Annotated in this window: 54 protein-coding genes, 1 pseudogene and 1 riboswitch (2 of these 56 cut by a window edge); of the genes and pseudogenes, 20 read left to right on the forward strand and 35 right to left on the reverse strand. The window is 73.8% G+C overall.

What is annotated here, in order from left to right; all coding sequences use genetic code 11:
- Nucleotides 1-559, reverse strand: partial view of a class II 3-deoxy-7-phosphoheptulonate synthase gene (locus AC230_RS08665; RefSeq protein WP_049715484.1) — the 5' end (the start) only. The gene continues 797 nt to the left of window position 1, outside the view; only the first 559 of its 1,356 coding nucleotides appear in the window; it begins with the start codon at nt 557-559; its stop codon lies beyond the left edge, outside the window.
- A gap of 312 nt (nt 560-871) precedes the next feature.
- Here AC230_RS08665 and AC230_RS08670 point away from each other — a divergent pair, with 312 nt between their 5' ends.
- Nucleotides 872-2,797 carry an anthranilate synthase family protein gene (locus AC230_RS08670; protein ID WP_049715485.1) on the forward strand — a complete coding sequence of 642 codons (1,926 nt, stop codon included), beginning with the start codon at nt 872-874 and terminating at the stop codon, nt 2,795-2,797.
- A gap of 115 nt (nt 2,798-2,912) precedes the next feature.
- Here AC230_RS08670 and AC230_RS08675 read toward each other — a convergent pair whose 3' ends face one another.
- The 4 genes from AC230_RS08675 to AC230_RS08690 are packed head-to-tail and all read right to left on the reverse strand — an operon-like array spanning nt 2,913 to nt 6,680.
- Nucleotides 2,913-3,947, reverse strand: a complete 1,035-nt coding sequence (locus AC230_RS08675; protein WP_049715486.1) for a 6-phosphofructokinase — start codon at nt 3,945-3,947, stop codon at nt 2,913-2,915.
- 52 nt (nt 3,948-3,999) lie between these two features.
- Nucleotides 4,000-4,644 carry a response regulator gene (locus AC230_RS08680; RefSeq protein WP_049715849.1) on the reverse strand — a complete coding sequence of 215 codons (645 nt, stop codon included), beginning with the start codon at nt 4,642-4,644 and terminating at the stop codon, nt 4,000-4,002.
- Between the two features lie 14 nt (nt 4,645-4,658).
- On the reverse strand, nt 4,659-5,867 hold the full coding sequence (macS, locus tag AC230_RS08685) for a MacS family sensor histidine kinase (RefSeq protein WP_241833138.1): 1,209 nt from the start codon (nt 5,865-5,867) through the stop codon (nt 4,659-4,661).
- 42 nt (nt 5,868-5,909) lie between these two features.
- A complete protein-coding gene (locus tag AC230_RS08690; RefSeq protein WP_049715487.1) occupies nt 5,910-6,680 on the reverse strand; it encodes a lysophospholipid acyltransferase family protein in 771 nt (256 codons plus the stop codon).
- Between the two features lie 160 nt (nt 6,681-6,840).
- Between AC230_RS08690 and AC230_RS08695 the strand changes: the two genes are divergently transcribed.
- Together AC230_RS08695 and AC230_RS08700 are read left to right on the forward strand one after the other, a co-directional pair.
- Complete coding sequence (locus AC230_RS08695) at nt 6,841-7,608, forward strand: alpha/beta hydrolase (RefSeq protein WP_049715488.1); 768 nt, start codon at nt 6,841-6,843, stop codon at nt 7,606-7,608.
- Nucleotides 7,601-8,179, forward strand: a complete 579-nt coding sequence (locus AC230_RS08700) for a hypothetical protein (protein ID WP_049715489.1) — start codon at nt 7,601-7,603, stop codon at nt 8,177-8,179. The genes AC230_RS08695 and AC230_RS08700 overlap by 8 nt, the downstream gene beginning before the upstream one ends.
- 51 nt (nt 8,180-8,230) lie before the next feature.
- Here the strand turns inward: AC230_RS08700 and AC230_RS08705 are convergent, their stop codons facing one another.
- The 6 genes and pseudogenes from AC230_RS08705 to AC230_RS08730 form a co-directional block, all read right to left on the reverse strand.
- Nucleotides 8,231-9,010 (reverse strand): endonuclease/exonuclease/phosphatase family protein, encoded by a 780-nt coding sequence (locus tag AC230_RS08705; RefSeq protein WP_049715490.1) that lies wholly within the window; start codon nt 9,008-9,010, stop codon nt 8,231-8,233.
- Between the two features lie 19 nt (nt 9,011-9,029).
- The gene (locus AC230_RS08710; RefSeq protein ID WP_049715491.1) at nt 9,030-9,971 is read right to left on the reverse strand and encodes an ROK family glucokinase; all 942 of its coding nucleotides are present in this window, start codon (nt 9,969-9,971) and stop codon (nt 9,030-9,032) included.
- 88 nt (nt 9,972-10,059) lie between these two features.
- The gene (locus AC230_RS08715) at nt 10,060-10,530 is read right to left on the reverse strand and encodes a DUF5304 domain-containing protein (protein WP_049715492.1); all 471 of its coding nucleotides are present in this window, start codon (nt 10,528-10,530) and stop codon (nt 10,060-10,062) included.
- 57 nt (nt 10,531-10,587) lie between these two features.
- A complete protein-coding gene (locus AC230_RS08720) occupies nt 10,588-11,817 on the reverse strand; it encodes an ArsA family ATPase (RefSeq protein ID WP_049715493.1) in 1,230 nt (409 codons plus the stop codon).
- Nucleotides 11,818-11,860: 43 nt separating this feature from the next.
- Nucleotides 11,861-12,310, reverse strand: a complete 450-nt coding sequence (locus AC230_RS08725) for an SRPBCC family protein (RefSeq protein ID WP_049715494.1) — start codon at nt 12,308-12,310, stop codon at nt 11,861-11,863.
- A 104-nt stretch (nt 12,311-12,414) separates the two neighbouring features.
- A pseudogene (locus tag AC230_RS08730) lies at nt 12,415-13,178 on the reverse strand (metallophosphoesterase family protein).
- A gap of 327 nt (nt 13,179-13,505) precedes the next feature.
- On the opposite strand from AC230_RS08730, the gene AC230_RS08735 reads away from it, so the two are divergent.
- The gene (locus AC230_RS08735) at nt 13,506-15,302 is read left to right on the forward strand and encodes an AMP-dependent synthetase/ligase (RefSeq protein WP_049715495.1); all 1,797 of its coding nucleotides are present in this window, start codon (nt 13,506-13,508) and stop codon (nt 15,300-15,302) included.
- A 130-nt stretch (nt 15,303-15,432) separates the two neighbouring features.
- Here the strand turns inward: AC230_RS08735 and AC230_RS08740 are convergent, their stop codons facing one another.
- Nucleotides 15,433-16,575: a glycosyltransferase family 4 protein gene (locus AC230_RS08740; protein WP_049715496.1), complete on the reverse strand. Its 1,143-nt coding sequence runs from the start codon at nt 16,573-16,575 to the stop codon at nt 15,433-15,435.
- Between the two features lie 157 nt (nt 16,576-16,732).
- On the opposite strand from AC230_RS08740, the gene AC230_RS08745 reads away from it, so the two are divergent.
- Nucleotides 16,733-17,974, forward strand: coding sequence for a glycosyltransferase 87 family protein (locus AC230_RS08745; protein ID WP_049715497.1), 1,242 nt, complete (start codon nt 16,733-16,735; stop codon nt 17,972-17,974).
- Nucleotides 17,975-18,026: 52 nt separating this feature from the next.
- On the opposite strand, the gene AC230_RS08750 is transcribed toward AC230_RS08745, so the two are convergent.
- The 5 genes from AC230_RS08750 to AC230_RS08770 form a co-directional block, all read right to left on the reverse strand.
- Nucleotides 18,027-19,253, reverse strand: a complete 1,227-nt coding sequence (locus AC230_RS08750) for a lipoprotein (protein WP_049715851.1) — start codon at nt 19,251-19,253, stop codon at nt 18,027-18,029.
- Between the two features lie 49 nt (nt 19,254-19,302).
- A complete protein-coding gene (locus AC230_RS08755) occupies nt 19,303-20,403 on the reverse strand; it encodes a C40 family peptidase (RefSeq protein ID WP_049715498.1) in 1,101 nt (366 codons plus the stop codon).
- Nucleotides 20,404-20,646: 243 nt separating this feature from the next.
- Nucleotides 20,647-21,753 (reverse strand): C40 family peptidase, encoded by a 1,107-nt coding sequence (locus AC230_RS08760; protein WP_049715499.1) that lies wholly within the window; start codon nt 21,751-21,753, stop codon nt 20,647-20,649.
- A 232-nt stretch (nt 21,754-21,985) separates the two neighbouring features.
- Entirely contained in the window at nt 21,986-23,353 is a 1,368-nt protein-coding gene (locus tag AC230_RS08765; RefSeq protein ID WP_049715852.1) for an NYN domain-containing protein, read from the reverse strand.
- Between the two features lie 22 nt (nt 23,354-23,375).
- On the reverse strand, nt 23,376-23,615 hold the full coding sequence (locus tag AC230_RS08770; RefSeq protein ID WP_049715500.1) for a hypothetical protein: 240 nt from the start codon (nt 23,613-23,615) through the stop codon (nt 23,376-23,378).
- Between the two features lie 137 nt (nt 23,616-23,752).
- On the opposite strand from AC230_RS08770, the gene AC230_RS08775 reads away from it, so the two are divergent.
- Nucleotides 23,753-24,475 carry a rhomboid family intramembrane serine protease gene (locus AC230_RS08775; protein ID WP_049715501.1) on the forward strand — a complete coding sequence of 241 codons (723 nt, stop codon included), beginning with the start codon at nt 23,753-23,755 and terminating at the stop codon, nt 24,473-24,475.
- Complete coding sequence (locus tag AC230_RS08780; protein ID WP_049715502.1) at nt 24,472-24,753, forward strand: Lrp/AsnC family transcriptional regulator; 282 nt, start codon at nt 24,472-24,474, stop codon at nt 24,751-24,753. Before AC230_RS08775 ends, AC230_RS08780 begins: the two co-directional genes overlap by 4 nt.
- Before the next feature lie 32 nt (nt 24,754-24,785).
- Here the strand turns inward: AC230_RS08780 and AC230_RS08785 are convergent, their stop codons facing one another.
- From AC230_RS08785 to ctaE, 6 genes are all read right to left on the reverse strand, one after another.
- The gene (locus AC230_RS08785; RefSeq protein ID WP_049715503.1) at nt 24,786-26,150 is read right to left on the reverse strand and encodes an aminotransferase class V-fold PLP-dependent enzyme; all 1,365 of its coding nucleotides are present in this window, start codon (nt 26,148-26,150) and stop codon (nt 24,786-24,788) included.
- A 121-nt stretch (nt 26,151-26,271) separates the two neighbouring features.
- A riboswitch (SAM riboswitch) is annotated at nt 26,272-26,388 on the reverse strand.
- A 122-nt stretch (nt 26,389-26,510) separates the two neighbouring features.
- Entirely contained in the window at nt 26,511-27,575 is a 1,065-nt protein-coding gene (gene trpD / locus AC230_RS08790; RefSeq protein ID WP_049715504.1) for an anthranilate phosphoribosyltransferase, read from the reverse strand.
- 124 nt (nt 27,576-27,699) lie between these two features.
- Nucleotides 27,700-29,346: a cytochrome bc1 complex cytochrome b subunit gene (gene qcrB / locus AC230_RS08795; RefSeq protein WP_049715505.1), complete on the reverse strand. Its 1,647-nt coding sequence runs from the start codon at nt 29,344-29,346 to the stop codon at nt 27,700-27,702.
- Complete coding sequence (qcrA, locus tag AC230_RS08800) at nt 29,343-30,398, reverse strand: cytochrome bc1 complex Rieske iron-sulfur subunit (protein ID WP_049715506.1); 1,056 nt, start codon at nt 30,396-30,398, stop codon at nt 29,343-29,345. Before qcrA ends, qcrB begins: the two co-directional genes overlap by 4 nt.
- Complete coding sequence (qcrC, locus tag AC230_RS08805) at nt 30,395-31,204, reverse strand: cytochrome bc1 complex diheme cytochrome c subunit (protein ID WP_049715507.1); 810 nt, start codon at nt 31,202-31,204, stop codon at nt 30,395-30,397. Before qcrC ends, qcrA begins: the two co-directional genes overlap by 4 nt.
- Nucleotides 31,205-31,272: 68 nt before the next feature.
- Entirely contained in the window at nt 31,273-31,893 is a 621-nt protein-coding gene (gene ctaE / locus AC230_RS08810; RefSeq protein ID WP_049715508.1) for an aa3-type cytochrome oxidase subunit III, read from the reverse strand.
- A gap of 222 nt (nt 31,894-32,115) precedes the next feature.
- On the opposite strand from ctaE, the gene AC230_RS08815 reads away from it, so the two are divergent.
- A complete protein-coding gene (locus AC230_RS08815; RefSeq protein WP_049715509.1) occupies nt 32,116-32,517 on the forward strand; it encodes a response regulator transcription factor in 402 nt (133 codons plus the stop codon).
- Nucleotides 32,518-32,532: 15 nt separating this feature from the next.
- Here the strand turns inward: AC230_RS08815 and AC230_RS08820 are convergent, their stop codons facing one another.
- The 4 genes from AC230_RS08820 to ctaC all read right to left on the reverse strand — a co-directional run bounded on the left by AC230_RS08820 (nt 32,533) and on the right by ctaC (nt 36,990).
- Entirely contained in the window at nt 32,533-33,777 is a 1,245-nt protein-coding gene (locus AC230_RS08820; protein WP_049715510.1) for a L,D-transpeptidase, read from the reverse strand.
- A 128-nt stretch (nt 33,778-33,905) separates the two neighbouring features.
- The gene (locus AC230_RS08825; RefSeq protein WP_049715511.1) at nt 33,906-34,304 is read right to left on the reverse strand and encodes a cytochrome c oxidase subunit 4; all 399 of its coding nucleotides are present in this window, start codon (nt 34,302-34,304) and stop codon (nt 33,906-33,908) included.
- Nucleotides 34,301-36,028, reverse strand: a complete 1,728-nt coding sequence (gene ctaD, locus AC230_RS08830) for an aa3-type cytochrome oxidase subunit I (RefSeq protein ID WP_049715512.1) — start codon at nt 36,026-36,028, stop codon at nt 34,301-34,303. The genes AC230_RS08825 and ctaD overlap by 4 nt, the downstream gene beginning before the upstream one ends.
- Nucleotides 36,025-36,990, reverse strand: coding sequence for an aa3-type cytochrome oxidase subunit II (ctaC, locus tag AC230_RS08835; RefSeq protein WP_049715513.1), 966 nt, complete (start codon nt 36,988-36,990; stop codon nt 36,025-36,027). The genes ctaD and ctaC overlap by 4 nt, the downstream gene beginning before the upstream one ends.
- Nucleotides 36,991-37,285: 295 nt before the next feature.
- Here ctaC and AC230_RS08840 point away from each other — a divergent pair, with 295 nt between their 5' ends.
- The gene (locus AC230_RS08840; RefSeq protein WP_049715514.1) at nt 37,286-38,671 is read left to right on the forward strand and encodes a cysteine desulfurase/sulfurtransferase TusA family protein; all 1,386 of its coding nucleotides are present in this window, start codon (nt 37,286-37,288) and stop codon (nt 38,669-38,671) included.
- A gap of 59 nt (nt 38,672-38,730) precedes the next feature.
- Here AC230_RS08840 and AC230_RS08845 read toward each other — a convergent pair whose 3' ends face one another.
- Nucleotides 38,731-39,708: a carbohydrate kinase family protein gene (locus tag AC230_RS08845; RefSeq protein WP_049715515.1), complete on the reverse strand. Its 978-nt coding sequence runs from the start codon at nt 39,706-39,708 to the stop codon at nt 38,731-38,733.
- 171 nt (nt 39,709-39,879) lie between these two features.
- Between AC230_RS08845 and AC230_RS08850 the strand changes: the two genes are divergently transcribed.
- Both AC230_RS08850 and AC230_RS08855 read left to right on the forward strand, forming a co-directional pair.
- Nucleotides 39,880-40,092, forward strand: a complete 213-nt coding sequence (locus AC230_RS08850; RefSeq protein ID WP_049715516.1) for a hypothetical protein — start codon at nt 39,880-39,882, stop codon at nt 40,090-40,092.
- Nucleotides 40,093-40,212: 120 nt separating this feature from the next.
- A complete protein-coding gene (locus AC230_RS08855) occupies nt 40,213-41,649 on the forward strand; it encodes a hypothetical protein (protein ID WP_049715517.1) in 1,437 nt (478 codons plus the stop codon).
- Nucleotides 41,650-41,701: 52 nt separating this feature from the next.
- Here the strand turns inward: AC230_RS08855 and AC230_RS08860 are convergent, their stop codons facing one another.
- The gene (locus tag AC230_RS08860) at nt 41,702-42,058 is read right to left on the reverse strand and encodes a HesB/IscA family protein (RefSeq protein ID WP_049715853.1); all 357 of its coding nucleotides are present in this window, start codon (nt 42,056-42,058) and stop codon (nt 41,702-41,704) included.
- A gap of 230 nt (nt 42,059-42,288) precedes the next feature.
- Between AC230_RS08860 and nadA the strand changes: the two genes are divergently transcribed.
- Nucleotides 42,289-43,476, forward strand: a complete 1,188-nt coding sequence (gene nadA, locus AC230_RS08865) for a quinolinate synthase NadA (RefSeq protein WP_049715518.1) — start codon at nt 42,289-42,291, stop codon at nt 43,474-43,476.
- Nucleotides 43,477-43,517: 41 nt separating this feature from the next.
- Here the strand turns inward: nadA and AC230_RS08870 are convergent, their stop codons facing one another.
- The 4 genes from AC230_RS08870 to AC230_RS08885 form a co-directional block, all read right to left on the reverse strand.
- A complete protein-coding gene (locus tag AC230_RS08870) occupies nt 43,518-44,189 on the reverse strand; it encodes a response regulator (protein ID WP_049715519.1) in 672 nt (223 codons plus the stop codon).
- Nucleotides 44,186-45,391 carry a sensor histidine kinase gene (locus tag AC230_RS08875; protein WP_049715520.1) on the reverse strand — a complete coding sequence of 402 codons (1,206 nt, stop codon included), beginning with the start codon at nt 45,389-45,391 and terminating at the stop codon, nt 44,186-44,188. The genes AC230_RS08870 and AC230_RS08875 overlap by 4 nt, the downstream gene beginning before the upstream one ends.
- A 171-nt stretch (nt 45,392-45,562) precedes the next feature.
- Nucleotides 45,563-45,841 carry a PspA-associated protein PspAA gene (pspAA, locus tag AC230_RS08880; RefSeq protein WP_049715521.1) on the reverse strand — a complete coding sequence of 93 codons (279 nt, stop codon included), beginning with the start codon at nt 45,839-45,841 and terminating at the stop codon, nt 45,563-45,565.
- Between the two features lie 20 nt (nt 45,842-45,861).
- Complete coding sequence (locus AC230_RS08885; protein WP_049715522.1) at nt 45,862-46,650, reverse strand: PspA/IM30 family protein; 789 nt, start codon at nt 46,648-46,650, stop codon at nt 45,862-45,864.
- A gap of 109 nt (nt 46,651-46,759) precedes the next feature.
- Between AC230_RS08885 and AC230_RS08890 the strand changes: the two genes are divergently transcribed.
- Nucleotides 46,760-47,467, forward strand: a complete 708-nt coding sequence (locus tag AC230_RS08890) for a DUF3043 domain-containing protein (RefSeq protein ID WP_078871076.1) — start codon at nt 46,760-46,762, stop codon at nt 47,465-47,467.
- Entirely contained in the window at nt 47,464-48,258 is a 795-nt protein-coding gene (locus tag AC230_RS08895; RefSeq protein WP_078871125.1) for a class I SAM-dependent methyltransferase, read from the forward strand. The genes AC230_RS08890 and AC230_RS08895 overlap by 4 nt, the downstream gene beginning before the upstream one ends.
- A 75-nt stretch (nt 48,259-48,333) precedes the next feature.
- Here the strand turns inward: AC230_RS08895 and AC230_RS08900 are convergent, their stop codons facing one another.
- Nucleotides 48,334-48,552 (reverse strand): hypothetical protein, encoded by a 219-nt coding sequence (locus tag AC230_RS08900; RefSeq protein ID WP_049715525.1) that lies wholly within the window; start codon nt 48,550-48,552, stop codon nt 48,334-48,336.
- A 129-nt stretch (nt 48,553-48,681) separates the two neighbouring features.
- Here AC230_RS08900 and AC230_RS08905 point away from each other — a divergent pair, with 129 nt between their 5' ends.
- The 4 genes from AC230_RS08905 (at nt 48,682) to AC230_RS32465 (ending at nt 53,564) form a co-directional block, all read left to right on the forward strand.
- On the forward strand, nt 48,682-49,884 hold the full coding sequence (locus AC230_RS08905) for a bifunctional adenosylcobinamide kinase/adenosylcobinamide-phosphate guanylyltransferase (RefSeq protein ID WP_049715526.1): 1,203 nt from the start codon (nt 48,682-48,684) through the stop codon (nt 49,882-49,884).
- A gap of 81 nt (nt 49,885-49,965) precedes the next feature.
- On the forward strand, nt 49,966-51,012 hold the full coding sequence (gene cobT / locus AC230_RS08910) for a nicotinate-nucleotide--dimethylbenzimidazole phosphoribosyltransferase (protein ID WP_049715527.1): 1,047 nt from the start codon (nt 49,966-49,968) through the stop codon (nt 51,010-51,012).
- A 93-nt stretch (nt 51,013-51,105) separates the two neighbouring features.
- Nucleotides 51,106-52,848, forward strand: a complete 1,743-nt coding sequence (locus tag AC230_RS08915; protein WP_241833141.1) for a phosphatidylglycerol lysyltransferase domain-containing protein — start codon at nt 51,106-51,108, stop codon at nt 52,846-52,848.
- Nucleotides 52,845-53,564, forward strand: a complete 720-nt coding sequence (locus tag AC230_RS32465) for a hypothetical protein (RefSeq protein WP_049715529.1) — start codon at nt 52,845-52,847, stop codon at nt 53,562-53,564. Before AC230_RS08915 ends, AC230_RS32465 begins: the two co-directional genes overlap by 4 nt.
- On the opposite strand, the gene AC230_RS08925 is transcribed toward AC230_RS32465, so the two are convergent.
- Nucleotides 53,531-54,268, reverse strand: coding sequence for a hypothetical protein (locus tag AC230_RS08925; protein WP_049715530.1), 738 nt, complete (start codon nt 54,266-54,268; stop codon nt 53,531-53,533). The genes AC230_RS32465 and AC230_RS08925 overlap by 34 nt on opposite strands.
- A gap of 89 nt (nt 54,269-54,357) precedes the next feature.
- Here AC230_RS08925 and AC230_RS08930 point away from each other — a divergent pair, with 89 nt between their 5' ends.
- Nucleotides 54,358-55,152 (forward strand): adenosylcobinamide-GDP ribazoletransferase, encoded by a 795-nt coding sequence (locus AC230_RS08930; protein WP_049715531.1) that lies wholly within the window; start codon nt 54,358-54,360, stop codon nt 55,150-55,152.
- A gap of 164 nt (nt 55,153-55,316) precedes the next feature.
- Nucleotides 55,317-55,732 carry the start of a leucyl aminopeptidase gene (locus AC230_RS08935; protein ID WP_049715532.1) on the forward strand. It continues 1,114 nt past the right edge of the window, so the window shows 416 of its 1,530 coding nt (coding positions 1-416); its start codon is at nt 55,317-55,319; its stop codon lies beyond the right edge, outside the window.

Genomic DNA, 55,732 nt, shown 5'->3' on the forward strand with positions numbered 1-55,732 from the left:
GGCGCAGGTCCGCGTAGCCACCGGTGGTGAAGGCGCGGACCAGGTTCAGCGTGGACGCCGACGCGTGGTACATCCGCTTCAGCCGCTGCGGGTCCGGGGTGCGGGCCTCGGGGGTGAAGGCGAAACCGTTGACCGAGTCGCCCCGGTAGGTCGGCAGGGTCACGCCGTCGCGGGTCTCGGTCGGCTTCGAGCGCGGCTTGCTGTACTGACCGGCGATCCGGCCGACCTTGACCACCGGCACCGAACCGGCGTAGGTCAGCACGGCGCCCATCTGCAGCAGCGTCTTGAGCTTGTTGCGGATCTGGTCGGCGCCGACCGCGTCGAACGCCTCGGCGCAGTCACCGCCCTGGAGCAGGAACGCCTCGCCGCGCGCGACGGCACCCAGACGCTGACGCAGCTGGTCGCACTCGCCGGCGAAGACCAGGGGGGGATAGCTCGAGAGCTCGTCGATCACATCGCGCAGAGCCTGGGCATCCGGGTACTCGGGCTGCTGCGCCGCGGGCAGGTCTCGCCACGTCGCCTGGGCGGCGACGGCTTCGGTATCAGCGTTCACGGTCACGATTCAACAGTACGGGGTCGTGACGGTCGAAACGGGCCGGTGCCCGCTGGATGAGACGGACCGTCCCGCGACCGCCCCGCCGGGCGCCCGGCGTGCGCGCGGGGGCGCCCCCCGCGGGAGCCCACGCGCTCCCCCGCCGGTCACGGCCATGCGTTAGGGTTCCCGGCATGTACGTGCTCTCCAACCGCACCTGGTGGTGGACCGCTCTCCCGGCGGCCCGCTGACTGCGCGTACACGAGAACCGCGAAGGCCGCCCGAGGGGCGGCCTTCGGTGCATCCGGGGCCGTTCCCTCCCCCACCGGAAGGAACCCCGTGCCCGACACCGCCTCCCTCCTCGCCCGGCTGGCCGCCCCCGGCCACCCGCCGTTCGCCCTGCTCCACCGCCGCTCCCCCGGCCGCCCCGACGACGTCGTCGAACTGCTCACCGGCCCGGTGACCGAGGCCGCCCGGCTGGCGGACATCCCCCTGCCCGAGGGGCCGCCCGCGCACGGCGGCCCGGCGGCCGACGCGCTGGCCCTGGTCCCCTTCCGGCAGCTCCGCGAGCGCGGCTTCGACGTCCGCGACGACGGGACGCCGCTGCTCGTCCTGCGCCCCGATGAGGCGCACGAACTGCCGCTCCCCGACGTCCTGGCCGCGCTCCCCGCGCACCGCGTCCGGGTCGCGGACGGCGCCTTCGCCACCGGCGACGACGCGTACGCCCGGATCGTCGAGCGGGTCCTCCGGGACGAGATCGGCACCGGGCAGGGCGCCAACTTCGTCGTCCGGCGCACCTTCGAGGGCGTGATCGAGGGGTTCGCCGCGGCCGACGCGCTGGCCCTCTTCCGCAGGCTGCTGAGCGGCGAGCGCGGCGCGTACTGGACGTACGTCGTGCACACCGGCGACCGGACGCTGGTGGGGGCCAGCCCCGAGGTGCACGTGCGGATGTCCGGCGGCTCGGTCGTGATGAACCCCATCAGCGGCACCTACCGCTACCCGGCCGGCGGGCCCACGCCCGAGGACCTGCTGGAGTTCCTCCACGACCGCAAGGAGGTCGAGGAGCTGTCCATGGTCGTGGACGAGGAGCTCAAGATGATGTGCACGGTCGGCGACCGGGGCGGCGTGGTCGTCGGCCCGCGCCTGCGCGAGATGGCCCACCTCGCGCACACCGAGTACGAACTGCGGGGGCGCTCCTCGCTGGACGTGCGCGAGGTGCTCAAGGAGACGATGTTCGCCGCGACGGTCACCGGGTCGCCGCTGGAGAACGCGTGCCGGGTCATCGGCCGGCACGAGCCGGACGGACGCGGCTACTACGCCGGGGCCCTCGCGCTGATCGGCCGCGACGCGGGCGGCGCGCAGACCCTCGACTCGCCGATCCTCATCCGCACCGCGGACATCGACCGGCGCGGGCGGCTGCGCGTCTCGGTCGGCGCCACCCTGGTGCGCGGCTCCGACCCGTACGGCGAGGTCGCCGAGACGCACGCCAAGGCGGCGGGCGTCCTGGCCGCCCTCGGCGTCCGGCCCCCGGCCGCGCGGCCCCCCGCGGTGCCGGCGGCCCGCCTGGCCGACGACCCGCGCGTACGGGCCGCGCTCGACGCGCGGCGGGCGGACCTCGCCCCCTTCTGGCTGCGGATGCGGGAGCCCGCGGCCCCCCTCGGGGCGCACGCCCTGGTCGTCGACGCGGAGGACACCTTCACGGCGATGCTCGCGCACCTGCTGCGCGCCTGCGGGCTGACCGTGACCGTCCGCCGCTACGACGCCCCCGGCCTCCGGCCGGCCGCCCTCGCGCACGAGGGCCCCGTCGTCCTCGGCCCCGGCCCCGGAAACCCCGCCGACCCCGCCGACCCCAAGATGCGGCTCCTGCGCGCCCTGACCGCCGACCTGCTCGCCGGGCACCGGCACGGACTGCTCGGCGTCTGCCTCGGCCACGAACTCATCGCCGCCGAGCTGGGGCTGGAGATCGCACGCAAGGCCGTGCCCTTCCAGGGGGCACAGGAACGGATCGACTTCTTCGGCTCCACCGAGACGGTGGGCTTCTACAACACCTTCACGGCGCGGTGCGACGAGGGGGTCGTGGAGGAGCTGGCGCTCCACGGGGTACGCGTCGCCCGGGACGCGGCCACGGGCGACATCCACGCCCTGCGCGGCCCCTCGTTCGCCGGCGTCCAGTTCCACCCGGAGTCGGTGCTGACGGTGAACGGGGTGGGGATCGTGGGCGAGTTGCTGTCCGCGGTGGCGGTGGGCCAACGCCGGGCGGGCTGACTCAGTCCGTCCGGCGCCCGAGGACGAACGCGCGCGGAGCGCGCCGGGAAACGGTGACATGGGGGTGCCCCCAGGAGGCCCACTGGGGGAGGGGCGGGGGGCGACTCCCCCGGCCTCAGCCGAAGAACACCTTCACCTCCTCGTACCGCTCCAGCGGCACCGTCTTCAGCCGGGCCGTCGCCTCGGCAAGGGGCACACGCACGACATCCGTGCCCCGGAGGGCGACCATCACGCCGTAGTCCCCGTCCCGCACCGCGTCGATGGCGTGCAGGCCGAACCGCGTGGCGAGCCACCGGTCGAACGCGCTCGGCGTCCCGCCCCGCTGCACGTGCCCGAGCACCGTCGTCCGCGCCTCCTTCCCCGTCCGGCGCTCGATCTCCTTGGCGAGCCACTCCCCCACTCCCGAGAGGCGGACGTGGCCGAAGGAGTCGAGGCCGGCGGCGGCGTCCTTGAGGACGAGGTCGCCGTCCTGCGGCATCGCGCCCTCGGCGACGACGACGATGGGCGCGTAGCTGGCGCGGAAGCGGGAGGTGACCCAGCCGCAGACCTCGTCGAGGTCGAAGCGCTGCTCGGGGATGAGGATGACGTTGGCGCCGCCGGCGAGGCCGGAGTGGAGGGCGATCCAGCCGGCGTGGCGGCCCATGACCTCGACCACCAGCACCCGCATGTGGGACTCGGCCGTGGTGTGCAGCCGGTCGATCGCCTCGGTGGCGATGCCGACGGCGGTGTCGAAGCCGAAGGTGTAGTCCGTGGCCGAGAGGTCGTTGTCGATGGTCTTGGGGACGCCGACGCAGGGGATGCCGTACTGCTCCCAGAGCCGGGCGGCGACGCCGAGCGTGTCCTCGCCGCCGATGGCGATGAGCGCGTCCACCTCGTCCTTGGCGAGGTTCTCGCGGATCCTGCGGACGCCGTCCCGTTCCTTGAAGGGGTTGGTCCGCGAGGAGCCGAGCATGGTGCCGCCCCGGGGCAGGATGCCCCGGACCGCCGGGATGTCGAGCCGGACGGCGGCGCCGGTGAGCAGCCCGCGCCAGCCGTCCTTGAAGCCGGTGAACTCGTAGTGGTACTGCTGCACGCCCTTGCGGACGGCCGCGCGGATGACCGCGTTGAGCCCGGGGCAGTCACCGCCGCCGGTCAGCACTCCGACCCGCATGACAGACACCTTCCCTCCCTCGCGACGGGCGCCGTGCGCCCACGGGACGGGATCAGGCGCCGTCGAGACCTCGCTCTATCGCGTAGCGGACGAGCTCCACGCGGTTGTGCAACTGGAGCTTGCCCAAGGTGTTCTGCACATGGTTCTGCACCGTCCGGTGCGAAATAACCAGGCGTTCGGCGATCTGCTTGTAGGAGAGTCCCTTGGCGACGAGCCGCAGGACCTCGGTCTCGCGGTCGGTGAGCCGGGGCGCGTCGGGGGTGTCGCGGGCGGGCCGCGCGGGCTCGGCGGCGAGGCGGCGGTACTCGCCGAGGACGAGCCCGGCGAGGCCGGGGGTGAAGACGGGGTCGCCGGCCGCGGTGCTGCGGACGGCGGCGACCAGCTCCTCCGTGCTGGCCGACTTGACCAGGTAGCCGGTCGCGCCGGACTTCACGGCCTCCAGGACGTCCGCGTGCTCGCCGCTGGCGGAGAGCACCAGGACGCGCAGGGCCGGGTCCGCCGCGACCAGCTCCCGGCAGACCTCGACGCCGGGCAGCCCCGGCAGGTTGAGGTCCAGGACCAGGACGTCCGGGGCGGCGGCGCGGGCCCGGCGCACGGCCTGCGGCCCGTCCCCGGCCGTGGCCACCACGTCGTAGCCGGCGGCGGCCAGGTCGCGGGCGACGGCGTCGCGCCACATGGGGTGGTCGTCGACCACCATCACCTTCACTTGGGTCACTTGCTCCCCCGTGGTACTCGGAGTTCGACTTCGGTGCCCTGACCGGGCACGGACACCAGCTCGGCGCTGCCGCCCAGGTCCCGCAGCCGGCCGCGGATGGACAGGGCGACGCCCATCCGCCCCTCGCGCTCGGCGTCGGCGAGCCGGCCCTCGGGGATGCCGGGGCCGTCGTCCCGGACGGTGACGATCACCTCGTCCGGCTCGTCCTCCAGGAGGACCCACGCCTTGGCGTCCTCGCCCGCGTGCCGGGCCACGTTGTCCAGGGCGGCGCCGACGGCGGCGGTCAGCTCCGCGGCGGCCGAGGCCTCCAGCAGGACGGGCGTGCCGGGCGCGGCGAACGAGACGGTGGCCCCGGTGTACGGGGAGAGGAGCGCCCGCAGGTCGCAGGGGCCGCGCGGCGCGGGCGGCGCGGGGGCCGGGGCCGGGTCCGGGTCCGGCACGGCGCCGCCGGCCCCGCGGCGGGGCAGCAGGCCGCCGGCGATCAGGGTGCGCAGCGCGATCTCCTGCTCCCCGGCCATGCGGCCCAGTTCGGCGGCCTCGCCGCCGAGCGCGGTGCCCCGGCGCTGGACCATGGCCAGCACCTGGAGGACGCCGTCGTGGATGTCGCGCGCGAGCCGCTCCCGCTCGCGGGTGGCCGCCTCGATCCGCAGGGCGTGGGCGAGGGTGCGCTCGCTGACGCGGGCGACCTCGACGATGTAGCCGATGGCGATGCTGGAGACCCAGACGAGGACGACGTCGTGGAGGGTGTCCCGGGGCAGGCCGCCGCGCTCGACGGCGTTGGCGACGGCCACCGCGGTGGCGGCGGGGGCGGCCCACCGCCAGCCGCCCTTGATCGCGCAGCCGAGGACGGCGCCGGCGGTCCAGACGGACGGGAGGGTGGCCGCGCCGTCCTCGATGCGGTAGGCGGAGTCCAGCACTCCGGTGAGGAGGATGCCGCCGACGGCGAGGGTGAGGTCGACGGCGAGGAAACCGCGCGTACAGCGTTCGGCGGAGGTGACGCGGTTCCAGGTGAGCAGCGTCCACAGGGTGAGTACGCCCATGTAGAGCGCCGCACCGAGCGGATGGTCGTAGTCGCGATGGTTGGGGAGGAACTGGACGAGGGCGTAGCAGAGCGTCACGAGCCGGTAGCCGGTCAGCGCGCGCCACAGCGGCAGCTCCACCGACATCCGTACCCGACGCGGGCGCCCGGTGCGCTCGGCCGTCATCCCCCCACCTCTCGCGCTCCGCGCTCCGGCGGAGCGCGCCTCCTACTCCCCGCCCCTGGTCCAGAAGTGCTTCTTCTGCGGTTCGAGCCCGGCGGCCTTGGCGGCCTTCTCGGCCTCCTTCTCCTCCTCGGCCTGCTTCCTGGCCGCCTCCGCGATCTGCCGCTTGGCGGCCGTGGCGTAGATGTCCACGTACTCCTGGCCGGAGAGCTTCATGATCTCGTACATGACCTCGTCGGTCACCGAGCGGAGGATGAAGCGGTCTCCGTCCATGCCGTGGTAGCGGCTGAAGTCCAGCGGCTTGCCGATCCGGATGCCGGGCCGCATCAGCTTCGGCACCACCTTGCCCGGCGGCTGGATCTTCTCGGTGTCGATCATCGCCACGGGGATCACGGGGGCGCCGGTGGCCAGCGCCACCCGGGCCAGGCCGCCCGGCTTGCCGCGGTAGAGGCGGCCGTCCGGGGAGCGCGTGCCCTCCGGGTAGATGCCGAAGAGCTCACCGCGCTCCAGCACCTCGATACCGCTCTTGATCGCCGCCTCGCCCGCGCCGCGGGCGCCCGAGCGGTCCACCGGGAGCTGGCCCACGCCCTTGAAGAAGGCGGCCGTCAGCTTCCCCTTGACACCCGGAGAGGTGAAGTATTCCTGCTTCGCGATGAAGGTGATCTTGCGGTCGAGCACCGCGGGCAGGAAGAAGGAGTCCGAGAACGACAGGTGGTTGCTCGCCAGGATCGCGGGCCCCTCGGCGGGCACGTTCTCCAGGCCCTCCACCCACGGCCGGAAGGCAAGCTTCAGCGACCCGCCGATGGACAGCTTCATAGCGCCGTAGAACAACCGAGAACCTCCTGTGTGTGACGAGGAGACCTTAACCTGCCTACCCGCCGTGCGGCGCTCCGCGTAGGCTGAGGGACAGACCCTGTCCTTCCGCGCGGCCGCTGTCGTCGTGCCCGCGGTCTCGCTCCACGATCGGAGAGTCCCGGTGCCGCTCCTCCCCGGCGCCGAGCCGTTCCGCCACGAAGGCGGAGAGGTCGGCGTCCTCGTCTGCCACGGCTTCACCGGTTCCCCGCAGTCCGTGCGGCCCTGGGCCGACGACCTCGCCGCCCGCGGGTTCACCGTGTCGCTGCCCCTGCTGCCCGGCCACGGCACCCGCTGGCAGGACATGCAGATCACCGGCTGGCAGGACTGGTACGCCGAGGTGGACCGCGAGCTGTGGGGACTGCGCGAGCGCTGCGAGCAGGTCTTCGTCTGCGGTCTGTCCATGGGCGGGGCGCTGGCCCTGCGGCTCGCGGCCCGGCACGGGGACGCGGTCTCGGGCGTCGCCGTGGTCAACCCGGCGAACAAGGTGCACGGTCAGGCGGCCAAGGCCCTGCCGCTGCTGCGGCACGTCATCCCCACGGCCGCCGGGATCGCCAGCGACATCGCCAAGCCCGGGGCGGAGGAGGTCGGTTACGACCGGGTGCCCCTGCACGCCGCGCACTCCTTCCGGAACTTCCTGCGGCTCGTCGACCGCGAACTGCCGCAGGTGACCCAGCCGTTGCTGCTGATGCACAGCCCCGAGGACCATGTCGTGCCGCCGGCCGACTCGGCCCGCATCCTGGCCCGCGTCTCCTCACGGGACGTCACCGAGCGGCTGCTGGAGCGCAGTTACCACGTGGCCACGCTCGACCACGACGCCCCTGCGATCTTCGAGGACACGTACGCCTTCATCTCCCGGCTCACCGCGCGGCGGGCGGCCTCCCGTGGCTGAGCGCGACGCCGGCCACGACCGGGACCGGGATCCCCTCGACGAGGACGCCGCCTGGGCGGAGCTGGTCGCGGCGTACGGGGAGCAGCCCGATCCGGAGAAGGGGCGCTGGCCGGCGACGGGCGGCGAGGACGAGACCCCTTCCTCCCCGGACTCCTCCGCTTCCTCCACCGTCTCGGAGGCGGAGGCTTCTCCGGAGGCGGAGGCGCCCAAGCCGCCGGAGCGGCCCGGCGGCTTCATCGTCTACGCGCCCGGGGTCGGGCCCCGCGACTGGTCGGCCGCGCCGCCGGATTCGGGCGCCGACGCGGACGACGACGATGACGAGGGCCACTTCGTCCCCCCGGAGCCGCCGCCGCTCCCGACCGGCGACGTCACCTCGCGCTTCGCCTGGCTTGCGGTGCTGGGCGGGCCCTTGCTGCTGCTGGTGATGGTCCTGCTCCAGCAGGAGCTGACCTGGTGGGTCACGACGCTGGGCATCGGCGGGTTCCTCGGCGGCTTCGCGACGCTGGTGCTGCGGATGCGGGACGGGGACGACGAGGATGACGACGATCCGGGGCGGGGGGCGGTTGTGTGAGGGGGTTTGCCCCGGACCCTCCCCCAGACGGGGCGGGTCCGGGCAAATCCCCTACCGGCCCCCGGCCGGCACCCGCACCACCGCCAACACCGGCAAGTGATCCGTCGCCGCCCGCAGATCCGCCTCGGAGACGCCCGGCAGCCCCATCGGCACCCCGCACCCCAACACCTCGACACCCCCGGTCGCGAACACCGCGTCGATCCGCTGCAACGGATCACCGAGCCGCGTCGTGTGCTCCCGCCCCCACGGCCTGACGGCCCACCCGTCCTGCAGCGCCCCGGCCAGGAGGCCGAACGTCCGCCCGTCGGGGCGGTCGTTGAGGTCGCCGGCGACGACACCGTGCGGCGTGCCCAGCGCGGCGAGCGCGTCCAGCACGAGCCGCCCCTGCGCGTACCGCTCCTCCTCGCGGATGCTCAGATGGCAGCTGACGACCCCGAGCCGCGCCCCGGCGGCCCCGGCGGGCCCGAAGCGGAGGACCGCGGTCGCCAGTCCGCGCTGGTGCAGCCCGGGCGTACGGGGCAGCAACAGCGCCTCCGCCCGCTCCACATGAGGCCGCAGCGTCGAGAGGATCATGGGCCCGGACGCCGTCGCCCCGCCCGTCACGTACACCAGCCCGGCCGCCCGCGCGAGCCGCGCCACCGCCTTGCGCCAGCGGAAGAAGCGGGGGGCCTCCTGCACACAGACGACGTCGGGGGCGCAGGCCCGGATGACCCGGGCCAGCGCCCCCACGTCGTCCCGCAGGGAACGGACGTTGTAGCTCAGCACCCGCACGACGGCGGAGCCGTCGGCCTCGGTGCCCGATGCCGGAAGATCAGGCAGCACGTCACCCATGCCACCATCATGATCCGGTTCAGCCCTGGCGCGCCAGATCGGCCGCGCCGACGAGCCCCGCCTTGCCGCCGAGCTGCGCGGCGAGCACCTGGGCGTGCGGCCGCCACTGCCCGCCGACCAGCCAGCGGCGGAAGGACTTGCGGATCGGGTCGAGGACGAGGTCGCCCTCGTCGGAGAGCCCGCCGCCGACGATGAACGCCGACGGGTCGAACAGCGAGGCCAGGTCGGCCAGTCCGGCGCCGACCCAGCGGGCCAGCTCGCGGAAGGAGTCGATCGCCACCGGGTCGCCCTGCCGGGCGGCCTCGCTGATGTGCTTGCCCTCGATGCCCTCGGGGGTGCCGTCGCCGAGGCCGAGGAGGATCTCGGCGTTGCCCGGCGTGGCCTGGGCGCGCTGCCTGGCGTAGCGGACGAGGGCGCGGCCGGAGGCGTACTGCTCCCAGCAGCCCTGGCTGCCGCAGCCGCACAGCAGGCCGTCCGGCACGACGCGGATGTGCCCGAACTCGGCGGCCACGCCGAAGCGGCCGCGGCGCAGCTTGTTGCCGATGATGATGCCGCCGCCCAGGCCGGTGCCCAGGGTGATGCAGATGACGTCGTCGTGGCCCTGGCCGGCGCCGAAGCGGTACTCGCCCCAGGCGGCGGCGTTGGCGTCGTTCTCGACGACGACCGGCAGGCCGACGCGCTGCTCGACCTTGTCCTTGAGCGCCTCGTGCCGCCAGTTGATGTTCGGGGCGAAGAGGACCGTGGCCCGCTTGTCGTCCACGTAGCCGGCCGCGCCGATGCCGACGGCCTCGACGTCGTGCTCCGCGCTGACGGTCCGCACCGCGTCGGCGATGGCGTCGATGACCCCTTCGGGCGTGTCGGGAGTCGGCACCTTGCACGTCGCGAGGATCGACCCCTCTTCGTCGACCACGCCGGCCGCGATCTTCGTGCCGCCGATGTCGACGCCGATGGTGAGTCCCATGAATCCCTCAGTTTTTCGCTCGATCCCCGCCGCGACAACCGTACCGGAGCCGGCCGGCGTTCCCGTCCGGGGCCGGAGCGGGAGGGCGTCAGTCGAGGTCGATCCGCTCGGGGCCGCCGGGGGCGTCACCGCCGTCACCGCCGGCGTCACCGCCGCCGTCGCCGCCGTCGTCCGCCGCGCGGCGGGTCCACCGCTGCTCCTGTCCGCGCACGGCCGCGCGGTAGGCCGCGAGGAGCTCGGAGCCCGCGGAGGCGAGGTGGTCGAAGACCTCGGGGTTGCGTTCGACGACCGGCTCGACGACGGCCTTCGCGGCGTCCACGAGCTGCTGCACGGCGCCCTGCGCCGCGGCCGCGGCCGGCGGCAGCCGGAGGCCGGCCACCTTGTCGGCGACGGCGTCGATCAGCTTGCGCAGCTCGTCCCCGGCCGAGCCCGGGGCGCCCTGGCCGTACTGCTCGCGCCGGCGGGCGCGTTCCGCGGCGAGGTCCTCGGCGCAGGCCGCCTCCCAGGCGTCGGGGTCGGGCCGCCCGTGCGGTGCGGGGTGCTCGGTGGCATCGTTCACGGCGGACTCCAGTTACCGGGGCTTTCCTCCGACGTTACCCGAACGAGGCAACGCGGTTCAGGGCGTCCGGGGCCACAGCCGGGGATCGGGCACGAAGCGCACGCACAGCGCCCCGTCCCGGAGCCCGGCGCCGGCGACGGTGCAGCGGCGCAGGGCGGACGGCAGGGGCAGGACGCGGCCGAACGGGCCGACGGTGACGATGAGTTCGTCCCCCCGGCGCACCAGGCCGAGGCCGTCGCGCTCGGCGCCGGGCAGCGGCAGCCGCCAGACCAGCAGGTTGTCGTCGGCGAGGCGGTCCTCGACGGCGGCGGCGGGCCGCGGCGGGCCGTCGCCGGGCTTGCCGAGGCCGCCCGCCGTCGCCAACGCGGCGAGGTCGGCGGTGCCGCGCGGGGCGCGGCCGAGGTGCGGCAGCGCGAGGACGGGGACGCCGTCGGCGGCGTACTCCCCGCTCAGCTCCTCGTGGGCGGCGCGCTGCTCCGCCGCGAGGCCGGCGAGCCAGGGGTCGGCGGAGCCGGCGGGCAGCAGCCGGTTGGCTATGAGGGCGTCGACGCGGACGCCCTGGAGGGCGAGGCCCGCGCGCACCGGCCGCAGCGCGGCGGCGGCCGTCGGACCGGGCTCGGCGACCAGGCGGACGGTGGTGGAGCCCGCCTCGATCACGTCCTGGACGGCGGCCAGTTCGGCGTCCCAGCGCGCGGCCAGTTCGTAGAGCCGCTGGGCGGGCATGGGCACGCCGGCGAGCTGGGCGAGGACCGGGCGCAGGGCGCGGGCGGCCTGCCGCTCGGGGGGCAGCAGCCGGCGCAGGTAGCGGCGCAGCTGCTCGGGCAGGGCGAGCAGCCGGACGGTGTCGTGGGCCGGGGGCATGTCGACGACGAGCAGGTCCCAGGCCGCGTCGGCGGAGTGCGCGGCGCGCAGGGCGGCGAGGAGCGCGAGGGGTTCGGCGCCGGGGAGTTCGGTGAGCTCCTCGGGGTCGAGGGGGGCGGCGCCCAGCAGGTCGAAGAGGGCGGCGCCGCGGTCCTGGAGGTCGCCGGCGAGGGCGGTGAAGTGCTCCCCGGCGGCGATCCGGGCGGCCCGCAGCCCGGGGGCGGCCTCGGCCGGAGTGCCCCACGGCCGGCGGGCGGCGGCGCCGGCGGCCGGCAGCCGGACGCCGAGCACGGCGTCGGGCAGCGGGCCGCGCTCGCCGGTCAGCAGCAGGACGCGGTGCCCGGCGCGGGCCGCCGCGAGGGCGGTGGCCGCCGCGGCGGTGGTGCGGCCCGCGCCGCCGGGACCGGTGACGAGGACCGTGCGCAAGGAGGGACCTTCCGGAGGTTCGGGGAGGGGGAGCCGGTGGGCGTCAGGAAGCGACGACGGACTCGACGCGCTGCTTGAGCCCGGCGAGGGCCCGGTCGATGATGACCTTTTCCGCCTTGCGCTTGATCATCCCCAGCATTGGGATCTTGACGTCGACGGTGAGCGAGTAGGTGGCCTCCGTCCGGCGGCCGCCCTCCAGCGGGGCGAGGCTGTAGGAGCCGTCGAGCTGGCGCAGCATCTGCGACTTGACGAGCGACCAGGAGACGGTCAGCTCGTCGGGCCACGTGTAGGCCAGCGTGTGGTCGTCCTTGATGGCGCCCGCGTCCAGCACCAGGCGGACCCTGGCCGCGCGGCCCCGCTCGTCCTTCTCCAGCACCTCGGCCTGCTTGACCTCCCCGGTCCACTCCGGGTAGCGGTCGAAGTCGGCGATCACCGCCATGACCTCGGCGGGGGTCGCCTCGATCGTGATGCTCGAGCTGGTGTGTTCCGCCATCGCTGTGGCTCCTCCGTGCCGGCCGCCGCCTGAGTCGTGCTCGCCTGTGTCGTGCTGTTCTGCCGTCGTGCTGTCTGCCGGTGAAGGCTACCTCTCGCGGCGCGTCACCACTCCAGCGCCCAGGGGGTACCGGTGGAGGCGAAGTGCCCGACGTTGACGCATTCGGTCACGCCGATGCGCGTCCTGCGGGCCAGGGGCTGGTGGACGTGGCCGAAGAGCGCATACCTGGGGCGGGTGCGGCGGATGGTCTCCAGCAGCGCCGAACTGCCGCGCTCGAAGCGGCGGGCGACCGTGTCGTAGCAGAGTTCCGGCACGTCGGGCGGGATGTGGGAGCACAGGACGTCGACCTCGCCGAGGGCGGCGAGCTTGGCGGCGTAGACCTCGTCGTCGATCTCGTAGGGCGTGCGCATGGGCGTCCTCAGGCCACCGCCGACAAAGCCGAAGATCCACCCCCCCCGATCTCGACGCGCTCGCCGTCGAGCACGGTGGTGCCGGGGCGGGCGTACTCGGGCCACAGCGGGGGCACGTCGACGTTGCCGTACGTGGCGTAGGTGGGGGTGGGGAAGGCGGCGAAGAGCTCGGCGTACTGCCGGCGGACGGCCTTCTCCAGCTCCGCCTCGCGGTCCAGGCCGGCCCACAGGCCGCGGGCCAGCGCGCGGGCCTCCTCGAAGCGGCGGGCGGTGCGCAGCTCGACGAGCCGGTCGGCCATCTCGACGCCGAAGAGGTCGGGGAAGATGCCGCGCGAGTGGTCCGCGTAGTCGAGGAAGAGCACGAGGTCGCCCAGGCAGACGAGGGCGTCCGCGCCGTCCTTGGCCCGGGCCAGGTCCCGGGCGTTGCCGTGTACGTCGCTGACCACGTGAACGCGCATGTCCAGCACCCTAGGCCGCTCGGTCCGGTGTTCGGAAGGGCCGGGCGGCGGGGCGGCGGCGACACCGCGACAGGGCTGCGACCTGCGGTTACTTCCGGGTCACCAAGAGGAGGGGCTAGGGTGCCGGGAGCGGTTCCGCGGCATGTGACGCACAGAACATCTGGGCGCGACCCTCTATTCGAAAGCTGTACTGGTGGGTAACGTCCGGGCCGTCCTCCTTCACCCCTGCCTTCATCCCCCATCACCTGCCTGAAACACATGGACCGCAGCCGACGCAGCGCCCCTCGACGACGCGGCGGCGCCGGCGCCCGACGAGGAGCAGCAGTCTTGCGCGAGTTCAGCCTTCCGGCCCTCTACGAGGTCCCCGCGGACGGAAACCTGACGGATCTCATCCGCCGGAACGCCTCGCTCCACCCCGAGGTGGTCGTCATAGGGCGCAAGACCGCGAACGGCTGGCAGGACGTGACCGCGGTCGAGTTCCTCGCCGAGGTCCGCGCCGCGGCGAAGGGCCTGATGGCCTCCGGCGTCCGGCCCGGCGACCGGATCGGCCTGCTGTCGCGCACGCGCTACGAGTGGGCGCTGCTGGACTTCGCCATCTGGACCGCGGGCGCGGTCACCGTGCCGGTCTACGAGACCAGCTCCCCCGAGCAGATCGAGTGGATCCTGGGCGACTCCGGCGCCGTGGCCTGCCTGGTGGAGACCGGGGCGCACGAGGCCGCGGTGGAGTCCGTGCGGGAGCGGCTGCCGGAGCTCAAGCACGTCTGGCAGATCGAGGACGGCGCGCTCGACGCGCTCCGCGCGGCGGGCGAGGGCGTCCCGGACGAGGACGTGGACGAGCGCAGCTCGCTGGCCGACGCCGACTCGCCCGCGACCATCGTCTACACCTCCGGCACCACCGGGCGCCCCAAGGGCTGCGTGCTCACCCACCGCAGCTTCTTCGCCGAGTGCGGCAACGCGGTCGAACGCCTCAAACCCCTGTTCCGCACCGGCGACTCGTCCGTCCTCCTCTTCCTGCCCGCGGCCCACGTCTTCGGACGTCTGGTGGAGATCGGCGCGCTGCTGGCGCCGATCCGGCTGGGCATGGTCAGCGACATCAAGAACCTCACCGACGACCTGGCGTCCTTCCGGCCGTCCCTCATCCTCGGCGTGCCGCGGGTCTTCGAGAAGGTCTACAACGGCGCCCGGGCGAAGGCGCAGGCCGACGGCAAGGGCAAGATCTTCGACAAGGCCGCGGACACGGCGATCGCCTACAGCCGCGCGCTGGACACCCCCGGGGGACCGTCCTTCGGCCTCAAGCTCAAGCACAAGGTCTTCGACCGGCTCGTCTACTCCAAGCTGCGGGCGGTGCTCGGCGGCCGCGTCACCCACGCCATCTCCGGCGGCGCGCCGCTGGGCGAGCGGCTCGGCCACTTCTACCGGGGCGTCGGCCTGACCGTCCTGGAGGGCTACGGCCTCACCGAGTCCTGCGCCGCGACCGCCTTCAACCCCTGGGACCGCCCCAAGATCGGCACCGTCGGGCAGCCGCTGCCCGGCTCCGTGATCCGGATCGCGGACGACGGGGAGGTGCTGCTGCACGGCGAGCACCTCTTCACCGGCTACTGGAACAACGAGAAGGCCACGGCCGAGGCGCTCGCCGACGGCTGGTTCCACACGGGCGACCTGGGCACGCTCGACGAGGACGGCTTCCTCCGGATCACCGGCCGCAAGAAGGAGATCCTCGTGACCGCGGGCGGCAAGAACGTCGCCCCCGCCGTCATCGAGGACCGCATCCGCGCGCACGCGCTCATCGCCGAGTGCATGGTCGTCGGCGACGGCCGCCCCTTCGTCGGCGCGCTCATCACCCTCGACCAGGACTTCCTGCCGCGCTGGCTCAAGTCCCACGGGAAACGGGCGGATTTGACGGCGGCGGAGCTGGCCGACGATCCGGATCTGCTCGCGGACGTCCAGAAGGCGGTGGACGACGGGAACGCGGCGGTCTCCAAGGCGGAGTCGGTGCGCAAGTTCCGTGTGCTGGCGGGGCAGTTCACGGAGGAATCCGGGCATGTGACGCCGTCGCTGAAGCTGAAGCGGAATGTTGTCGCGAAGGACTTCGCGCACGAGATCGAGGCGATCTATCACGGGTGAGGGTTGTCTCCCGCGCGGCAGCGCCGCGGTTGTCCGCGCGGCGAAGCCGCGATGCCCCCGCGCGGCAGCGCGAGGAAACGGTGAAAGCGGGGGTGCCCCCCTCTGGGGGAGGGGCGGGGCACGACTCCCCCTACAGCAGCCCCTCCAGCCGCTCCGCCAGCAGATCCCACCGCCACCGCTCCTCCACCCACTCCCGCCCCCGCGCCCCCATCCGCGCCCGCAACGACGAGTCGAGAAGCAGCTCGACGAGACGATCGGCACAGGCCGCGGCGGAGCCGCCGCGAACCACGAACCCCGTCTCCCCCTCCAGCACCGCATCCGGCGCCCCGCCCGAATCCCCCGCCACCACCGGCAGCCCCGTGGCCGACGCCTCCAGGTAGACGATCCCCAGTCCCTCCACGTCGAGCCCGCCCCGCCGCGTCCGGCACGGCATGGCGAAGACGTCGCCGGCGCCGTAGTGGGCCGGGAGCTCCTCCCACTCCACCGGCCCGGTGAAGCGCACGGAGTCCGCGACGCCCGTCTCCGCCGCCAGCCGCCGCAGATCGGCGGCGTACGGCCCGCCGCCGACGATCAGCAGCACCGCGTCCGGCACCCGGGCGAGCACCGCCGGCATGGCCCGGATCAGCGTGTCCTGCCCCTTGCGCGGCACGAGCCGGGAGACGCAGACGACCACCGGCCGGTCCGTGAGGCCGAGCCGGGCCCGCACCTCGTCCCCTCCCGAACCGGGATGGAAGGTCTTCTCGTCGACGCCGGGCGGCAGTTGGACCATGCGCGACGCCGCGTCGCCCGTGAGGGCGGTCGCGATGCGGGACCGCGTGTACTCCCCCAGATAGGTGATCACGTCGGTCCCCTCGCCGACGCGGCGCAGCAGTCGCCGCGCGCCCGGAAGCTGGGCCCAGCCCGCCTCGTGGCCGTGGGTCGTGGCGACGATCCGGCGCGCCCCGGCCGCCCGCAGCGCCGGGGCCATCAGCCCCAGCGGCGCCGCGGCCCCGAACCAGACGGCGGAGCAGCCGTGTTCGCGCAGCAGCCCCGCCGCGCGCCGGGTCACCCGCGGGGTGGGCAGGAGCATCGTGGTGCGGTCGCGTACGACGGGGAACGGCTGCTCGGCGTCGAAGCGGGCGGTGGCCCGTACGCCCTCCTCGCTCCGCTTCCACGTGGAGGCGTAGACGACGACCCGCTCCGGGTCCAGGCGCAGCGCCATGTTGTGCAGGAAGGCCTGGATGCCGCCGGGGCGGGGCGGAAAGTCGTTGGTGACGATCAGGGTCTTGTGCATCGCCGCCGACAGTACCCCCTGCCTCCGGGCGGCGATCGGGCGGCAACCGGGGCCGCCCCCGCCACGTCACCGCGTACCGGCCCGCCTCCCAGGCATCATGCCTTGCAGCGACGGCGCACGTACCGCGAGTAGCGCCCCCGACCGGACGAGGTGGACGATGACGGGCTCCAGGACCGGCTCCCGACCGCGGATCCTGATCGCGACATGGGCCCTCACCCGTGCATTCCTGCTGCTGTGCGTGTTCCGCGTGCTGGACATGCCGGGGTCGGACGTGTCCGTCGACATCGACGTGATCTACCAGGGCTGGTACGGCGTCCTGAGCACGGGCGTCTTCCCCTACGACGACGTGACCTGGCAGTACCCGCCCGCCGCCGCGCTCGCCGTCCTCTCGCCCGCGCTCCTGCCGTTCCTGGGCTACTCGGCGGCGTTCTTCCTGGTCTGCTTCGCGGCCGACGCCGCCGTCCTCGGGCTGCTGCTGTACGCGGCCCGCGGCGGGCGGCGCGGCCTGCGCGGGGTGTGGGTGTGGGTGGCGGGGGTGCCGCTGCTCGGGCCGATCGTCTACGCCCGGTACGACGTGATGGTGACCGCCGTCGCGGTCGCCGCGCTGCTGGCGCTGGGCCGCCGCCCGGGCGCGGCCGGGGCGCTCGCGGGCTTCGGCACGCTGCTGAAGGTCTGGCCCATGCTGCTGCTCATCGGGGTGGAGCGCGGCCCGCGCACCCGCTCCGCGTGGAGTTCCGCCCTGGTGACGACGGTGGTGCTGGCGATGCTGTTCGCCGCGGCCATGCCCGGGGCGCTGGCCTTCCTGACCTTCCAGCGCGACCGGGGCACGGAGGTCGAGTCCCTGGGCTCGCTGGTCTTCCACCTCGGCCGGCACTTCGGCTGGCACGGGCGGGCGCGGCTGCACTACGGCTCCGTGGAGTTCCTCGGCCGCCACGTCCACGCGGTCAGCGCGCTGGCGCTGGGCCTGAGCCTGCTGGCGTTCGGCTGGCTGCTGCTGTGGCGGCTGAAGGCGCGGAGGTTCACGGCCTGCACGCCGTCCGACGCGGCGTTCGCGGCGGTGCTCCTGTTCACGACGACGAGCCGGGTGATCAGCCCGCAGTACGTGGTGTGGCTGATCGGGCTGGCGGCGGTCTGCGCGACGGCGCGGGCGTCGCGGCAGGCGGGGCTGCCGGTGGCTCTCGTGCTCGTGGTCGCTCCTCTCACGCAGCTGGAGTTCCCCATCTGGTTCTCGCATGTGGTCGCGAGCGACAAGCTGGGGGTGGCGACGCTGACGTTGCGCAACGCGTTGCTGGTGACGGCGACGGTGGTGGCGTGCCGGCGGCTGTGGCGGGCGACGGTTCCCGTGCCGGCGCCCCGCCTGGACGGCCCGGAGCGGGCGCCGGAACTCACGTCCCGGTGAGGGGGTTTGCCCCGGGCCCTCCCCCGAGGGGGCACCCTCGCCGCGTCAGCGCCTACCCCCGCAACGCCACCCCCACATACCCCCTCCACCTCCCCACGAAGTCCCCCAGCCCCACCCCCAGCACATCCCCCAGCCCCCGCTCCACCCCGGACTTCCCCACCGCCCGGTAGAAGGCGCGGAGCTTCGCCTCCCCCCACCGCTCCGCCACCATCCGGCAGGCGAGCCACCCGCCCTCGTACGCCCGCGCCAGCCTCCCCGGCTCCCCCGTGAAGCCGAAGTCGGCGTCCGCGGGCAGCTCCCGGGGCGGGCCGGAGGAGGCGACGGAGCGGGCGAGTTCGGGCGCGACCTGACGCGGCGTCCGCCCGGACCGCCGGTACGCGACCCAGTCCGCGAAGCCCTCGGACAGCCACATCGGCGTCGCCGAGGACGTGCTGTCGCGCGTCGCGACGTGCGTGGCCTCGTGCGTGAGGACGGTCCGCCGGCCGAAGTCCCCGAGCGCCCCGTACGCCTCGGGGTTGAGGACGATGCGGGCGGGCGTCCCGGCCCCGTCCCCGGTGGTGACGGCCGCGATGCCGCGGTAGTCGGAGGGCGGCGCCCCGAGCAGCGCCCCCATCCGCTCCAGCGAGGCGGGCATCTCGACGACGATCGGGCCGAAGGAGCCGTTCTTCCAGGCGGAGTCCACGGCCGGCACGGCCGCGTCCACGAGCCCGGCCACGGACCGCAGCAGGTCCGTCTGCTGCCCGGCCCCCAGGACGAGTCCGTGGGCGCCCCGCACCACCGTGACCCGCCCCTGCTCCCACAGCTGCCGGTCGCCGGGGGCGGTGTCGTCGCCGGCGACGTACCACCGCCCGGCGCGCTGCACGGCGGTGAGCCGCACGGGGACGGCGACCGGCGCCGCGTCGTACCCCGCGAGCCGGTAGCGGAGTTCGGCCTCGACGGCCACCCGGTGGCCGGAGCCGGCGGCGGGGGCGAAGCCGCCGAGGCGGGCGACCCGGTAGTCCCAGGAGGCGAACGGGACGTCCGCGAGGTTCTCGTAGACCTGCCGGCGCCGCTCGCGGTAGGCGGCCGCGTCCGGGTCCACGGCGTCGAGATAGGCCCGCTCGTCGTGCCCGCGGACGGCCGCCGCCCAGCGGTCGAGGAGCCGTTGCACGGCGACGGTCTCGACGCGGCCGCCGTCGGGGCCGACGCTCTCGCAGCCGGCCAGCGCCGAGAGGGTCATCAGGAGGGCGGCCAGGGCGCACAGTGCCCGGCGCCCGTTCCACCGCGTCCGGCCGTCCATGGCCCGCATCGTACGAGCCGGCCGGCCGGACCCCGGTGATCAGGGCCGGTCAGGGCCGGGTGATGGAGGAGATGGGCATCATGTTGGCCGGGTCGTAGCGCACCCGCGCCCCGGGGTACGGGGCGTGCACGACCTGCCCGTTGCCCACGTACATGCCGACGTGGCTGGCGTCGTCCCGGTAGATGACCAGGTCGCCGGGGCGGGCCTCGGAGAGCGGGACGTGCCGGCCCGCGTTGCGCTGCGCCTGCGAGGTGCGCGGCAGGCCGACGCCGGCCCGGCCGTAGGCCCACTGCATCAGGCCGGAGCAGTCGAAGGCGGACGGGCCGGTCGCCCCCCAGGCGTAGGGGGTGCCGACCGCCGAGCGGGCGGCCATCGCGGCGGCGGCCCCGCGCGAGGAGGAGGCGCCGGAGTTCTCCCCGGCGGTGCGGGCGGCGGCGCCGGGGAGCGAGGCGGTGAGCCGGGAGAGCGGCGGCAGGGAGCCGCCCCGCCCGGCGCCGCCGCCGGAGCGCGAGGCCCGCGCGTACTCCTCGCGCTGGTCGTCCGGCAGGGAGTTGAGCAGCCGGCGCGCCGCGGCGAGCTTGCCCTCGACCTCGCGCTTGTGCCGTTCGACGGCCCGCCGGCTGTCCTCCAGCTCGGCGAGGGTGCGGCCGGCCTCGAGGCGCTCCTGGTTCAGGGACCGCTGGGCGGCCAGCAGGGCGTGCAGCTGCCCGGCCTGACGGCCCGTGACGCGGTCGAGGACGGAGGCCCGGTCGAGGTAGTGCTCGGGGTCGGAGGAGAGGAGCAGCCGCAGCGCCGGGTCGACGGCGCCGGCACGGTACTGGGCCGCGGCGACGAGGCCGAGGGCGGTGCGCATGGCGTTGACCTTCTCCTGGCCGCGGGCGACGCGGTCCGCGGCCTGCTCGACCTTGCGCCGCAGGGCACCGGCCCGTTCGTCGGCGGCGTTGAACTTCTCGGTGGCCCGCTCGGCCTGTTCGTAGAGCCGGTCGATCTGCTCCTTGACCGTCCCGGTGGCGTCGCCGGCGGGCCCGGGGCGGGCACTGGCGGGCGCTGCCGAGAGGGCGGCCGCCGCGGTGGCCACGGCGGCGGACAGGACGGTGACCCGGACGGTCCGGTTGCGACCGGGGTGAGCGGGCCGGCGATGGGACGCCACGTGCTGCCGTACTCCCTTCACTGCGCGGGCCCCTGCCGTCCTGGCGAATGACGAGTAGAGGGGAGGGCACCGCGCGGCAGACAGTAGCGGCGTGTTCACCCCCGGTTCAAAGACCGCGCACGGGCGCCGGGTCCGGGTACGCCGGACGCCCCGCCCAAGACGCAGGTCATGGGCGGGGCGTCGGGTCGTCCCGGGGGCGGCCCGATTCGCCCGAACGGGCGGATGGCCGCGGGCGGCGGGCCGTCAGCCGACGCGCACGCCGAACTGGAACGGCATGTTGCTCATGGCCTCGTAGCGGACGACGGTGCCGGTGCGCGGGGCGTGCAGGACCTGGCCGTTGCCGGCGTAGAGGCCCACGTGGTGCAGGTCGCCGTAGAAGAGCACGAGGTCGCCGGGCTGGAGCTGGCTCTGGTCGTAGATCCTGGTGCCGTTGTTGGCCTGGGCCTGCGAGGTGCGGTCCAGGGTCACGCCCGCCTGCGCGTAGGCCCAGGAGGTCAGGCCCGAGCAGTCGAAGGAGCTGGGGCCGGTCGCGCCCCACACGTACGGCGAACCGATCTTGGAGGCGGCGGCGTTGAGCGCGGCGCCGGCGCGGCCGGAGGCGGGCACGTGCTTGCCGGTGGACGAGGAGGAGTCGCCGTCGCCGGTCTTGGCGGAGCTGTCCTTGGAACCGCTCTCCTGCGCCTGGGACTTGGCCTTCGCGGCGGACTTGGCGGCCTCGGCCTTCTCCTGGGCCTCCAGCTCCGCGCGCTCCTTCTCGGTGAGCTGGTTGAGGACGTCGCGGGCCTCGGCCAGCTTGCCCTGCACCGCGGCCTTCTGCTCGCCGAGCGCCTTGCGGGTGGACTCCAGGTCGGCGAGCTTGCCGGCGGCCTCCTCGCGCTGCTGCTTGAGGACGCGCTGCTTGACGGATATCTGCTTGAGCGTCTCCGCCTGCTTGGCGCTGACCTGGTTGAGGGTGGACGCCTTCTCCAGGTAGCTCTCCGGGTCGGAGGAGAGCATCAACTGGAGCGAGGGGTCCACGGAGCCGGAGCGGTACTGGGCGGCGGCCACCGAACCCAGGCCGTCGCGCAGCTTGTTGAGGTCCTCCTGGCCGCGGGCGACGCGGTCCTGGAGCTCGCCGACCTCCTTCTCCAGCTTCTCCTGCCTCTGCTTGGCCCCGTTGTACTTCTCGGTGGCCTGCTCGGCCTCCTCGTAGAACTTGTCGACCTTCTCCTTGGCCTCGCTCTTGGTGGGCTTGGCGCCGGGGTCGGCGCTGGCCGAGTGGGCGGAGAGGGCGACGGCAGCGGCGGCGGTCGCGGTGAGGACGGTCACCCGAGTGCGGCTCGGCTGCTTGGGACGACGGTGGGACGCCACGGAGTCGAGCTCCTTCTTCCTCGGCCGCCGCCCGCGACGCGGGCTCGGCGGGACCTTCACCGTCACCCCGAATGGATGATCACCGGGCGAAGGTTCGAGGCCCGACCTTAGTGACCCTCATATGATCCGTTCAAATCCCTCCCGGAAATTCTCACCCACCGAGGGCATCCTTTACCGGGCGGAACACAAGCCGTAACGGACTTCTGACGCTTCGCCGGACGCCGTGCGCCCCTCAGGTCCGCGCGAGCCGCTTGAGCAACAGGGCCGAAGCGACCGGCCGCGCCCCCGCCTTGGCGACCCCGTCGGCCACCTCGCGGTCCGTGGAGACCACCACCACCGGCCGGCCCGGCGGCTCCGCCCGCACCAGCTGCCGGATCAGCTCGTCCGCCGTGACGCCCGGCTTGCTGAACAGCACCCGCACCCCGCGCGGCGGCGCCAGCAGCACCGGCGCGGCCAGCTCCGCGCCGTCGAAGACGCACGTCACCTCGGCGCCGGTCTGCGCGGCCAGCATCGCCAGCCCGCCCAGCAGCCGCAGCCGCTGCTTGTCCAACGGCATCGTCGGATAGCCGGTCTTGGTGACGTTGTAGCCGTCCACGACCAGATGGGCCTGCGGCAGCGCCAACAGCTGGTCCAGCAGCGCCGGATCGGTCTCCGACAGAGCGCGCGCCGCGATGTCCTTCGGCGTCATCCGCCCCGGCCGCACGGCGTCCACCAGGTCCGCCGGGTGCGCCGAGGCGGGCGGCAGGGCCAGTTCGCGGCGGAGCCCCTGGGCGGCGTCCAGCACCGTGTCCAGCAGCAGCCGCAGCCGCATGTCCTCCACGCTGCGGCCCTCGCGCACCGCCCGGCGGCTCGCCTCCAGCGCCGCCTCGGCCTCCGCGAGCCGGGACTTGGCCCGCCGCGCCTCGCCCAGCGCCGCCGTCAGTTCGGCCGCGGACGCCTGGCGCAGCGCGTCCAGCTCGCCCTGGAGCTTGCGCAGCGCGGCCTCGCCCCGGCGCACGTCGCTCTGCGCGCTGCGCAGCTTGCGCTGGAGGGACTCGGCCTCCTTGCGCGCCGCCTCCAGCTCCGCCCGGGAGCGCTCGGCCTCCGCACGCCCCTCGGCGCGCGCCTGCGCCAGCTCCTCGCGCAGCTTGTCCAGTTCGCGCCGGGCCTCCTCGCCGGCCCGCTCGGCGCTGGCCCGCTGGGCCTCCTCGCCGGCCGCGGTGACGAGCTTGACCCAGCCGGGCGGGCGCAGCACGAAGGCCATCGCCGCCACGTCCTCCGGGTCGGCGGCGGCCGGCGGCGAGCCGGCCTCGACGGCCTGCGCCAGCTCCGAGCCGCCCTCGCGCAGCCGCGCGGAGATCCGCTGCCGGAAGGCGGTGTCGCCCTCGACGGCGGCGGCCATGGCGTTGCCCGCGAAGCGGGCGCGGCGGACGGGGGTGAAGCGCGCGTACTGCCGCAGCTGCGGCGGGAGTTCGGCGAGGGTCAGCCCGCCGAAGGCGTCGGCCACCAGGCCGATGACGCGGCGCCGGATCCCCTCCGGCAACGGGCGGTCGAGCACCTCGCTGACGTCCTCGGCCCGGCCGTCCTCACCGGCCGTCCCCTCGTCGTCCGTGTGCTCCACCACCGCTGCGTCGCTCCGTTCCTCAGCCGCTCGTATCCGGCCTGTCCACCAAGGCGATGTGATCCACCGCGTTGCACCAGCGGCAACGCACGGACTCGATCGTCTCACTGACCACGTCCCGCTCCTCCACGGTGGGTTCTCCCGCGAGATCGAGGTGCACATATTCCACGGCCTTGACCGTGCGCGTCACATCGAACCGGGTCAGGTTGCCGCACAGGGTGCAGCGCCACCGGGTGGTGGCCGTCGGCCGGGGAACGCCCATGATCGTCGTCCGTCCTGATGAAGGTTTTGCCGTAACCCTACGGCCTGCCGGTCCGCCGACGGGGTGACACCGGTGCCGCGCCGGACCGCCCGGCGGGGCGCTCCGTGCGGCTTGTCCCGGTACGTCATGATCTGGACATGATCGTAAGGCAAGCGCGACGGGATCCGGCCGCCCACCCGCCCTGGATCACCCGCACCCTCATCGCCGCCTGCTGCGCGGTCTTCCTGCTCGGCCCCGCCTCCGGCCTCGACCCCGCCTACGGCACCGGAGGCGCGCTGACGGCCGCGCGGACCGCCTACTTCGAACGCTGGGGCGTCGTCCCGGACCAGCTCTGGCACTCCGCGCCCGCGGCGCTCCTCTCCCCGCTCACCGCGCTCTTCGTGCACGGCAACTGGCTGCATCTGCTCGGCAACATGCTCTTCCTCCACGTCTTCGGGGCGATGGCCGAGGAACGGCTGGGCCGCCTCCCCTTCGCCCTGTGCTATCTGGTCAGCGGCTACCTCGCCCTGCTCGGCTTCGCGGCCGCGCACCCGGACTCCGGCCAGTCGCTCGTGGGCGCCTCCGGGGCCGTCTCCGGCGTGCTCGGCGCGTTCCTCCATCTCTTCCCCCGGGCCAGGGTGACCAGCCTCTTCCCGTTCCTCTTCTTCCTGCCGCTGCGCTTCCCGGCCTGGGCGGTGCTGCTGTTCTGGTTCGCCCTCCAGTGGCCGGGCGCGGGCGCCCCGGGCGACCGGCCGGGCGTCGCCTATCTGGCCCACGTCCTGGGCTTCGGCCTCGGCTTCTGCTTCGCATGGGTGAGCGGACGGCGTGCGGTTAGAGTGAAGGACGACGCCGCGGCCACCGAAGGAGACGGAACGACGTGATCACCTCGATCGTGCTCATCAAGACGGACGTGGACCGCATCCCCGAGATCGCCGAGCGGATCGCGGCGCTGGAGGGGGTCAGCGAGGTCTTCTCCGTCACGGGCGCCTACGACCTGATCGCGATGGTCCGGGTGGCCCGGCACGACGACCTGGCGGACGTCATCCCGGGCCGCATCAGCAAGATCCCCGGCGTGGCCTCGACGGAGACGCACATCGCGTTCCGCACGTACTCGCAGCACGACCTCGAGGCGGCGTTCGCGATCGGCCTCGACAGCTGACGGCCCCGGCGGCCGGCCGGGCACGGGCGCCTCTAGGCCACCGGCCCCTCGGGGACGCAGCGGCCGCCCTCCGTCCGGTACGTCCAGCGCGCGCCGCGCGTCACCAGCTCCCCCGCCGCCCGCACGAAGCGGTCGATGTGCTCCTCCGGCGTCCCCACCCCGAAGCTGACCCGGATCGCGCTCGCCGCCGGCGCCTCGTCCGGCGCCCCGCACTCCCCCGCAGCGCCGCCGCTGTTCTCCGCGAGCAGCGCCCGCACCAGCGGATGGGCGCAGAAGAGCCCGTCGCGCACCCCGATGCCGTACTCGGCGGACAGCGCCGCCGCGAAGTGCGAGCTGTTCCAGCCGTCCACGACGAAGGACACCACGCCCACCCGGGGCGCGTCGGCCCCGAACAGCGAGATCTCCCGCACGCCCGGCACCTCGGCGAGGCCCGCGCGCAGCCGCGCCAGCAGCGCCTGTTCCCGGGCGGCCAGCCGGCCGGGGCCGGCCGCGGTCAGCGCCCGGCAGGCCGAGGCGATGGCGTACGCGCCGATCACGTTCGGCGAGCCGGCCTCGTGCCGGGCCACGGTCTCGTGCCACTCGACCACGGGCTCGCCCGCCGCGCCCCGCGCCACCCGGCGGGTGGCGCCGCCGCCGGCCAGGTACGGCTCGGCCCGGCGCAGCCAGTCCGTCCGCCCGGCCAGCACGCCGGCGCCGAACGGCGCGTAGAGCTTGTGCCCGGAGAACGCGACCCAGTCGACGTCCAGTGCGGTGACGTCCACCGCCTGGTGCGGCACGAGCTGGGCGGCGTCCAGGACGATCCGCGCGCCGTGCGCGTGCGCGGCCGCGGCCAACTCCCGGACGGGCCACAGCTCTCCGGTCACGTTCGACGCGCCCGTCACGCAGACCAGGGCCGGTCCGTACGGCTCGCGCGCCGCGAGCGCCCGCTCCAGCGCCTCGACGGCCCGCTCCGGGCTCCGCGGCGCGTCCAGCCACGTCACCGCCGTGTCCGCCCGCCGCCCCCAGGGCAGCAGCGCGGCGTGGTGCTCGCTCTCGAACGCGAACACCCTTGTGCCGGGCGGGAGTACGGCGGCGAGGAGGTTGAGCGAGTCGGTCGTCGACCGGGTGAAGACCACCTCGTCCCCCGGGCGGCAGCCGAGGAACTCCCCGACCGTCGCCCGGCTGTTCTCGAACAGCTCGGTCGACAGCTGCGACAGGTGGCCCGCGCCGCGGTGCACACTGCCGTAGTACGGCGCGTACGCCGCGACGTCGTCCCAGACGCGGCGCAGGGCGGGGGCGCTCGCCGCGTAGTCCAGCGCGGCGTACGGGACTTGGCCCCCCGTGACGAGGGGGACGAGGACGTCGTGTCCGAGGACGGGGAGGGGGGCGGCGACCTGGCGGGTTGCGGTTGCGGGCATGGCGGACTCCCGTGGAACGGCGAAGGGTTGCTCGGTGAACGCGGAGAAGGGGCCCTGGGCCCTAGCGCATTCGCTGCATCACGGAAGGATCTCCCTCGACGACCAGGATCCCTGGTGGAGGGATCCGCGCTTGCCGCAGACCTCGCTGCCTGCGGCCCGGTCATCACCCGGGGCACCCCGCCACGGACGGAGGGTTGCCGGACAGCGGGCCGGGGCCGTATCGCTGTCGCTCGTGACCTGGGGGTGAGTATGGCACAGCCCGCCGGTGTGCCGAAAGGGAGTTGTCCCCCGCCCCTCCTCCTCGCCGCTTCCGCGGCAGCACGCCGCCGCGCGGAGAAGGCACCCCGGGCGGGCCGGCCGCTAGGCGTTGCTCGCCGCCACCCACCGCTCCAGGACCGCCCGCGCCGCCCCGGAGTCGATCGACTCGGCCGCCCGCCCCATCGCCGCCCCGATCTGCTCCGGCAGCGGGGCCGCCGACGGCGCCAACGCCACCAGCGCGGCGGCGCTGTTGAGCAGCACGGCGTCGCGCACCGGCCCCCGCTCCCCCTCCAGCAGCCGCCGCGCGACCTCCGCGTTGTACGACGCGTCGGCGCCCCGCAGCGCGTCCACGGGGACGATCCCGATCCCCACGTCCCGCGGGTCGAAGCGCTCCTCGCGCACGGCGCCGTCCCGGACGACCCACACCCGCGACGTCGCCGTGGTCGTCAGCTCGTCCATGCCGTCGTCGCCGCGGAAGACCAGCGCCGTCGAGCCCCGGTCGGCGAGGACGCCGGCGAGGACGGGCGCCATCCGCGCGTCCGCGACACCGGTCGCCTGGGCCCGGACCCGGGCCGGATTGGTCAGCGGGCCGAGGACGTTGAACGTCGTCCGCACCCCCATCTCCCGCCGCGCCGCCGCCACGTGCCGCAGCGCGGGGTGGAACTTGACCGCGAAGCAGAAGGTGATGCCCGCCTCGCGGGCCACCTCCACCACCCGCGCCGGGGAGAGGTCCAGGTTGACGCCCAGCTTCTCCAGGACGTCGGAGGCCCCGCTCGCGGAGGACGCGGCCCGGTTGCCGTGCTTGACGACCTTCACGCCGGTGCCGGCCACGACGATGGCGGACATCGTGGAGATGTTCACCGTCCTGGCGCCGTCGCCGCCCGTGCCGACGATGTCCACGCTGGGGCCGGGCACCTCGATGAGGTGGGCGTGCCGGTACATGGCCCGGACGAGTCCGGAGATCTCGGCGACGGTCTCGCCCTTGGCCCGCAGGGCCACCGCGAAGGCCGCGATCTGCGCGTCGGTGGCCGCCCCCCGCATGATCTGGTCCATGGCCCAGGCGGTGTCGTCCGCGCTCAGGTCCCGCCCGCCGAGCAGCGCCTCCAGAACGGCCGGCCAGGAGAGGGACACCGCGCCGTCGCCGCCTGGGGGGGTCGCAACGTTCATGGGTCCACGCTCCTGGTGGTCGTCCGGCTGTCGGCACCAGCCTAACCAGGTCCGGGAACGGCGAGGCGCCCCGTCCGGGGACCGGACGGGGCGCCTCGCTGTGGCGATCAGCGGTGAGGGGTGATCAGTGGTGGCCGTGGCCGCTCGTGATCTCCTGGTACTCCTTGGCCGTGGCCTTGGGGACGTACCGGTCCTCGCCGTAGTAGCTCTTCGAGAGCCGGACCCGCAGCTTCTGCGTGCCCTTCACCTTGCGGACGACACCGTTCTCGTCGACCTCGGGCTCCAGGGCCAGCGGCCTCGGCTGCTCGTGCGCGGTCAGCGTGTGCAGCTGCTCCTGCGTCAGCGGCTCGTGGACCTCGACGAACTCACCGTGCGGCAGGCGCTTGATGATGCCGGACTCGCGCCCGTGCAGCACCTTGTCCTTGTCGCGGCGCTGGAGACCCATGCAGATCCGGCGGGTGGCGATGAACGCCAGGACCGGGCCGACGAAGAAGCTGATGCGGACGAACCAGGTGACCGAGTTGACCGACAGGTGGAAGTGGGTGGCCCACAGGTCGTTTCCACCGGCCATCAGGGCCACGCCGTACAGCGTCAGCCAGGCCACGCCGAAGGCGGTGCGCGTCGGGGCGTTGCGCGGGCGGTCCAGGATGTGGTGCTCGCGCTTGTCGCCGGTCACCCACGACTCGATGAAGGGGTAGACCGCCATGATCGTCAGCACCGCGCCGAAGACCAGCAGCGGGATGAAGACGCCCAGGACCAGGGTGTGGCCCGCGAAGCTGATCTCCCAGCCCGGCATGATCCGGAAGAGGCCCTCGGACATGCCCAGGTACCAGTCCGGCTGGGCGTTGGTCGAGACCTGGTCCGGCCGGTAGGGGCCGAGCTCCCAGACGGGGTTGATCGTCGCGATGGCGGAGATCGCCGCGATGATGCCGAAGACCAGGAAGAAGAAGCCTCCCGCCTTGGCCATGTAGACCGGCATCAGCGGCATGCCGACGACGTTCTTGTTGGTCCGGCCCGGACCCGCGAACTGCGTGTGCTTGTGGTAGAAGACCAGGATCAGGTGGCCGACCACCAGACCGAGCATGATGCCCGGCAGCAGCAGGATGTGGATCGAGTAGAACCGGCTCACGAAGTCCGTGCCCGGGAACTCCCCGCCGAAGAGGTAGAAGGAGATGTACGTACCCACCAGCGGGATGGACATCACCAGACCGTCGGCGATGCGGACACCGGTGCCGGAGAGCAGGTCGTCCGGCAGCGAGTAACCGGTGAAGCCGGTGAACGTGCCGAGGACCAGCAGCAGGAAGCCGAACAGCCAGTTGATCTCGCGCGGCTTGCGGAACGCGCCCGTGAAGAAGACGCGCATCATGTGCACCATCATGCCCGCGATGAACACGAGGGCCGCCCAGTGGTGGATCTGCCGGATCAGCAGACCACCGCGCACGTCGAAGCTGATGTCCAGCGTCGACTTGAACGCCTCCGACATCCGCACGCCCTGCATCGGGACGTACGAGCCGTGGTAGACGACCTCGTTCATGCTCGGGTGGAAGAACAGCGTCAGATACACACCCGTGAGGATGATGATCAGGAAGCTGTAGAGGCAGACCTCGCCCAGCATGAAGGACCAGTGGTCCGGGAAGATCTTGCGCATCCCGCCCTTGGCGAGGGTGTAGATCCCCAGCCGGCCGTCGGCCCAGTCGGCCACCCGCTCACCGGCGGGCGCCTTGCGACCCTGCGCGCCGGCGCGGGTCGTCGTCGTGTCTGCAGTACTCATCCGCGCTCCCAGAAGGCAGGACCGACGGGCTCCTGGAAGTCGCCCATCGCCTCAAGGTAGCCCTTGTCGTTGACCTTGATCCGCAGCTGCGGCAGGGCGTGGCCGGCCGGGCCGAACACCACACGGCCGCCGTCCGACAGGTCGAACGTCGACTGGTGGCACGGGCACAGCACGTGGTGGGTCTGCTGCTCGTACAGGTTGATCGGGCAACCCACGTGCGTGCAGATCTTGGAGAAGGCGACGATGCCGTCGACGGACCAGTCCAGTTCCTTCTTGTCCTTGATGTTCTCCGGACGGAGCCGGACGAGCATCAGGGCCGCCTTGGCGATCTGGTTCTGGAAGTCGTGGTCCTCCTCCTTCATGCCCTCGGGCATGGCGAAGGTGAGGGAGCCGACCTGGATGTCCTCGGGGCGCAGCGGCTGGTTGGTGTTCTGGTTGACCAGCCTCTTGCCCTTGCCCCAAGCCGTGTGACGGAGCTTGGTGCCCGGGGCCTTGCTGAGCCCGCCCAGCAGGAACACGCCCGAGAGCGGCAGCAGCGAGAGCGCGCCGAACATCGAGTTGCGGATCAGCTTGCGGCGGCCCATCGCCGACTCGGCGGCGCCCTGGTGGAAGTCCGCGATGACCTTGGCCCGGACCTCGGAGGGGGCCTCGATCGGGTGCCGCTCGTCGATGTGCTCGACGTCGGACATCAGGGTGCGCGCCCAGTGGACGGCGCCGGCGCCGATCAGGAACAGCGCCACGCCCAGGGTCAGGCCCAGCGTGAAGTTCATCGCGCTGACGTGCCCGATCGGGAACACGTAGATGTTCTTGTCGACCGGGATGGCCAGGTAGGCGGCGATGAAGCCGATCGTGGCCAGCATCGACAGCGTGAACATGAACGCCACGGCGCGCTCGGAGCGCTTGGCGGCCCGCTCGTCGATGTCCTGGATGCGGTGCTCGTGCGGGGGCAGGCCCGGGTCGGCGAACGGGTCACCCGCGACCGCCACGGCGCCCTCGTGCGCTTCGCCCTGCTTGCTCGGCAGGGTCTCTTCTGGAATGTCTTGGCTACTCATGACTTCTTGGCCTTTGCGGTCCGGGCGGCGACCCAGATGGCGACGGCGATCAGCGCGCCCAGGCCGAAGACCCACGCGAACAGACCCTCACTGACCGGGCCGAAGCCGCCCAGTCCGAGGCCGCCCGGGCTCTCCGACTTGCTGGAGTTGACCTCGTCGAGGTACGCGACAATGTCCTTCTTGTTCTTCTGCGACAGCACGCTGTCGGGGAAGGACGGCATGTTCTGCGGGCCGGTCTGCATGGCCTCGTAGATGTGCTTCGGGTTGACACCCTCGAGGTTCGGCGCGAACTTGCCGTTCGAGAGCGCACCGCCCTTGCCGGTGAAGTTGTGGCACTGCGAGCAGTTGAGCCGGAACAGCTCACCGCCCTTGGCCACGTCCGCGCCCTCCGGGCTGTACTGGTCCTTCGTCGGGGCCGCGGGGCCCGCGCCGAGGGAGGAGATGTACGCGGCCAGCTGGTCGATCTGGGCCTGCGTGTAGACCGGCTTCTTGCGGGGCGCCTGGGCACCCTGCTGCTGCATCGGCATACGGCCGGTGGCGACCTGGAAGTCGACCGCCGCCGCGCCCACGCCCACCAGGCTCGGCCCGTCGGAGGTGCCCTGCGCGCCGGTGCCGTGACAGCTGGCACAGCCCACGGCGTAGAGCTTCTTGCCCTCCTCGATGGCGAGGGACTGCGCGGAGTCATCGGCCTTGGCCGACTCCGCCGGCGCGAACGCGGCGTACAGCCCCCCGGTGACCGCCAGCGCGAAGAGTAGGACGACGACCGCCGCCAGCGGATGGCGTCGTCGTGCGGAGAGCTTTTTCACGGATTACCCCGGTGTCAGGATCTTCTGCGTCGATGCTGGACTGTTGGTCCGGTGCGGGACGGGACCAATTACTTGATCAAGTAGATCGTGGCGAAGAGCCCGATCCAGACCACGTCGACGAAGTGCCAGTAGTAGGACACGACGATGGCCGCCGTCGCCTGGTGGTGCGTGAACCTCTTGGCCGCGTAGGTCCGGCCCATCACCAGCAGGAAGGCGATCAGGCCGCCCGTGACGTGCAGGCCGTGGAAGCCGGTCGTCAGGTAGAAGGCCGAGCCGTACGCGTTCGACGAGAGCGAGAGCCCGTCGTCCTTGACCAGCTCGGTGTACTCGAAGATCTGGCCGCCGATGAAGAAGGCGCCCATCACGAACGTGATCGCGAACCAGGTGCGCAGCTTCTTCACGTCACCGCGCTCGGCGGCGAAGACGCCGAGCTGGCAGGTGAGCGAGGAGAGCACCAGGACCGTGGTGTTCGACGCCGAGAACGGGATGTTCAGCGCCGATGCCGCCTCCTTCCACTGGTCGGCACCGGTCACCGATCGGAGGGTGAAGTACATCGCGAAGAGGGCCGCGAAGAACATCAGCTCGGAACTCAGCCAGATGATGGTTCCGACGCTGGTGAGGTTCGGTCGGTTGACCGAGGGGTGCGCGTGCCCGGTATCTACTGCTGTTGCTGTCGCCACGACCGACATTATGTCGGTCGCTTATCTCGCGCTCACTCCGGGGGGTGCCGTTCGGTGTGTCAAGGGCGTATGCGCTGCTCGTCCGCCCCGGTGAAGAGGTCGCCCGAACCGGTGATGACGCCGTGTCGGAGGGAACGGTGACCTCCGGACCCTCCTCCGGGCGGCCGTGCGGGCAGTAGCATCCGCGCAACGATCCTTTGGGTGAACTGCTGGGTGAACTGGAGGAAACGCATGCAGCCGACGGCCACCGTGCTGGTCTACAGCGACGACGCGAACACCCGCGAGCAGGTGCGGCTGGCGGGCGGGCGGCGCCCGGCGCCGGACGTGCCGCCCGTGGAGTACGTGGAGTGCGCGACCCTCCCCGGCCTGCTGCGGCTCCTCTCCGAACGGCGGGTCGACGTCTGCGTCCTGGACGGCGAGACGGCCCCCGCGGGCGGGCTGGGCGTGTGCCGGCAGCTCAAGGACGAGGTCTTCCAGTGCCCGCCGGTGCTGGTGCTGATGGGCCGCCCGCAGGACGCCTGGCTGGCCACCTGGAGCCGGGCCGACGCCGCCGTCACGCACCCGGTGGACCCCGTCGCCTTCGCCGCCTCCCTGGCGGAGCTGCTGCGCGAGCGCGTCCCGGCGGCGTCCTAGCCCGCCGGAGTCCCCTCAGGCCACCCGCGGCCGCAGCCGCGCCGCGTCGGCGGCGCCGGCGCCCTCCCGCTTGCCGGCGGCGAGGGCGCTGCCCTGACGCCACTCCTCCCAGGGCATGTTCCAGTCGCCGAAGCCGTTGTCGAACGGCGTCATGGTGGCGCCCGTGCTGCCCACCACCTTGACGATGTCCCCGACCCGGACGTTGTCGAAGAACCACTTGGCGTTCTCGGTGGACATCCCGGTGCAGCCGTGGCTGACGTTGTCCAGCCCCTGCGAGTCCACCGACCAGGGCGCGGCGTGCACGTACTCCCCGCTCCAGGTGACCCGGGTGGCCCAGTGGACCGGCAGGTCGTAGGAGTCGGCGCTGCCCTCCGCGATGCCGATCGTCTCGCCGCGCATCCGTACGAAGGATTCCTGCCCGAGGACCACCTTGACCCCGTTGCGGGTGGCGTAGCCGGGCTTGCCGGTGGTGACGGGGATGGAGCGGATCTCCTGGCCGTTCCTCAGGACGGTCATGTAGTGCCCGGCGGCGTCGGTGATGGCCTCCACCCGGTCGCCGGTGGTCAGGCGCACCGGCCTGGACGGGCCCCCGTACATGCCGCCGCCCACCTTGATGCCGTCCAGCGAGGCGTGGACGTCGATGGTGGCGTGCGGCGGCCAGTAGTCCTGCGGACGGTAGTGCAGGACGCGGTTGTTCACCCAGTGCCAGGCGCCCTGGACGGCGGGGCGGGAGTCGACGTGCAGGGTGCGCTCCACGACGGCGCGGGCGGCGGGGGTCTGCACGGGGGTGCTGAGTTCGGCGGTGACGGGCTGTCCGACGCCGTAGGTGCCGCTCTTGGGGCCGAACGTGACGGTCAGCAGCCGGGTGGCCGGGCCGGTGTCGAAACCGATCGTACGGCGGCCCTGGGCGCCGTTGTCGTCCTCGGTGCTCACCCGGACCGTGTAGTGCGCGCCGGCCGCGAGCGAGCCGGTGCTGCGCCAGCCGCTGCCGTCCGGGAGCAGTTCGCCGGCCACGTAGCGCCCGGCGGCGTCCGTGGCGACGACGTCGGTGATCCGGTCGTCGCCGGTGGCCTCGACCTCCAGGGGGTTGGCCGGGTCGGCCTTCGCGCCGTCCTCGGCGCCCTTCAGTCGGACGTCGGTGGCCTCGTAGGGCGCCTCCGCCAGGGGGTTGGCGGAGCTGCAGGCGGTGCCTCCCAGCGCCAGCGGGACCAGCAGCAGCACGCCGCCGAGCACCGTGCGGCGTCGAGGAGTCAGGCTCATGCTCCCCACGGTAGGAAGGTCCGTCCGCCGCGGCCCGTGGGGAGCGTGCGAACGGGTGGTGCGGGTGCGCGAACGGCCGGGCCCCGCGCACCGGAGGGTGCGCGGGGCCCGGCCGTGGGCGGGAGCCCTTACTGGTTCTGGTTCTCGCCGCGGTAGAACTCGAACACCCAGCCGAAGAGGCCGATCATGATCAGCGGGGCCGAGAAGAACATCAGCCACCAGCCGACCGCGATGGCCAGGAAGGCAAAGGCGCCACCGATGGCCAGGGACAGCGGCTGCCAGCTGTGCGGGGCGAAGAAGCCCAGCTCACCGGCGTCGTCCGCGACGTCCGCGTTCTTGTTGTCCTGCGCGCCGGCGTCCACCCGGCGCGCGGTGAACGCCAGGTAGTAGCCGACCATGACGCACAGACCGAAGGCCAGGAACAGGGCGGTCGTGCCCGCCGGCTCCTTCGACCACACGCCGTAGACGACGGCCATGGCCAGGATGAAGACGGAGAGCCAGATGAACATCCGGCCTTGGATCTTCACTTGCCGGCCTCCTTGCCACCCGCGAGGGCCTTGTCCTTGTCAGCGAGATTGTGCTCCAGCTCGAGAGCGGCGATCTCGGGGTGGTGCAGGTCGAACGCCGGGGATTCCGACCGGATGCGCGGCAGCGTGAGGAAGTTGTGCCGCGGCGGCGGGCAGGAGGTCGCCCACTCCAGCGAACGGCCGTAGCCCCAGGGGTCGTCGACCTCGACCTTCTTGCCGTACTTGGCGGTCTTCCAGACGTTGTAGAAGAACGGCAGGATCGACAGGCCGAGCAGGAACGAGCTGATCGTGGAGATGGTGTTCAGCGTCGTCCAGCCGTCGGCGGCCAGGTAGTCGGCGTACCGGCGCGGCATGCCCTCGGCGCCCAGCCAGTGCTGGACGAGGAACGTGCCGTGGAAGCCGACGAACAGCGTCCAGAAGGTGATCTTGCCGAGGCGCTCGTCCAGCATCTTGCCCGTGAACTTCGGCCACCAGAAGTGGAATCCGGAGAACATCGCGAAGACCACGGTGCCGAAGATGACGTAGTGGAAGTGCGCGACGACGAAGTACGAGTCGGAGACGTGGAAGTCCATCGGCGGCGAGGCCAGGATGACGCCGGTCAGACCACCGAAGGTGAAGGTGATCAGGAAGCCGACGGCCCACAGCATCGGGGTCTCGAAGGACAGCGAGCCCTTCCACATGGTGCCGATCCAGTTGAAGAACTTCACACCGGTCGGGACCGCGATCAGGAAGGTCATGAAGGAGAAGAACGGCAGCAGCACACCGCCGGTCACGTACATGTGGTGCGCCCACACCGTCACCGAGAGGCCGGCGATGGAGATGGTCGCCGCGATCAGACCCCAGTAACCGAACATCGGCTTGCGGGAGAAGACCGGGATGACCTCGGAGATGATGCCGAAGAACGGCAGGGCGATGATGTACACCTCGGGGTGGCCGAAGAACCAGAAGAGGTGCTGCCACAGCAGGACGCCGCCGTTGGCCGCGTCGAAGATGTGGGCGCCGAACTTGCGGTCCGCCTCCAGGGCGAACAGCGCGGCCGCCAGCACCGGGAAGGCCAGCAGGACCAGCACACCGGTCAGCAGGACGTTCCAGGTGAAGATCGGCATGCGGAACATCGTCATGCCGGGCGCGCGCATGCAGATGATGGTGGTGATGAAGTTGACCGCACCGAGGATGGTGCCGAAGCCGGACATCGCCAGACCCAGGATCCACAGGTCGGCGCCGAGACCCGGCGAGTGGGCGCTGTCGGTCAGCGGCGAGTAGGCGAACCAGCCGAAGTCGGCGGCGCCCTGCGGGGTGAGGAAGCCACCGACCGCGATCAGCGAGCCGAACAGGTACAGCCAGTAGGCGAACATGTTCAGCCGCGGGAACGCCACGTCGGGCGCGCCGATCTGCAGCGGCATGATCCAGTTCGCGAAGCCGGAGAACAGCGGCGTCGCGAACATCAGCAGCATGATCGTGCCGTGCATCGTGAACGCCTGGTTGAACTGCTCGTTCGACATGATCTGCGTGCCGGGACGGGCCAGTTCGGCGCGCATCAGCAGCGCCATCAGACCGCCGATGCAGAAGAACGCGAACGACGTGATCAGGTACAGCGACCCGATCGTCTTGTGGTCGGTGGTGGTCAGCCACTTGACCACCACGTTGCCTGGCGCCTTGGTGCGAACAGGCGGTGCTGCCGTGTCAGATGCGGCGGCACCCTGGGGTTCGTTGAGGATGCTCACTTGTTCTTGGTCTCCGCGTTCTTCGCGTGATCCGACAGCGCGATGCCCGCCGGCACGTAGCCGGTCTGCCCCTTGTCGGCCAGCTCCTTGAGGTGCTTCTGGTAGCGCTCAGGGGAGACGACCTTGACGTTGAAGAGCATCCGCGAGTGGTCCTGCCCGCAGAGCTCGGCGCACTTGCCCCTGAAGGTGCCCTCCCGGTTGGGGGTCACCGTGAAGCTGTTGGTGTGCCCCGGCAGGACGTCCTGCTTCATCAGGAACGGCACCACCCAGAAGGAGTGGGCGACGTCGCGGGAGGTCAGCACGAACTCGACCGTCTCGCCCTTGGGCAGCCACAGCGTCGGGCCGGGCATGCCGTTCTGCGGGTTCCGCGTGCCCGGGGTGCCGACGTCGTAGACACCGGCCGCGTTCGCCGGGGCCTTCTTCAGGAACCGGTCCGGGATGGCGTCGAGCTCCTTGAGCTTGCGCAGGTCCTGGCCCGGCTTCTGGCCCTGGGCGGTCTCCATGTAGTTGAAGGCCCAGCTCCACTGGAAGCCCACCACGTTCACGACGTGCTTGGGCTTGTCCGGGTTGGTCAGGAGCTTGTTCTCATCGCGGGCCGTGAAGTAGAAGAGCACCGACACGATGAGGATCGGGACCACGGTGTACAGCGTCTCCAGGGGGACGTTGTACCGGGTCTGGGTGGGAACCTCGATCTTGCTCCGGCTGCGCCGGTGGAAGATGACGCTCCAGAGAATAAGCCCCCACACCAGGACGCCGACCGCGAGGGCGGCGGCCCACGAGCCCTGCCACAGGGAGAGGATCCGCGGCGCCTCCTCCGTGACGGGAGTGGGCATTCCGAGGCGGGGAAAGTCCTTCGATGTGCAACCGGTGGCGGTCGCCAGAACAGCGCCCGCGGCCAGCGCCTGCAGCAGCTTCCGCCGCACCGGGCGCCGCGACGAGCGGTCGGAGCCGTTGGGACTCACGTAGCGCCTTCCCGAGAGTCTCGCCCGCGCGGCCGGCTGCGGCCGTCTCGGTCGGTCGCCGGCCCGCTGCGGGCAGGGTTTGGATGTTTATGCGGACCAAACCCTACTGGACGCTATTTGGGGTCGCGCGGGGAGGGTGCCCAACGCGCCGGGCGGCTCCCCCAAGAGTCCCCACAAGCCCCCGGAAGGCTCCGCGGCGGACGTGACGGCGCCGCCGTGACCGCTGCGCGGCGGCACCTGGGGGACCGTCAGGCCCGGGCCGCGCGCGGCGGAAGGCCGCGCTAGGTTCGGTCGCGTGCCCTACTTCGACGCCGCTTCCGCCGCTCCCCTGCACCCCGTCGCCCGTCAGGCGCTGCTCGCCGCCCTCGACGAGGGCTGGGCCGACCCCGCCCGCCTCTACCGGGAGGGCCGCCGGGCGCGGCTGCTGCTCGACGCCGCGCGCGAGGCCGCCGCCGCGGAGGCCGGCTGCCGTCCGGACGAACTCGTCTTCACCCCTTCGGGTACCCGCGCCCTGCACGACGGCATCGCGGGCGCCCTCGCCGGCCGCCGCCGGACCGGCCGTCATCTCGTCGTCGCCGCCGTCGAGCACTCCGCCGTCCTGCACGCGGCCGAGGCCCTGGAGGCGGAGGGCGGCAGCGTCACCCGGGTGCCGGTGGACCGCACCGGCCGGGTGTCCGCCGGGGAGTACGCGGCCGCCCTGCGGCCGGACACCGCGCTGGCCGCGCTGCAGTCCGCCAACCACGAGGTCGGCACCGAACAGCCCGTCGCCGAGGCCGCGGAGGCCTGCCGGAAGGCCGGGGTGCCGCTGCTGGTGGACGCGGCCCAGTCGCTCGGCTGGGGCCCGGTGCCCGGGGGCTGGTCGCTGCTGACCGCCAGCGCGCACAAGTGGGGCGGGCCGCCCGGGGTGGGGCTGCTGGCGGTGCGCAAGGGCGTGCGGTTCGCGGCGCGCCGGCCGGCGGACGAGCGCGAGCACGGCCGGGCGCCGGGCTTCCCCGACCTGCCCGCGGTCGTCGCGGCGGCGGCCTCGCTGCGGGCCGTGCGCGCCGAGGCCGCGGCGGAGGCGGCGCGGCTGCGCGCGCTGGTGGACCGGGTGCGGGCGCGGGTGCCGGAGCTCGTCCCCGACGTGGAGGTGGTCGGCGACCCGGTGCGGCGGCTGCCGCATCTGGTCACGTTCTCCTGTCTCTATGTCGACGGCGAGGCGCTGCTGCACGCGCTGGACCGGGAGGGGTTTTCGGTCTCCTCCGGCTCGTCGTGCACGTCGAGCACCCTGGAGCCGAGTCATGTGCTGCGCGCGATGGGGGTGTTGTCGGAGGGGAACGTGCGGGTGTCGTTGCCGTGGGGGACGGACGCGGCGGACGTCGAGCGCTTCCTCGACGTCCTGCCGGGGGTCGTCGCGGGGGTGCGCGAGCATCTCGGGGCGCCTTCGGAGGCGCCGGCGTCCGTTTCCCCGGCGGGGACGGAGCTCGTGGTGGACGCGCTCGGGAAGCGGTGCCCGATTCCCGTGATCGAGCTGGCGAAGGTCTTCGGGGACGTGCCGGTGGGCGGGCTCGTGACCGTGCTGTCCGACGACGAGGCGGCCCGGCTCGACGTGCCGGCGTGGTGCGGGATGCGGGGGCAGGAGTACGTGGGGGAGCGAGCGGTGGAGGGCGGGGTGGCCTACACGGTGCGGCGCCGTTCGTAGGGGGACGCCGCGCGGGCGCCGGACGGGCTGGAGCCGCCCGTCCGGCGCCCGGCGAGGGGTCAGACCAGCAGGTGCTGCTGGATGTCGGCCGCGGCCTCGTGGCCGTACGCCTTGGTGAAGCGCTCCATGAAGTGGCCGCGGCGCAGTTCGTACTCCTGGGTGCCGAGGGTCTCGATGACGAGCGTGGCCAGCATGCAGCCGAGCTGGGCCGCGCGCTCCAGGGAGAGCTTCCAGGTGAGCCCCGCGAGGAAGCCCGCGCGGAAGGCGTCGCCGACCCCGGTCGGGTCGACCTTCGCCTGCTCCTCGGCGCAGCCGACCTCGATGGCCGGCTCGCCCGCGCGCTCGATGCGGACGCCGCGGGGGCCCAGGGTGGTGACGCGGGTGCCGACCTTGGCGAGGATCTCGTCCCCGGTCCAGCCGGTCTTGGACTCGATGAGGGCCTTCTCGTACTCGTTGGTGAACAGGTAGGCGGCGCCCTCGACGAGCTGGCGGATGTCGTCGCCCTCCATGCGGGCCAGCTGCTGGGAGGGGTCGGCGGCGAAGGGGATGCCCCGGGTCCGGCACTCCTCCGTGTGACGCAGCATCGCCTCGGGGTCGTCGGCCCCGATGAGCACCAGGTCGAGGCCGCCGACGCGCTCGGCGACCGGCTGGAGCTCGATGAGGCGGGCCTCGCTCATGGCGCCGGTGTAGAAGGACGCGATCTGGTTGTGGTCGGTGTCCGTGGTGCACACGAACCGGGCGGTGTGCAGGACCTCGGAGATGTGGACCGAGTCGGTGTCGACGCCGTGGCGGTCGAGCCAGGCGCGGTAGTCGGCGAAGTCCTCGCCGGCGGCGCCGACGAGGATCGGGCGCAGGCCCAGGACGCCCATGCCGAAGCAGATGTTCGGGCCGACGCCGCCGCGCCGGACGTCGAGGTCGTCCACGAGGAAGGAAAGGGAGACCGTGTGCAGCTGGTCCGCCACGAGCTGGTCGGCGAAGCGGCCGGGGAACGTCATCAGGTGATCGGTAGCGATGGAACCGGTGACAGCGATACGCACGGCGGATCTGCTCCTTGCGGGGCGAGTCGGTGGGAGAATCGGCGAACGAGAAAGGCCAGACCACGCTACCCGTTCCAGCCCCGGGTACCAGTAAGGATCTCGCCACGACTGGCTGAATCTACCCGACCCCGGGGCCTACTCGGCCGGGCCCCCGCTGAGTACGGTGCGCTCATGCGGACCCATGTGAAGCACGTCACCCAGGCACCGGCCGAGCCGTACGGGATGGCCGCGCTGCGCCGGGACTGCGCGGGGATGCTGCCGCACTGGAGGGTGCCCGCGACGGGCGAGGAGGACGGGGCCGGGGGCGCCCCGGAGCCGCGCGGGGTCCGCGTCCCGGAGGGGGCCGCCCGGCTGGTGGCCGGGATGGCCGAGTACGGCGGCTGACGCCGGCCCCGGCCCGCGGTGGAACCGCCCGCTCCTGTGCCCCGTCCCACCGGCGCCCCCTTTCCCACGGGGGTGCCGACGGGGACGACGCCGGCAGGAGCGCAGTGAAGGAGCGATGTGGTGGGCACCGAGGACGGCACCTCCGGGACACGGCGGCGGGCGTACTCGCCTCCGGTGGTCGCGTCGGTCGCGGCGGCCGTGCTGCTGGCCGGGGGCGGCGGAGCGTACTGGGCCGTCGCGGCGGGCGACGACGACGGCACCCCCGCGCCGGCCGCGGCCCGGGGCACTCCCCCGCCGCTGGCGCTGGACGGCTCCGGACCGGCACCCGCCGGGGGGCCGGGGCCGGGCATAGCGGTGGGCGAGCCGGATCCCGGCGGGACCCGTTACCGGGCGGCGGGCAGGCTGCCGGAGGGGCCGCGCAGCGCGGCGGTGCACCTGTCGAGCGGCGAGGTCACGCGGGACGAAGTGGCCCGGCTGGCACGGGCGTTGGGGGTGGCGGGCGAGCCGCGGCTCGCGGACGGGCTGTGGACCGTCGGCGGGCGGTCGGGGCCGATGCTGCGAGTGGGGGCGAAGGGGCCGGGGAACTGGTCGTACTCCCGGTACGGGCTCGCGGGCGGTACGCCCTGTGTGCATCCGGGGAAGGACACCCCGGGCGAGGGGGCGCCGCCGTGCCCGTCGCACCGGGACCGTCCCGGCGGCTCGGACCCGGCGGCGTCGCGGCCGGTGCCGGAGGAGCGGGCGCGGGCCGCCGCCCGGCCGGTGCTGGAGGCGCTCGGGCTGAAGGACGCGAAGGTCGGCGCGGACCGGGTCTTCGGCGCGGTGCGGTCCGTCACGGCGGATCCGGTGGTGGACGGGCTGCCGACGTACGGCTGGCAGACCGCGCTCCAGGTCGCGGCGGACGGCCGGCTCTCCGGCGGGAGCGGGCAGGTGCGGCTGCCGGCGAAGGGGCACGACTACCCGGTGGTGAGTGCCGCGCGGGCGCTGGAGGAGCTGAACCGGGCGGGCGCCCCGGCCCGGCCGCGGCCGCCGGGCGACTGCGCGACGCCGGTGCCGCTGGGGACGGACGGGGCGGCGGCGCCCTGTGGTTCCGCCCCGCCGGCGCGGGATCCGGTGGTGATACGGGGGGCGACGTTCGCGCTGTCCGGGCAGTCGGTGGGCGGGCGGCCGGCCCTGGTGCCGTCGTGGCTGTTCGCCGCGGAGGTGGGCGGCGGGGCGACGGTGACGCTGGCCCAGCCGGCCGTGGACCCGGCGTACCTGGTCAAGGGCGCGGGCCCGAAGAAGCCGTCGCCGGCCGCGCCGGCGCACGTCACCTCGTACCGCACGGACGGCAAGCGGCTCACCCTGCGCTTCTGGGGCGGGATGTGCAGCGACTACGCGGCGTCGGCGGTGCAGTCGGCGGCGGCGGTGACGGTCAAGGTCACCGGGACCGAGCGGGAGCCGGGCCGTCCCTGTGTGCTGGCGGCGCGGGAGTACGACCGGAACGTCGCGCTGGAGGAGCCGCTCGACGGACGGAAGGTCGTGGACGTGCTCACCGGCGAGCCGGTGCCCAGGGGGTGACCGTACGGCGGAGGCGGGTGCCCCGGTGGGGACACCCGCCTCGTGCGCGCGGTCAGTTGAAGGAGTCGCCGCAGGCGCAGGAGCCGGTGGCGTTAGGGTTGTCGATGGTGAAGCCCTGCTTCTCGATGGTGTCGACGAAGTCGATCGAGGCACCGTTCAGGTACGGGGCGCTCATGCGGTCGGTGACGACCTTGACACCGCCGAAGTCCTTCACGACGTCGCCGTCGAGCGAGCGCTCGTCGAAGAAGAGCTGGTAGCGCAGGCCGGAGCAGCCGCCGGGCTGGACGGCGACGCGCAGGGCGAGGTCGTCACGGCCCTCCTGCTCCAGCAGGCTCTTGACCTTCGCGGCAGCGGCATCGGACAGGAGGATGCCGTCGCTCACCGTGGTCTTCTCGTCCTGAACGGACATCTGCTTCACTCCCGGGTTTCGTGCGGACTGCTTGCCCTCGGCTGAACCGACGGAGCCCGGGATTCATTCCGGGTCCGGCCGTTGGTTTCCGCCTTTCATGCTCGCACATCCCGGGGCGTGTGCGAATGCGTCACATCGACGCAATGGGCATCGTCAAAGTGACGCGAAGCGGCTATGATAGATAGCGTCAATTTGACGATTACGTCGGCAGAACAGAAAGGGTGCGTGTCGTGACCACCGCCCAGCCCTTGGAATTCCAGGCCCCCACCCCGTCGCCCCTCGCCCTCCTGCTGCTGGGCCGCGAGTCCGACCCGCGCAGCGAGCGCGGAGTGGAGTGCCCCGGCGACCTGCCGGCGCCGTCCGACCCGGACCTGGTGGAGCGGGCCCGCGCCGCCAAGGCGAAGCTCGGGGACAAGGTCTTCGTCCTCGGCCACCACTACCAGCGCGACGAGGTCATCGCGTTCGCGGACGTCACCGGGGACTCCTTCAAGCTCGCGCGGGACGCGGCGGCGCGGCCCGACGCGGAGTACATCGTCTTCTGCGGTGTGCACTTCATGGCGGAGTCGGCCGACATCCTCACCTCCGACGCCCAGCAGGTCGTCCTGCCGGACCTGGCCGCCGGCTGCTCGATGGCCGACATGGCCACCGCCGAGCAGGTCGCCGAGTGCTGGGACGTCCTGACCGAGGCGGGCGTCGCGGACGTGACCGTGCCCGTCTCGTACATGAACTCCTCCGCCGACATCAAGGCCTTCACCGGCAAGCACGGGGGCACCATCTGCACCTCCTCCAACGCGGAGCGGGCGCTGAGGTGGGCCTTCGAGCAGGGCGAGAAGGTGCTCTTCCTGCCGGACCAGCACCTCGGGCGCAACACCGCCGTGCGCGACATGGGCATGTCCCTCGACGACTGCGTCGTCTACAACCCGCACAAGCCCGGTGGCGGGCTCACGGCCGGGCAGCTGCGCGACGCCAGGATGATCCTGTGGCGCGGGCACTGCTCCGTGCACGGGCGCTTCTCGCTGGAGTCGGTCCGCGAGGTGCGGGAGCGCATACCCGGCGTCAACGTGCTCGTGCACCCCGAGTGCCGGCACGAGGTCGTGGCCGCCGCCGACCACGTGGGCTCCACCGAGTACATCATCAAGACGCTGGAGGCCGCCCCGGCCGGGTCGAAGTGGGCCGTGGGCACCGAGCTGAACCTGGTGCGGCGGCTGGCGAACCGTTTCGCGGCGGAGGGCAAGGAGATCGTCTTCCTCGACCGGACGGTGTGCTTCTGCTCGACCATGAACCGCATCGACCTGCCGCACCTGGTGTGGGCGCTGGAGTCCCTGGCGGAGGGCAAGGTCGTCAACCGGATCGAGGTGGATCCGGAGGTGGCGGCGTTCTCGAAGGTCGCGCTGGAGCGGATGCTGGCGCTGCCGTAGGGCCGCCGGCGGGCGAGGCGCCCCGGAGGGGCCCCGCCGCCTCACTCGCCGCGCGGGCGCACCAGCCCCGACTCATAGGCGAGCATGACCAGTTGGGCGCGGTCCCGGGCGCCCAGTTTCGCCATCGCCCGGTTGACGTGCGTCTTGACCGTCAGCGGGCTCACGGCCAGCCGCTCGCCGATCTCGTCGTTCGACAGACCGCCCGCGACATGGGCGAGGACCTCGCGTTCGCGGGCGGTGAGGACGTCCAGGCGGGGCGAGGGCGCGGCCGGGAGGGCGCCGTCGGTGGCGAGGAAGGTGGCGATCAGCCCCTTCGTCGCCGCCGGCGACAGCAGCGCCTCGCCCGCCGCCACGGTCCGGATCGCCGCGAGCAGTTCCTCCGGCTCCGCGCCCTTGCCGAGGAAGCCGGACGCCCCGGCCCGGAGCGACTGCACCACGTACTCGTCGACCTCGAAGGTCGTCAGCATCACCACCCGCACGCCGGCCAGTCCCGGATCCGAGCAGATCTCGCGGGTGGCGGCGAGGCCGTCGACGCCGGGCATGCGGATGTCCATGAGCACCACGTCGGGGCGTTCGGCGCGGGCCAGCCGCACCGCCTCCGCGCCGTCGGCCGCCTCGCCCACCACCCGCATCCCCGGCTCGGATTCGACCAGCACGCGGAAGGCGCTGCGCAACAGGGCCTGGTCGTCGGCGAGGAGCACGGTCAGCGTCATGGGGTCAGCGTAGGCAGCGGCAGACGGACCCGTACGCGGAAGCTGGGGGCGTCCGTCCGCGGCCCGGTCTCGATCGTGCCGCCGAGGGCCGCGACCCGCTCCCGCATCCCCACCAGCCCGTGCCCGCCGGGCGGGGAGCCCTCCGCGCGGACGCCGCCGCCGTCGTCCCGCACCGTCAGCACCAGCCCGTCGGGCAGGTGACGGACGGTCACCTCGGCGCGGGCCCCGGGGCCGGCGTGCTTGCAGACGTTGGTCAGCGCCTCCTGGAGCACCCGGTAGGCGGTGAGGTCGACGGCCGCGGGCAACGGCCCGGCGCCGCCCGTGACGTCCACCGGCAGCCCGGCGCGGACGAAGCCGTCCACGAGCCCGCCGAGCGCCCCCAGGCCGGGCACCGGCTGGGTGGGCGCCTCCGGGTCGCCGTACTGGCGCAACAGCCCTACCGTGGCGCGCAGTTCGCCCAGCGCCGAGCGGCTCGCCTCGCGGACGTGCGCGAGCGCCTCCTTGGCCTGTTCCGGACGGCTGTCCATGACGTGCGAGGCCACCCCCGCCTGGACGTTGACCAGCGCGATGTGGTGCGCGACCACGTCGTGCAGCTCGCGGGCGATGCGCATCCGCTCCTCGGCGACCCGGCGGCGCGCCTCCTCCTCCCGGGAGCGCTCGGCCCGCAACGCGCGCTCCTCGATCGCGGCGATGTACGCCCGCCGGCTGCGGACGGCGTCACCGGCCGCGGCGGCCATGCCCATCCACGCGAGGAGCCCCACGTTCTCCTGCGCGTACCAGGGCGGCGGGCCGATCAGCATGACGGCGGCGGTCAGGCCGGTGACGGCCACGGCCGCGATGCGCCAGGCGGTGGGGCGCTCGGTGCGGGAGACGACGGTGTACAGCGCGACCACGGCGGAGGTGGCGATCTGGGTGCGGGGGGCGCCCCCGCCGGCGGTCACCGCGCCGGCGAGGGAGAGCACCGAGGTGACGGCCAGCACCGGGCGCGGGGCCCGGCGGCGGGCGACCAGCGCGGCGGCGGCCAGCGCGGCCAGCCCGGCGTAGCCGGCGCCGGGCGGGCGCTGTCCGGCGTGCCGGCCCAGGACGGCGCCCAGCAGCATCGTCGCGAAGACCCCGGCGGCCACCAGGACGTCCGCCGCGACCGGGTGGGCGCGCAGCCAGCGCTGCGGTCGGGTGAGGCCGGAGACGGCGAGGGAGGTCATCACGTCCCTGAGTGATCGCTGGGTGATCCCTGGGCGATCGCCGAGTGATCGCCGAGTGGTCCGTAAGCGATCCCTGCGCCGCCCTGCGGCGTCGCGGCCCCCCGGGGACGTCCGCGCGCCCCGTCCCGCGAGGGGGGAGGGGCGCGGCGGGGCGCCGGGGAGGAGCGCGGGTCAGCCGGGGATGAGGCCGTCGTCGCTGAGCATCTGCCGGACCTCGTCCAGGCCGGCGTCGGGGGCGGGAAGGATCAGCTCGGAGGGTTCCAGGGCGTCGTCCGGCAGCGGGGTGCCGAGCCGGCGCACCGCGTCCAGCAGGGCGCCGAGGGTCCGGCGGAAGCCGGCCTCGTCGCCGCTCTCCATCTCGTCGAGGAGCTCGTCGTCCAGCGCGTTGAGCTCGGTGAAGTGGCTGTCGGCCAGCTTCCACTGGCCCTCGCCCATGATGCGAACGATCATGACGGCTCCTCCTGGCCGGTTCAGCGCTTGTTGAAGTCCGGCCGGTCCTGCGGCTGCTGTGCCGCCTGCTGCTGTCCCCCCTCGATGGCGGGCTTGGCCGCGCCGCCGCCGGCGAGCTCGGCCTTCATCCGCTGGAGCTCCAGCTCGACGTCGTTGCCGCCGGACAGGCGCTCCAGCTCGGCCGTGATGTCGTCCTTCGCCATGCCCGTCGGGTCGTCGAGGGCGCCCGAGGCGAGCAGCTCGTCGATCGCGCCGGCCCGGGCCTGGAGCTGGGCCGTCTTGTCCTCGGCGCGCTGGATGGCCAGGCCGACGTCGCCCATCTCCTCGGAGATGCCGGAGAACGCCTCGCCGATGCGGGTCTGGGCCTGGGCGGCGGTGTAGGTGGCCTTGATGGTCTCCTTCTTGGTGCGGAAGGCGTCGACCTTGGCCTGGAGACGCTGGGAGGCGAGCGTGAGCTTCTCCTCCTCGCCCTGGAGGGTCTGGTGCTGCGTCTCCAGGTCGCTGACCTGCTGCTGGAGGGCGGCGCGGCGGGTGAGCGCCTCGCGCGCCAGGTCCTCGCGGCCCAGCGCGAGCGCCTTGCGGCCCTGCTCCTCCAGCTTCGAGGACTGCCCCTGGAGCTGGCTGAGCTGGAGCTCCAGGCGCTTGCGCGAGGTGGCGACGTCGGCCACGCCCCGGCGGACCTTCTGCAGCAGCTCGACCTGCTTCTGGTACGAGTAGTCGAGGGTCTCGCGCGGATCCTCGGCCCGGTCCAGGGCCTTGTTGGCCTTCGCGCGGAAAATCATCCCCATACGCTTCATGACACCGCTCATGGGCCTCGCGCGCCCCCTTCTGACCGACTAGCTCGGGCTTCGGCTCCATCACACCTAACAGAACCCACAGTACGGGGCCCGTCCCCATTACCGCACTGTCCGGGCGCCGATGCGCTCCTCCTCCAGGACGATCAGGAGGCCGCGCTCCTCCCGCCCAAGGAGTAGGCGCTCCGTCCCCCCTTGTCCGGGGAACCCCGTACCCTTGGGTTCCGTGTTCCGAAGCCGTGCGAAGGAAGAGCAGTCCGCGAAGGCCACCGCCAAGGTGACCGCGGACGAGCCGAAGCAGCCCCGTCACCCCGAGGCCCCCAAGGGCCGCCCCACGCCCAAGCGCAGCGAGGCGACCTCGCAGCGCCGCAGCCTGGCCAGTACGCCCGCCGGCGGCGGCAAGGACGCGGCGAAGCGCGCCCGCGAGGCGCGCCGGGCCGACCTCGCCCGCCAGCGCGAGGCGCTCGCCAACGGCGACGAGCGGTTCCTGCCGCTCCGTGACAAGGGCCCGGTCCGCCGCTTCGTGCGCGACTTCGTGGACGCGCGGTACTCGTTCGCCGAGTTCTTCCTGCCGCTCGCGGTGGTCATCCTCGTCCTGAGCATGATCAACCAGGGGGCGTTCCAGCAGTACGTGCTGCTGCTGTGGATGGTCGTGATCCTGCTGATCGTCGTCAACTCGGTGGTCACGGCGGTCACCCTGCGGAAGGCGCTCAAGCGGCGCTTCCCCGACGAGAACACCCGCGGCGCCATCCCGTACGCGCTGATGCGCACCCTCCAGATGCGGCGGCTGCGGCTGCCCAAGCCGAAGGTCAAGCGCGGGGAGAAGCCCTGAGCGGCCTTCCCCCCGCCGGCTTCCCCGACGGTTTACGGAATACGGTCCGCCACGAGCTCGTCGGGCGGCAGCTCGACGAGCAGCTCGCCGCCCGTTTCCCGGTGGGCCGGCGGCTGCGCGTGCTGGACGTGGGCCTCGCCCACGGCACCCAGGCGCTGCGGCTGGCCCGCGCCGGGCACGAGGTGACCGCGCTGGAGGCGGACGCGGCGACGGTGGCGGCGGTCCGCACGGCGCTGGCCGCCGAGCCGGCCGGGATCCGCGAACGGGTCCGGCTGATCGAGGGCGACGGGCGGGACACGGGGGCGCACTTCACCCCGGGCGCCTTCGACATCGTGCTGTGCCACGGCGTGCTCATGCACGTCGAGGAACCGGACCCGCTGCTGGCCGGCCTGGCCCGGGTCCTGGCCCCCGGCGGCCTGCTCTCGCTGGTCGTGCGCAACGCGGACGCGCTGGCCCTGCGCCCGGGCCTGACCGGCGACTGGGCCGCGGCGCTGGCCGCGTTCGACTCCCCCTACTGCCTCGACCCGTCGTCCGGCGCCCGCCTGCGCGCCGACCGCCGGGAGACCCTGACGGCCACGCTCGCGGGGATCGGCGCGCCGCTGCGGGCCTGGTACGGGGTGCGGGTGTTCACGGACCTGCCGGCTGCGGCGGTGCCGGGCCCGCCCGGTCCGGACGGCGTCCCGGCCGCCGGTCTCGACGCCGTCCTCGCCGCGGAGGAACGCGCCGGCCGGACGGACCCCTACCGCGCGGTGGCGGGGCTGCTGCACCTGTGCGGGGTGCGGGGCGGGTAGCGCGGGGCGGGCGGCCCGGGGCCGCCCCGCCCGGAGCCGTGCCCCGCGCCCGGCACCGGCCCGGCGCCGGTCCGGTCAGCCCGCCTCCGCCGCGTCGTGCAGGCTCATCGGCGCGGCGTAGACCTCCCTGCCGTCCTCCAGGAGGCGGACCTGGTCGACGCCGCCGTCGAGGAGGGCGCGCCACTCCTCGCCCATCCAGGACTCCGCGTCGCCCTGCGTCGTGAACTCCTCCGGCTCCACCGGCGGAGCCGTCTCCGTGCCGTCGGCCTTCTCGAAGCGCCACACCCACGCCATGTACGACTCCCTCTGTCCCGACGTTCGTTCCGACGTTCCGCTGACCCAGCGCAGCCTAGGCGGCGGGGGCCGGGGGTGAAAGGGTGATCCCGGCGCGCCCGCCGGCGGCGGACGCGAGACGATCGGGGCGTGGAACTGACATTGCTCGGCACCGGGGCCCCCGACGGGCTGCCGCGCCCCGCCTGCCCCTGCGCCGCCTGCGCCGTCTCCGTGGGCGAGGCCGCGCGGGCCGCGACCGCCCTGCTCGTCGACGGCGCGCTGCTGTTCGACCTGACCCCCGGCCCGGCGTTCGCCGCGGCCCGCGCGGGCCGGTCGATCAGCGGGGTGCGGCAGGTGCTGCTCTCCCACCCGCACGACGGCCCGGCCGTCGAGTTCCCGGCCGGGCTGCCGGCCCCGGGGCGGGTGCCGGACGGCCGCGAGCTGTCGGTGATCAGCGGGCACCGGGTGCGGGCGGTGGCCCTGGACGCGCCGGGCACGGGCTACGAGGTGACCGGCCCGGACGGCGACCGCCTGCTGTACCTGCCGCCGGGCGGCGCCCCGGCCGGGCTCTCCTCCTCCGCCGCCGCCCCCTACGACGCCGTCCTGCTGGACGTCGTGGGGCGGCCCGACGCGCTGGCCCGGCTGCGGGGGGCGGGCGCGGTCACGGCGACCACGGACGTCCTCGCGGTGCACCTGGACCACGACGTGCCGCCGGGCCGCGAGCTGCGCCGGAGACTGGCGGCCGCCGGGGCGCGCGCCGTCCCCGACGGCACCTCGGTGACGGTGGGCGACTACCACGCGGTGCCCGACGTGCCGCGGCGCACGCTGGTGCTCGGCGGGGCGCGGTCGGGCAAGTCGGTGGAGGCGGAGCGGCGGCTGGAGTCCTTCCCGGACGTCCTCTACGTCGCCACCGGCGGCACGCGCGAGGGGGACCGCGACTGGGCGTCCCGCATAGCGCTCCACCGCGAGCGCCGGCCCGCGTCCTGGCGCACGGCCGAGACCTGCGACCTCGTACCGCTGCTGGCGGAGGACGGGCCGCCGCTGCTGATCGACTGCCTGGCGCTGTGGCTCACGGACGCGATGGACTCCGTCGGGGCGTGGGACGACGCGCGCTGGGCGGACGGGGGCGCGGCGGCGCTGGCCGAGCGGGTGGCGGCGCTGGTCGCGGCCGTCCGGGCCACGAGCCGCACGGTCGTGGCGGTGAGCAACGAGGTCGGCTCCGGGGTCGTGCCCGCGACGGCCTCGGGGCGGCGGTTCCGGGACGAGCTGGGGCGGCTGAACGCGGCGGTGGCGGCCGAGTGCGAGCAGGTGCTGCTGGTGGTGGCGGGCCAGACCGTGCGCCTGCGCGGCTGACGCGCGCGCCCGCCGGCGGGGAGGCCGCCCCGCCCGCCGCACCCCGTAGCACAAGCCCCCGGCACGGGTAATGTGTCGCGGATGAGCGGTCTGAATCTTGATGACTTCGCCACGCTGATCGAGCGCCCGGACGCCGGCGTGCGCCGCGACGCCGAGGAGCGGCGCGAACGCCTCGGGCCGCGCCCGGGAGCGTTCGGCCGCCTGGACGAGATCGGCGAGTGGCTCGCCGCCGCCCAGGGCGGCGTGCCGGTCAGGGCGATCCGGCAGCCGAAGGCGGTGCTCTTCGCCGGGGACCACGGCGTGGCCGCCCTCGGCGTCTCGGCCGGCCCGGCCGGCGGCGCGCACGAGCTGGTGCGCGCCACGCTGGACGGCGAGAGCGCCCCCGCCGTCCTCGCCCGCCGCTTCGGCGCGGCCCTGCGCGTCGTCGACATGTCCGTGGACTGCGACCCGGAGCTGCTGCCCGAGGAGGTCACGCGGCACCGGGTGCGCCGCGGCTCCGGCCGGATCGACGTCGAGGACGCGCTGACCGCAGAGGAGGCGGAGCGCGCCTTCCGCGCCGGGATGGCGGTCGCGGACGAGGAGGCCGACTCGGGCACCGACCTCGTCGTCCTCGGCGACCTGAGCGTCGGCGGCACGACCGCCGCCGGCACCCTGATCGGCGCCCTGTGCGGCACGGACGCCTCGGTCGTCACCGGCCGCGGCGGCTTCGGCATCGACGACCTGGCCTGGATGCGCAAGTGCGCCGCGATCCGCGACGCCCTGCGCCGGGCCCGGCCCGCGCTCGGCGACCAGCTCGAACTGCTGGCCGCGTCCGGCGGCGCCGACCTGGCGGCGATCACCGGCTTCCTGCTCCAGAGCGCCGTGCGCCGCACGCCCGTGATCCTGGACGGCGTGGTCTCCGCGGCCTGCGCCCTGGTCGCCCAGCGGGTGGCCTTCCGGGCCCCGGACTGGTGGCTCGCCGGGCAGGACAGCGGCGACCCCGCCCAGGCGAAGGCACTCGACCGGATTGCACTCAACCCTCTCCTCGACCACGGCGTCACACTGGGCGAGGGAACGGGGGCGCTGCTCGCCCTGCCACTGGTGCAGGCGGCCGCGGCCCTGGCGGCGGAGCTCCCCGAGCGTCCCTGACGTCACCGTCACCGGCACAGGGCCGGGGCCCCGCCGCGTCTTCCCGGACGGTCCGCCTTCGCGGGAACTACGTGGGAACTGGGAGAACTCCGCTTGACTCCGGACGACGAGGCGCGCGGCGGCCCCTGGCCGAGGCGCGCCGCGGCCTTCGCCGTGTGGTACGTGCGCGTGGTCGCCTTCATCAACCTGCTCAGCGCGGTGTGGGTGTCCTTCGGCGCCAGCATCCGCCGGCACGCCGTGGACGACTACTTCACGCCGTACCTGCTGGAGGCGAGCTTCACCTCGGCGGTGGTCTCGGCGTTCATGGCGGTGACGCTGCGCCGCCGCAAGCGGGCCGCGTGGATCCTCAACCTGGTCCTCGCCGGGCTGCTCCTGCTGCTGCTCGCGCTGCTGATGGCCTACCCGGAGTTCCGGGCGCACGGGCAGAACTGGTTCTCCGTGGTGATCACGGCGCTGTTCGTCACCGCCCTGCTGGTGGGGCGGCGCGAGTTCTACGCGATCGGCGACCGCTCCAACCCCCGGCTCGCCGCGGCCGTGGCCGCCGCCGGCCTGCTGGTCTCCTCGCTGATCGCCGCGCTGCTGGTGACGGTCACCAACCAGGCGCACCCGTCCACCTTCTGGGAGCGCTGGCGCTACGGCGTCCGGCGGCTGGTCTTCCTCGTCGGCGACGACAGCCGCTTCCCCGGCATCGACACCCCGGACTGGGTCAACGTCGTCATCAACGTGATGAGCACGGTGCTGCTGGTGCTGGTGGTGTGGGCGGCGTTCCGCTCGCGCCGCGCCACCGACCCGCTGACCGCCGAGGACGAGGCACGGCTGCGCGCCCTGCTCGACCGCTTCGGCGACCGCGACTCGCTGGGCTACTTCGCGCTGCGCCGCGAGAAGAGCGTCGTGTGGTCCCCGTCCGGCAAGGCGGCCGTCACCTACCGGGTGGTCGGCGGGGTCTCGCTGGCGTCCGGCGACCCCATCGGCGACCCGGAGGCGTGGCCCGGCGCCATCGAGCCCTGGCTCGCCGAGGCCCGCGCGCACGGCTGGATCCCCGCCGTGATGGGCGCGAGCGAGGAGGGTGGCACGGTCTACGCCCGGCACGGCCTGGACGCCCTGGAGCTGGGCGACGAGGCCATCGTGGACACCGCGGAGTTCACCCTGGAGGGCCGGGCGATGCGCACCGTCCGGCAGGCGTACAACCGGGTGCGGCGCGCCGGGTACACGGTGCGGATCCGCCGCCACGAGGACATCCCCGAGGACGAGATGGCCGGGCTGCTGCGCCGCGCCGACGACTGGCGCGACGGGGCGACCGAGCGCGGCTTCTCCATGGCGCTGGGCCGCCTCGGCGACCCGGACGACGGGCGCTGCGTGATGCTGGAGTGCCACGACGGCGACGGCGAGCTGCGCGCCCTGCTGAGCTTCGTCCCCTGGGGCCCCCGGGGCCTGTCCCTTGACCTGATGCGGCGCGACCGCGACTCCGAGAACGGCCTGATGGAGTTCATGGTCATCGAGCTGCTCCAGCGGGCGGCGGAGCTGCGCGTGACCCAGGTGTCGCTGAACTTCGCCATGTTCCGCTCGGTCTTCGAGCGCGGCTCCCGGCTGGGGGCGGGCCCGGTGCTGCGGGCCTGGCGCTCGCTGCTGAGCTTCTTCTCCCGCTGGTGGCAGATCGAGTCGCTCTACCGTGCAAATGCGAAGTACCGGCCGATCTGGGAGCCTCGTTTCATGCTGTTCGAGAAGAGCAGTGATCTGCTGCGGATCGGCGTCGCGAGCGCCCGCGCCGAGGGCTTCCTGGAGGCGCCGGGTCTACCCAAGTGGCTGAACCGCAAGCACCTGGAGAGCAAACGATGAACCGCGCGGCGCTGCGACGCGCCGCGCGCACCGAGTGGGGCCCGCTCACCGGCACCGTACGGGGGGCGCTCGCCCGCGACGGGCTCCGCGCGATCCCGCTCACGCTCGCGGCGGTCGCGCTGACGGCCGCCTTCCAGGTGGTGCAGAACCAGTCCTGGGGCTACCGGCCCGTCCAGCTGGTCGGCTCGGTGCGCGCCGAGATCCCCTGGTGGCTCGCCCTGCTGCGGACCCCGCTGTCGCTCTTCGTCCCCGCCCTGGACCTGCCGGTGTGGGGAGCCCTGGCCCAGGTCCTGCTCGTCTTCGGCGTCGCCGAGATCTGCCTGGGCCGGTGGCGGCTGCTGGCCGTCTCCTACCTCGCCACCCTCGCGGGGACGATGTACGCGCGGCTGGCCATCGCCCTGGGGCCCGGCGTCCTCGGGCTGCCCCGCGAGGCGGCCAAGGTGATCGACACCGGCCCGTCCGCGGCCGTCGTCGGGCTCGCGGTGTACGTGTCCTGGCGCTACCGCGCCTGGTGGACCTGCGGCGCGGTGGTGGCGGCGATGGTGGCCGAGGTGCTCGTCAAGCCCAATCTGGCGGGCAAGGAGCACATCGCCGCGGTACTCGCGGTGCTGGCGCTCAGCGCGGCGGAGGACGTCGTCCGGCGGCGCCGCAAGCCGCGCGACGACCGGTTCCGCAGCGGCGGTCAGCGGTCGGGGGCCCCCGCCACCAGGTCGTGAAGGCGGTTGCGGACCGCCGCCCAGCGGGCGTCGTGCCGCCAGGCGCGCACCCGCGCCCGGCGGCGGGCCCGCGGCCGGTTGCGGTAGAAGCGCCGGGCCCACGGCGAGCCCGGCCGGGCCAGCCGCACCGCGCCGATCAGCGCGACCAGCGGCACCACCGTGCCGATCAGCGCGATCCGCGGCTTGCCCTTGGCCAGGGCGAACAGCGCCACCAGGAAGTTGACCAGGGTGTTGGTCACCACGATGCTGCGGCTCTGCAGCTCGTCCGGCGTCAGCTCGTTCACCCCGAACGGGGAGAAGCCCGCGAGCACCAGGCCCACCAGGGCGGCCGTCAGCACCACGATCTCGACGCTCTTGCGGCCCTGTTCGGTCCAGTAGACGTCGTCGAGGTGGAGGATCAGCGCGAACTCGTCCAGCACCAGCCCCGCCCCCGTGCCGAAGAGCACCGCCGCGACCACCGAGCCCGTCCCCTGACGGTCCGTCGCCACCGCGCCGAACCCGCCGACCACCATGAGCACGACGCCCGGGACGACGTGGTGGACGTGCAGCCCGCCCGGCCGGATGTTGCGGAACGGGCCCCGGCCCGCCCGGATCAGCCGGGTGATGACCCGGGTGACCAGGAAGGTCAGCACGAACGCGGCCAGCGCCAGCAGCAGGGGCAGCTTGCCCGGCTCGACGACGTTGCGGTCAAGCCAGTGTTCCATCGGACTCCGCGCTCCCGAACTCCCGCCCACGACGGGCTCCCTGACCACTCCCCCGGGCCCCCGGAACGGCGGGATAGGCTCCCTGCGCCATGACCGACGCCCCACCCCCCACCACGCCCGCCGACGCCCTCCGGTTCGCCTTCGGCACCCTGACCGTACTGCCCGTACGCCTCACGCGCTGGGACCGGGCCGCCGCCCGCGGCGGCATGCTCGCCGCCCCGCTCGCCGGGCTGGCCGTCGGCGCCGCGGCCGGGGCCGCCGGCTGGCTGCTCCTCCTGCTCGGCGCAGGGGCGTGGCCCGCCGCCGTCGCCGCCACCGCCCTGCCCGCCGTGCTCACCCGCGGGCTCCACCTCGACGGGCTCGCCGACGTCGCCGACGGCCTGGGCAGCGGCAGGCCCGCCGAGGACGCGCTGCGGATCATGAAGCGGTCCGACATCGGCCCGTTCGGCGTCGTCACCCTCGTCCTCGTCCTGCTCGGCCAGGCCGCCGTGCTCGCCGGGCAGTACGCCGCCGGCGGCGCCCGCGGCCTGCTCGCCGCCCTGGTCGCCGGGCTCGCCGCCCGCTGCGCCCTGACCCTCGCCGCCCGCGCCGGCGTCCCCGCCGCCCGGCCCGAGGGCCTGGGCGCCGCCGTGGCCGGCGCCGTGCCCGTGCGCGCCGCCGCCGCCGTGCTCACCGCCGCGGTCTGCGCCGCCGCGGCGGCCGGGGCGGCGTACGGCCCGTACGCGGCGGCCCGCGCCGCCGCCGCCGTCCTCGCCGCCCTCGCCGCCGGCGAACTGCTGCTGCGCCACTGCCGCCGCCGCTTCGGCGGCGTCACCGGCGACGTCTTCGGCGCCCTGGCCGAGACCGCCGCCACCACCGCCCTGCTCGTCACGGCCCTGGGCTGAACGACCGTGCGGGGATAGGCTCCTGCCAGCCCCGAGGCCCGGAACCGGCGGCGAGGACCCGGCGCATACGATGCGCGGAGTGCGGCCGGCGCGGTCCCGCTGCGCTCTCACGAGGAACATCGCAGGAAATCGACGGAAGTACGGAAGTAGGGACACCCACCACCGTGACTGCTCTCACTCTCAGCACCTCCAGTGCGGCGACGCTGCGCGCGGACGCCATCGTCGTCGGCGTGGCCAAGGGCCCCAAGGGCCCGGTCGTCGCACCCGGCGCCGACGCCGTTGACCAGGCCTTCGACGGGAAGCTGGGCTCCGTCCTGGAGACCCTCGGCGCCACCGGCGACGAGGGCGAGGTCACCAAGCTCCCGGCCCCGGCCGGCATCAAGGCCCCCGTCGTGCTGGCGGTCGGCCTCGGCGGCGCCCCCGCCGAGGGCGACGGCTACGAGGGTGAGGCGCTGCGCCGTGCCGCCGGTGCCGCGGCCCGGGCGCTGTCCGGCACGAAGAAGGCCGCGTTCGCCCTGCCCGTCTCCGGCCCGGAGGACGTCGCCGTGATCGGCGAGGGCGCCGTGCTCGGCGCGTACGC

The sequence above is a fragment of the Streptomyces caatingaensis genome (genome assembly GCF_001187435.1).
GTDB lineage: Bacteria > Actinomycetota > Actinomycetes > Streptomycetales > Streptomycetaceae > Streptomyces > Streptomyces caatingaensis.

Excerpts from the sequence above, each read along its gene's own strand:
- AC230_RS08675 (WP_049715486.1), bottom strand. The coding sequence starts at position 3,947 with ATGCGGGTCGGAGTGCTGACCGGCGGCGGTGACTGCCCCGGGCTCAAC.
- AC230_RS08680 (WP_049715849.1), bottom strand. The coding sequence starts at position 4,644 with ATGGTGGTCGACGACCACCCCATGTGGCGCGACGCCGTCGCCCGCGAC.
- macS (WP_241833138.1), bottom strand. The coding sequence starts at position 5,867 with ATGACGGCCGAGCGCACCGGGCGCCCGCGTCGGGTACGGATGTCGGTG.
- AC230_RS08690 (WP_049715487.1), bottom strand. The coding sequence starts at position 6,680 with ATGAAGCTGTCCATCGGCGGGTCGCTGAAGCTTGCCTTCCGGCCGTGG.
- AC230_RS08705 (WP_049715490.1), bottom strand. The coding sequence starts at position 9,010 with ATGGGTGACGTGCTGCCTGATCTTCCGGCATCGGGCACCGAGGCCGAC.
- AC230_RS08710 (WP_049715491.1), bottom strand. The coding sequence starts at position 9,971 with ATGGGACTCACCATCGGCGTCGACATCGGCGGCACGAAGATCGCGGCC.
- AC230_RS08725 (WP_049715494.1), bottom strand. The coding sequence starts at position 12,310 with ATGGCGGAACACACCAGCTCGAGCATCACGATCGAGGCGACCCCCGCC.
- AC230_RS08740 (WP_049715496.1), bottom strand. The coding sequence starts at position 16,575 with ATGCACAAGACCCTGATCGTCACCAACGACTTTCCGCCCCGCCCCGGC.
- AC230_RS08745 (WP_049715497.1), top strand. The coding sequence starts at position 16,733 with ATGACGGGCTCCAGGACCGGCTCCCGACCGCGGATCCTGATCGCGACA.
- AC230_RS08750 (WP_049715851.1), bottom strand. The coding sequence starts at position 19,253 with ATGGACGGCCGGACGCGGTGGAACGGGCGCCGGGCACTGTGCGCCCTG.
- AC230_RS08770 (WP_049715500.1), bottom strand. The coding sequence starts at position 23,615 with ATGGGCGTTCCCCGGCCGACGGCCACCACCCGGTGGCGCTGCACCCTG.
- AC230_RS08775 (WP_049715501.1), top strand. The coding sequence starts at position 23,753 with ATGATCGTAAGGCAAGCGCGACGGGATCCGGCCGCCCACCCGCCCTGG.
- AC230_RS08785 (WP_049715503.1), bottom strand. The coding sequence starts at position 26,150 with ATGCCCGCAACCGCAACCCGCCAGGTCGCCGCCCCCCTCCCCGTCCTC.
- trpD (WP_049715504.1), bottom strand. The coding sequence starts at position 27,575 with ATGAACGTTGCGACCCCCCCAGGCGGCGACGGCGCGGTGTCCCTCTCC.
- qcrB (WP_049715505.1), bottom strand. The coding sequence starts at position 29,346 with ATGAGTACTGCAGACACGACGACGACCCGCGCCGGCGCGCAGGGTCGC.
- qcrA (WP_049715506.1), bottom strand. The coding sequence starts at position 30,398 with ATGAGTAGCCAAGACATTCCAGAAGAGACCCTGCCGAGCAAGCAGGGC.
- ctaE (WP_049715508.1), bottom strand. The coding sequence starts at position 31,893 with ATGTCGGTCGTGGCGACAGCAACAGCAGTAGATACCGGGCACGCGCAC.
- AC230_RS08815 (WP_049715509.1), top strand. The coding sequence starts at position 32,116 with ATGCAGCCGACGGCCACCGTGCTGGTCTACAGCGACGACGCGAACACC.
- AC230_RS08820 (WP_049715510.1), bottom strand. The coding sequence starts at position 33,777 with ATGAGCCTGACTCCTCGACGCCGCACGGTGCTCGGCGGCGTGCTGCTG.
- AC230_RS08850 (WP_049715516.1), top strand. The coding sequence starts at position 39,880 with ATGCGGACCCATGTGAAGCACGTCACCCAGGCACCGGCCGAGCCGTAC.
- AC230_RS08860 (WP_049715853.1), bottom strand. The coding sequence starts at position 42,058 with ATGTCCGTTCAGGACGAGAAGACCACGGTGAGCGACGGCATCCTCCTG.
- AC230_RS08870 (WP_049715519.1), bottom strand. The coding sequence starts at position 44,189 with ATGACGCTGACCGTGCTCCTCGCCGACGACCAGGCCCTGTTGCGCAGC.
- AC230_RS08875 (WP_049715520.1), bottom strand. The coding sequence starts at position 45,391 with ATGACCTCCCTCGCCGTCTCCGGCCTCACCCGACCGCAGCGCTGGCTG.
- pspAA (WP_049715521.1), bottom strand. The coding sequence starts at position 45,841 with ATGATCGTTCGCATCATGGGCGAGGGCCAGTGGAAGCTGGCCGACAGC.
- AC230_RS08885 (WP_049715522.1), bottom strand. The coding sequence starts at position 46,650 with ATGAGCGGTGTCATGAAGCGTATGGGGATGATTTTCCGCGCGAAGGCC.
- AC230_RS08890 (WP_078871076.1), top strand. The coding sequence starts at position 46,760 with ATGCGCTCCTCCTCCAGGACGATCAGGAGGCCGCGCTCCTCCCGCCCA.
- AC230_RS08900 (WP_049715525.1), bottom strand. The coding sequence starts at position 48,552 with ATGGCGTGGGTGTGGCGCTTCGAGAAGGCCGACGGCACGGAGACGGCT.
- cobT (WP_049715527.1), top strand. The coding sequence starts at position 49,966 with ATGAGCGGTCTGAATCTTGATGACTTCGCCACGCTGATCGAGCGCCCG.
- AC230_RS32465 (WP_049715529.1), top strand. The coding sequence starts at position 52,845 with ATGAACCGCGCGGCGCTGCGACGCGCCGCGCGCACCGAGTGGGGCCCG.
- AC230_RS08925 (WP_049715530.1), bottom strand. The coding sequence starts at position 54,268 with ATGGAACACTGGCTTGACCGCAACGTCGTCGAGCCGGGCAAGCTGCCC.
- AC230_RS08930 (WP_049715531.1), top strand. The coding sequence starts at position 54,358 with ATGACCGACGCCCCACCCCCCACCACGCCCGCCGACGCCCTCCGGTTC.